The sequence below is a fragment of the Lysinibacillus capsici genome, assembly GCF_020217405.1.
GTDB lineage: Bacteria > Bacillota > Bacilli > Bacillales_A > Planococcaceae > Lysinibacillus > Lysinibacillus capsici.
Map to the genome: position 1 here is coordinate 4,556,049 of NZ_CP084108.1, position 57,671 is coordinate 4,613,719.

The following is a 57,671-nucleotide window of genomic DNA, read 5'->3' on the forward strand; positions in this document are numbered from 1 at the left end:
AGAGTAACCTACGTTAAGTACAAGTTTATTACCTTGTAATTGCGCACGGTAACCAACACCGATAAGTTCTAAAGCTTTTTCGAAACCTGCAGAAACACCAGTAACCATGTTCGCAAGAAGCGCACGAGTAGTACCGTGGTTTGTGCGGTGTTCTTTTGAATCAGAAGGACGTACTACAGTGATTACGTTACCCTCTTGCTCAATTTTCATATCTTGGTGGAAAGAACGAACAAGTTCGCCTTTAGGACCTTTAACAGTAACAGTGTTGTTTGCATCAACAGTAACAGTTACGTTAGCAGGTACCTCGATAATTTTTTTACCTACACGAGACATTTAGTTGCACCTCCATTCATTTATTGCTAATTACCAAACGTATGCTAGAATTTCTCCGCCAACTTGTTTAGCGCGAGCTTCTTTATCTGTTAATAAACCTTGTGAAGTTGACACTAAAGCGATACCAAGACCGTTCAATACTTTAGGTACTTCATTTGTTTTAGCATATACACGTAAACCAGGTTTAGAAATACGTTTTAAGCCAGTGATAACGCGCTCGTTATCTTTTCCATATTTTAAGAAAATACGGATGATACCTTGTTTGTTGTCTTCCACGTATTCTACGTCACGTACGAAACCTTCACGCTTTAAAATTTCAGCGATTTCTTTTTTCACGTTGGAAGCTGGTACTTCTAACTTCTCGTGACGAACCATGTTCGCATTACGAATGCGAGTAAGCATATCTGCAATCGGATCAGTCATTGTCATTACATTTACCTCCTTCCCAAATTAGGGGATTACCAGCTGGCTTTTTTCACGCCAGGAATTTGTCCCTTATATGCAAGTTCTCGGAAACAAATACGGCAAAGTTTGAATTTGCGATATACTGAATGTGGACGACCACAGCGTTCACAACGTGTATACTCTTGCACTTTAAACTTTTGCTTACGTTGTTGTTTAACGATCATAGATTTTTTAGCCACGTTTTCGCCCTCCTTGTTTGATTACTTTTGGAACGGCATACCGAATTGTGTCAATAACTCGCGAGCTTCTTCGTCAGAGTTCGCTGTCGTTACGATCACGATGTCCATACCGCGTACTTTTGAAACTTTATCGTAATCGATTTCTGGGAAAATTAATTGTTCTTTAACACCTAGAGTGTAGTTACCGCGACCATCGAATGCTTTTTTAGAAACACCACGGAAGTCACGTACACGAGGTAGTGAGATAGAAATTAATTTGTCCAAGAATTCATACATACGCTCACCGCGTAATGTAACTTTAGCACCGATAGGCATACCTTCACGAAGACGGAAACCTGCGATCGATTTTTTAGCTTTAGTTACTACTGGTTTTTGACCAGTGATAATTGTTAATTCTTCAACAGCTGCATCTAACGCTTTAGAGTTTTGAACTGCATCACCAACACCCATGTTGATAACGATTTTCTCAACTTTCGGTAGTTGCATAACTGATTTATATCCAAATTTGCTCATAAGAGCTGGAGAAACTTCATTTAAATATTTTTCTTTTAGGCGGCTCATGTGTGTACCTCCCTTCTATTTATACTAATTAGTCGATTACTGCACCTGATTTTTTTGCTACACGAACTTTTTTACCGTTTTCGATTTTATAACCTACACGAGTCGGCTCGCCAGATTTAGGATCGATTAGCATTACGTTCGAAACGTGAATTGCAGCCTCTTGGCTAACAATACCACCTTGTGGATTCAATTGGTTAGGTTTAACGTGTTTTTTCACGATATTCACACCTTCAACAAGAACGCGATCTTGTTTTGGGAAAGCAGCAAGGATTACGCCTTCTTTGCCTTTATCCTTACCAGTGATTACCTTAACCTTGTCACCTTTTTTTACATGCATGCTGTCGCACCTCCTTGATTGGCACTGTCATGAAATTAAAGAACTTCTGGAGCTAGAGAAACGATTTTCATGAAGTTGCTGTCACGTAGTTCACGTGCAACAGGTCCGAAAATACGAGTTCCGCGTGGTGATTTATCATCACGAATAATTACACAAGCATTTTCATCAAATTTGATGTACGTGCCGTCTTTACGACGAACGCCTGATTTAGTACGAACGATAACAGCTTTAACAACGTCACCCTTCTTGACAACGCCACCTGGTGTTGCTTTCTTAACTGTACAAACAACGATATCACCGATGTTAGCAGTTTTACGGCCAGAGCCACCAAGCACTTTAATTGTAAGAACTTCACGTGCACCTGAGTTGTCAGCAACTTTCATACGACTTTCTTGTTGGATCACTTAGGTTACCTCCCTTCGGAAATTGGTTGTTCCGAAATAGTTATTAAATAATAACCGCTTTTTCTACAACTTCTACTAGACGGAAACGTTTAGTAGCTGATAGCGGGCGAGTTTCCATGATACGTACGATATCACCGATTTTCGCTGTGTTTAACTCATCATGAGCTTTAAACTTTTTAGAGTATTTTACACGCTTACCATAAAGCTTGTGCTTTTTGTAAGTTTCAACTAAAACAGTAACAGTTTTGTCCATTTTATCTGAAACAACGCGGCCCGTGTAAACTTTGCGTTGATTGCGCTCAGTCATACTTGAAAACCTCCTTTATCAGTTATTTGCACTGATTTCTCTTTCACGAATAACAGTTTTCATACGCGCGATTGCTTTACGCACTTCACGAATACGAGCTGTGTTTTCTAATTGACCAGTCGCCAATTGGAAGCGAAGGTTGAAAAGCTCTTCTTTCAGTGATTTCACTTTTAATTCTATTTCAGAAGTAGCAAGGTCACGGATTTCATTAGCTTTCATTAGATTCACCACCAGTTTCTTGACGTTTTACGATCTTACATTTAACAGGAAGTTTGTGTGATGCTAAACGAAGTGCTTCACGTGCAACTTCTTCAGATACGCCAGCAATTTCGAACATTACTTTTCCTGGTTTAACTACTGCTACCCAACCTTCAGGAGAACCTTTACCAGAACCCATGCGGACTTCTAGAGGTTTTTTAGTGTAAGGTTTATGTGGGAAGATTTTAATCCAAACTTTACCGCCACGTTTCATGTAACGAGTCATCGCGATACGAGCAGATTCGATTTGACGGTTAGTAATCCAGCTAGCAGTTTGAGCTTGTAAGCCCCATTCGCCGAAAGTTACTTCTTTACCGCCTTTCGCTTCGCCACGCATGTTGCCGCGGTGTTCACGACGGTATTTAACGCGTTTAGGCAATAACATATTATTTGCCTCCTTCCACAGATTTCTTCGTAGGAAGAACTTCACCACGGTAGATCCATACTTTAACGCCTAATTTACCGTAAGTAGTATCAGCTTCTGCGTGTGCATAATCGATGTCAGCACGTAGAGTATGAAGTGGAACAGTTCCTTCACTATAGTGTTCAGCACGCGCGATATCAGCGCCACCTAAACGACCAGATACTTGTGTTTTAATTCCTTTTGCACCAGCGCGGATTGTGCGTTGGATCGCTTGCTTTTGCGCACGACGGAATGATACACGATTTTCTAATTGACGAGCGATGTTTTCAGCTACTAGACGAGCGTCAAGATCTGCACGTTTGATTTCAATAATGTTGATGTGTACACGTTTACCAGTTAAATCGCTAAGGTATTTACGAAGGTTTTCAACTTCAGTACCACCTTTACCGATTACCATACCTGGTTTCGCAGTGTGAATTGTAATGTTTACACGGTTTGCAGCACGTTCGATTTCTACTTTAGAAACTGAAGCGTCTTTAAGAGCCGTTTCAATATATTTACGCACTTTGATGTCTTCGTGAAGTAGAGTTGCATAGTCTTTTTCAGCGTACCATTTTGACTCCCAGTCACGAATAATACCAACGCGTAGTCCTATTGGATGTACTTTTTGACCCACGGATTAACCCTCCTTCTTCTCAGATACCACTAGAGTAATGTGGCTTGTGCGTTTGTTAATTGCGCTTGCACGTCCTTGTGCACGTGGACGGAAACGTTTTAAAGTTGGACCTTCGTCAACGAATACTTCAGAAACTACTAAAGAGTTGATGTCAAGATCGTAGTTGTGCTCAGCGTTAGCAACTGCAGATTTTAATACTTTCTCAACGACTGGAGACGCCGCTTTTGGAGTATGACGTAAAATTGCAACTGCTTCACCAACTTGCTTACCTCGGATTAAGTCTACAACTAGACGTACTTTGCGAGGAGCAATGCGTACTGTACGAGCGATAGCTTTAGCTTGTGTCATTAGGATTTACCTCCTCTCAAAATTAGCGTCTTGTTTTCTTGTCGTCTGCACCGTGACCTTTATAAGTACGTGTCGGTGCGAACTCACCAAGTTTATGGCCTACCATATCTTCTGTTACGTATACAGGAACATGTTTACGTCCATCATATACAGCAATCGTTAAACCGATGAAGTTCGGGAAGATTGTAGAACGGCGTGACCAAGTTTTGATAACTTGTTTTTTCTCAGAAGCCTCTTGCGCTTCCACTTTTTTCATTAAGTGGTCATCGACAAAAGGTCCTTTTTTCAAGCTGCGACCCATGTAGGAACCTCCCTCCGTGATTCCACCACGGCTCTCACATAGAACCGTAGTTTAACCACTTTATTTTTTACGACTACGGATGATAAATTTATCCGATTTGTTTTTCTTCTTGCGAGTTTTGTAACCAAGTGCTGGTTTACCCCAAGGAGTCATTGGTGATTTACGTCCGATTGGAGAACGTCCTTCACCACCACCGTGTGGGTGATCGTTAGGGTTCATTACAGAACCACGAACTTCTGGGCGTTTACCTAACCAACGGCTACGACCTGCTTTACCGATGTGTACAAGTTCGTGTTGTTCGTTACCAACTTGACCGATTGTAGCGCGGCAAGTAGCTAAAACTAAACGTACTTCACCAGATTGTAAACGAACGATAACGTACTTATCTTCACGACCAAGTACTTGCGCAGAAGTACCAGCTGAACGTACTAATTGTCCGCCTTTACCAGGTTTTAACTCGATGTTATGGATTGTAGTACCCATTGGAATGTTTGCTAATGGTAATGTGTTACCTACTTTAATATCAGCATCTGGACCAGAAACGATTGTTTGACCAACCTCTAGACCTTTTGGTGCTAAGATGTAAGCTTTTGCTCCATCAGCGTAGTTGATTAATGCGATATTCGCAGAACGGTTTGGATCATATTCAATAGTAGCAACTTTTGCCGGAATGCCATCTTTAACACGTTTGAAATCGATAACACGGTATTGCTTCTTATGACCACCACCATGATGACGAACAGTGATTTTACCTTGGTTGTTACGACCAGCTTTGCGTTTAGTTGGTTCAAGCAATGATTTCTCAGGCTTGTTAGTTGTAATTTCCGCAAAGTCTAATGACGTCATGTTACGACGACCATTAGAGGTAGGTTTATACTTTTTAATCGCCATTGTGTTTTCCCTCCTTCTTGAGTGTTCAAATCATAAATCCGTTAGGATTACATTTCGAATAATTCAATTTCTTTGCTATCAGCAGTTAATTTAACGATCGCTTTACGACGTTTGTTAGTGTAACCACCGTAACGGCCTACGCGTTTGAATTTACCTTTGTAGTTAAGAACGTTTACTTTCTCAACTTTTACGCCAAAGATTTCTTCTACAGCGTCTTTTACTTGAGTTTTGTTAGCGCGAGTGTCTACTTCGAAAGTATACTTTTTCTCTGCCATAAGTTCTGAAGAACGCTCAGTAATGACCGGACGTTTTAAAATATCACGTGCTTCCATTATCCAAGCACCTCCTCAACTTTTTCTACTGCAGACTTAGTGAATACAACTTTATCATGACCTAATAGATCAAGAACGTTGATTCCATTTGCAGTTAAAACTGTTACACCTGGGATGTTACGAGCAGATAATGCTACGTTTTCATCTAGGTCAGCAGTTACGAATAAAGATTTTTTCTCTAAAGAAAGATCTTTAAGGATTTTTGTGAATTCTTTTGTTTTTGGTGCTGCTAGAGTTAGAGCATCAAGAACTAAGAAGTTTTGTTCTACTACTTTAGCTGATAAAGCAGATTTAAGAGCTAAACGACGAACTTTTTTAGGTAATTTATAAGAATAGCTACGTGGAGTAGGACCGAATACGATACCACCGCCGCGCCATTGTGGAGAACGGATAGAACCTTGACGAGCACGACCAGTTCCTTTTTGACGCCATGGTTTACGACCACCACCAGCAACCTCAGAACGGTTTTTAACCTTGTGATTACCTTGACGAAGAGAAGCGCGTTGAGCAACTACTGCGTCGAATAATACTGCTTCATTTGGCTCGATTCCGAAGATCGCATCGTTTAATTCGATTTCACCAACTGAAGCACCTGTTTGACTAAGTACAGATACTTTTGTCATTCCTGTTTCCTCCTTTCCTTAAGTGATTACTTAGCTTTAATTGCAGTTTTTACTGTAACTAGAGCTTTTTTAGAACCAGGAACATTACCTTTAACAAGTAGTAAGTTACGATCTGTGTCAACTTTCACGATTTCTAAGTTTTGGATTGTAACTACATTGCCACCCATTTGACCAGGTAATTTCTTTTGTTTGAATACGCGGTTCGGAGCAACTGGACCCATTGAACCAGGACGACGGTGGTAACGAGAACCGTGGGCCATAGGACCACGAGATTGTCCGTGGCGTTTGATAACACCTTGGAAACCTTTACCTTTAGTAACTCCTGTTACATCGATTACATCGCCTTCTGCGAAAATTTCTACTTTGACTTCTTGACCAACTTCGTATTCTTCCACGTTCACGTTGCGGAATTCACGAATGAAGCGCTTAGGAGCAGTGTTCGCTTTTGCTACGTGACCTTGTTCTGGTTTGTTAGAAAGCTTAACGCGCTTGTCTTCGAAACCAACTTGAATTGCTTCGTAGCCGTCTGTTTCAACAGTTTTCTTTTGAAGAACTACGTTTGGAGTAGCTTCGATAACTGTTACCGGGATTAAATCACCGTTTTCAGCGAAAACTTGTGTCATACCAATTTTTCTACCTAAGATTCCTTTAGCCATTTGTCACACCTCCTGTAAGTTTTAAAAGTTATATTGTTTTTACCATTAAAGTTTGATTTCGATATCAACGCCAGATGGTAAATCAAGTTTCATTAACGCGTCAACAGTTTGTGGTGTTGGGTTAACGATATCGATCAGACGTTTATGCGTACGCATTTCGAATTGTTCACGAGAATCTTTGTACTTGTGAACAGCACGAAGAATTGTGTACACAGACTTCTCAGTTGGAAGTGGAATCGGACCTGATACACTTGCACCTGAACGTTTTGCAGTTTCCACAATTTTCTCAGCAGATTGATCTAAAATACGGTGATCATACGCTTTTAAACGAATACGAATCTTTTGTTTTGCCATTATTTTCCCTCCTTCTCGCCTATTTTCTAGACATTCTCCACGAAAATTTTCCCACACACCGCCATGGCAAAGCGGCCGGGTGTGTCGGCAACCTCTCGCTTCATCGCAGTCAAAGACCAACATTCAACATTATATACAATAAAAAAAGAATAAGCAAGTCTTTTCGCTAAATTCTTTTAAATGTTGCAGATATTCTTAGTACTACTATTTCTTCGCTTTATTAAGCCGTTTATTAGTATATAAAATTTCTATACATATTGCAATACTTAAGGTTGTCATATCAACATTTTCGCACATTTCAAATAACTCTAAAAAGAAAAGTAGTTTCTACTTAAATAGAAACTACCTCCTTAATTATAGAAAGAACACACAGGCAATCCAACCAAACAGGATTAGTGGTATGTTAATGAAAAGGAACGTAGGAACACAGGTATCCCAAATATGATGATGCTGGCCGTCAGCATTAAGGCCTGCTGTTGGTCCTAATGTAGAATCGGATGCTGGAGAACCTGCGTCTCCTAAAGCACCAGCTGTACCAATTAAACATAATATCGCTAAAGGACTCATATCTAAACCTTGTGCTAGCGGAACAAATAGTGTAGCGATTATAGGCACTGTTGCGAAGGACGAACCAATCCCCATCGTCACAATTAATCCTATGACTAACATGATGAAGACAGCAAGGCTTCTATTTCCTTCTAATAAGGTGAGAGAATTTATAATTAAGCTATCCACATCACCTGTCGCATTGATTACCGCCGCAAAACCGTTTGCCGCAATCATAACAAAGCCAATAAAGGCCATCATCTTCATTCCTTCAGAAAGTATATCATCGGCTTCTCGCCATTTAAGGGCACCTGTAAAATACATAATCATAATACCTGCAAACGAGCCTACAATCATGGAATCTGTTAACACTTGAGCGCATAGCGATGTTACTAGTGCCAGCGCTGTAGAAAACATAATAAATTTGCTGACGTTTACATTTAAAGATTCCGTCTCCACTTCACTCTGCTTATAATGTCTTGGCTTTCGGTATACAGCAAATGCGATGATCAATCCGATTAGCATTCCTAATACGGGAATCCCCATTGCTGCAGGGACATCTCGTGAAGATACAGCCATTCCTGCCTCTGACACTTGTGTAGCAACGATATCTTGAAAGATTGCTCCAAAACCAGCAGGTACAAAACTATAAGTACCAATTAAGCCTACTGCAATCAACGTTGCAATTATACGTCTGTCGACTTCTAGCATATTTAAAATCTTTAAAATAGGAGGAATTAATAATGGAATGAAGGCAATATGAATAGGAATGACATTTTGAGATAAAATAGACATCACAAAAATAAGGAAGAAAATTAATACCTTCACAAGTCCTTTTCTATTACTTTCACCCTTTAATATTTTTAACATCCCCGCTATCATTAATTCGGGTATTCCTGTTTTGGCAATGGCGATTGCAAAACCACCAAGTAAGCCATAACTTAATGCAATGGTTGCTCCTGCCCCTAATCCTTCCGTAAACGATTGGACAGTTGACTCAATGCCCATCCCACTAGTTAGACCACCTACAAATGCTCCTAGAACTAACGAGAGAACTACATTGATGCGAAGCAAGCTTAATATTAACATAACGGCTACAGCCGCAATTACTGCATTCATTGTTACACTCTACTTTCATACACTAAATTACTAACATGTTAAACTTTATTATTCTGATAATTGAAAGTCAAGTTTTTTTGTAATTTTTTTTGCACTAAAAAACAGTGTGATGATAACCACCACACTGTTTCCGAGTTTCTTCTTATTTAGTATTACAACGATTGACGTACAACCTTTTTATAATAGCCTACCGAGAGAATGGCAAAAGTCGTATATAAGGCGATATAACAGCACATTGCAATCCACAAGGGAGCTGTTAACTCTGTCCCAAATAAAAACCATCCTGACTTAACAGCAAAGTAGCTATGCAATAACCCAATAACTAATGGAACACCGAAATTAAAGGCCTGTTTCATATAAATACCCTTCATGATATCTTTTTCAGCAAAACCGATCTTTCGTAGGATTGTATAGGAATCACGTTCTTCCTCTGCCTCAGACATTTGTTTAAAGTATAGAATACTACCTGTGGTCATTAAGAACGCTAACCCTAAAAATGCTGTTGTAAATATGGTAAGACCCAATGATTCAATGTTGTCTTTACGTTTTCCTTCATAGGATGATTGTGTATATTGCTTTGTCTTCCCTTTATCATCTACAGCCATAATAATGCCTGCATTTGATTGAATATATAATTTTTCTGCTGTTGCAATATCTTCCTTCGATTTTAAAGTGATTGTTGATTGATGATGCCAAGGATAAAGAGCTGCCTGTGTAGTTAAACTTTTAAACATATCATCTGTCACAACAAAGATAGGTCCACCACCCCCAGCCGTTACAATACCACTTATCACACTTTTATCGTGGATATCAACGACATGAAAAGTTTCTTCAAGTTCTCCTGCAGATACTACTAAATCATGATCTTTCTCTAACGGGAACATTTCAGCCATATAACCACCATAGTTTGTTAAGATAACCTCATTTCCTGATAGCTTAGCCTCTGGAACACTCTGCTGATAATCTGAAAGCGGAATGGTATAAATTGTGCCTTCCATTGTATATAAAGGGTTATCCTGCTGTTTTTTAGACATCAATTGACCTACAGCAGCAGTTACTCCCTGAAGACGGTAGTCAATTTTATCATAAGCAATATTATTTTCCTCTAACTTCTCTAAAAACTCCTCCCCTTGCTCTTCAAGCAATATGAAATCACCTGGTACTTGGCTATATGCAGATGCTTCCGAGGAGTAGTAGGCGATATAGGAAAGCGTGGTCACGCCTAGAGAAACGCCTGTTAACACAGTGATTAGCGTTAATGACTTTGCATTGCTCTTCATGCGATGCATGATGGGCGTTAATGCTAATACATCCTTTATGGATAAATGCCCTTTTTTCTTTAGGCGAATAGTATTCATAATAAATGCTACAGAGAAACGAAAAACAAGGAATGTTCCACCAATTGTAGTAGCTAAAATAATAATCATATTAATAAATAAATTACCAGCAGATTCGATATCGAACAGCTTTGTCGATGCATAGTAGCCATAAGCAATCAGTATAAGACCCAAAAAGCCAATAACCATTTGGAACGCACTAAAGCGTCTCACACGCTCATCTGCTTGTTTTGCTGCACTAAATAATGATAACAATGAAACATGATGAATCATCCAAGCCATCTGTATAAGAACGATGATCAATAAGATCGTAAACACAATCATTGACTGCAGTAAAGCTTGTGTACTAAAAGTCATGGTTACGAGAGCTTCTTTTTCAAGCACACGAAGCAAAATCATTGCAAACACACGAGAACTAAAGAAGCCTGCCAACATACCTATAATAACGGCTCCAACAAATAACAGAATGTTTTCAATCGCTAATAAACGCACGATTAGCCCCTTAGTCATGCCAATCAGTTGATACAAACCTATTTCCTTACTACGACGCTTCATAAATAAATGGTTTGCATACAGCACGAAGAACAAAACGATGAAATAAAGAATATAAGTTGCTGCCTTAAATCCTGCCGTAGCTGTTCCACTCATTTGAACAGCAGCCCACACTTCCGTATTATTTTGCAGGGTGACAAAGGAAAAGTATAATGTAACACTAAAAATAAGTGCAAAGAAATATAGATAGTAGTGCTTCATATTTTTCTTCATGCTTCGAAGTACTAACTTACTAAGACTCATACCCGTCACCGCCTAGCACACTTTGTGTATGCATGATTTCTTTGAAAAAGGCCTGCCTTGTTTTATCGCCCTTATAAAGTTCACTATAGATAAGGCCATCCTTTAGAAATAACACACGTGTACAGAAACTTGCAGCTACAGCATCGTGTGTAACCATCATAATTGTCGCCTCTTTTGTTTCATTTATATTTTGTAGATTTTGAAGTAGGGCTGTAGCTGATTTAGAATCTAGTGCACCAGTGGGCTCGTCTGCAAATACCAATGACGGATTGGTAATAAGTGCACGTGCAGCAGAGGTACGCTGTTTTTGTCCACCTGATATTTCGTTGGGGTATTTATTTAAAATTTCCGAGATTCCCAGCAAAGAAGTGAGTTCCTTCACTCGACTTTCAGCAACTGCTTTTGGTAACTTACTGATGGCTAACGGTAGAAGAATGTTTTCTTTTACTGTTAAGGTATCTAATAAATTATAGTCCTGAAATATAAACCCCAGCTGCTCTCGTCGGAAGTTTGCTAAAGCCTTTTCTTTCATACCACGTAAACTATGACCGTTTATCTCAATTACACCTTCTGTCGCAAAGTCAATTGAGCATAAGACATTTAAAAGCGTTGTTTTACCAGAGCCAGAAGGTCCCATAATACCTACAAATTCACCTTTATTCACTTCTACATCAATACCCTTTAATACTTCTTGAGCTGTTGATTTTTTCCCATAGACTTTCTTTATTTTACGTCCTATTAAAACTGTCACTTCATAACGCCCCTTTCTATAGTTCAAGTGTACGCTGTCAAACCTAATCATTCGTGCGTTTTACATGACAATATAAAAAGGTAGGTGACATTTTCGTCATCTACCTGTTAGTTTCGCATATTCATTTTGTAAGGGGAAGCGTAGTGTAAATAGCGAGCCTTCACCAACTTTAGATTGAACATTAATACGAATACCAATTTTTCGGGCTACATTAGATGCTAAATAGAGACCCATACCCGTAGATTGAGAGGATTCCCTTCCCGCTGTTCCTGTATAAGATTTTTGAAAAATCCTAGGTAAATCGTCTAAAGGTATACCCCTACCAATATCTTTAATATGTAGTAATGTAGCTCCTGTAGAATCATGTTCTGTAAAAATTGTTATCTCAGAATTTACTGGGCTATACTTGATGGCATTCGAAAGAATTTGTCGAATAATAAATGCTAGCCACTTGCCATCTGTCATAACCGTCTCTTTCAGTTCACCAATTTCAAAGCCAATGCCTTTTTCAAGACACCAAGCTTGCATAGCTCTGATTTCTTTATAAACAATGGGCTTCAGTTCTATCTCATTTAAATAATTATCTTTTTCAATAGCGTATAATCTTGTTTGATGCAGTTGTTGATCAACCAAAAGATGTAGTCTTAGCCATTCATTCTCTAATTTTCGACGTAGCTGTAAATCCTCAATATGTTCAAACATTAAATTAATAGCAGTTAAAGGTGCTTTTACTTCATGGACCCAAGCTAAAAGCTCATCAGAATGTTCCTGTATTTGCACTTTGGCTTGATTTAACTCTAAATTCTTTTCAAAGAAGGCATCCTCCATTTTTCGAAAGTATACTTCTTGAAAAGGAGATAAAGCTAAGCTATTTCTATGTGCATCATCAAGGTGGCTATCCATATTTCCCAGGAAATCTTTTAATTTCCCAACTTCGATGAAATAGCGACACCAAAAAAAGAGTATAAAACTAACAAGTAAACTAAGGTTTACATACCAAATAGAAATTCCATTTAAACCAACATCTAAAGAAAATAGCACATTTAGAATTATCAAAGTAAAAATAAAAAATCCAATCCAAGCAAAGCGTTCTCTAATAAATAATAATAGCAACTTTTCTCACGTCCCTCAGCTTACTGCCATATAACCAAGTCCCTTTTTTGTTAGTATTACCTCATGTAAACCAATATCCTCTAGCTTTGTACGTAACCGATTAACGTTTACAGACAAAGTATTATCGTTTACGAAACGTTCGTCATCCCATAGTTTTCTCATTAACTCGTCTCTGGAAACGATATGATTAGCCTGTTCTACTAATATTCTTAAAATGAAAAGTTCATTTTTTGTTAAGGAAGCAATGGCACCATTATACATAATTTCACTTCTGGCATAATCAATTATGGCATCGTTAAAACGTGTAACATCCATTTTTTCTTCAACGTAATCATAGGTTCTACGCAAAATAGCCTGTGCTTTTGCGAGTAAAACTTCCATATGAAAAGGCTTTTGAATAAAATCATCAGCCCCCATTTGCATGGCCATTACCATATCCATGGGGTGATCTCGAGAAGAAAGAAAAAGAATTGGCACTTTGGATAAATGACGAATTTCACGACACCAATGAAAGCCGTCATAGGCAGGCAATTGAATATCAATTAGCACGAGGTGTGGTTTCTCCTCTATAAAGTCATCCATCACCTTTTGAAAATTTTTAGGTCCAACCACGTTTAGCGACCACTGCTCAAAACGTTCTTGAATCATGCCAAAGATAGAAGGATCATCTTCAATCAGCAAAATTTTCATGTCCATAATCAGTTCCCCTTTCCCTTTAATTATTTACGCTAGAGGACATGCTTGTGGTTATGTACACATACACTAATTAAAACTCTAATTTTTCTTTATTTTAACACAAAAAACCAATCTGTAGGCGTCCCTACAGATTGGTTTGAAATTAGCGAAAGCTAAAATTATTTTTGAATAGAAGCAACTACGCCAGCGCCTACAGTACGGCCACCCTCACGGATAGAGAATTTAGTACCTTCTTCAAGAGCGATTGGAGCGATAAGTTCAACTGTCATTTCGATGTTATCACCAGGCATTACCATTTCAACGCCTTCTGGTAAGTTACAGATACCTGTTACGTCAGTTGTACGGAAGTAGAACTGAGGACGGTAGTTAGAGAAGAATGGAGTATGACGGCCACCCTCTTCTTTTGATAAAACGTAAACTTCAGCTTTGAAGTTAGTGTGTGGAGTAATTGAACCTGGTTTAGCTAATACTTGACCACGTTGGATTTCTTCACGAGCAACACCACGTAGTAAAGCACCGATGTTATCACCAGCTTCAGCATAGTCTAATAATTTACGGAACATTTCTACACCAGTTACAGTAGTAGATTTAGCTTCTTCAGCGATACCGATGATTTCAACTACGTCACCAACTTTAACTTGACCACGTTCAACACGGCCAGTTGCAACTGTACCACGACCAGTAATAGAGAATACGTCCTCTACAGGCATCATGAATGGTTTGTCAGTTTGACGTTCTGGAGTTGGGATGTAAGAATCTACAGCGTCCATTAATTCAACGATTTTTTCTTCCCATTCTGGTTCACCTTCAAGAGCTTTAAGAGCAGAACCTTTGATTACAGGAATATCGTCACCTGGGAAGTCATATTCAGATAGTAGGTCACGGATTTCCATTTCTACTAATTCTAATAATTCTTCGTCATCAACCATATCACATTTGTTCATGAATACTACTAAGTATGGAACACCTACTTGACGAGATAAAAGGATGTGTTCACGAGTTTGTGGCATTGGGCCGTCAGCAGCAGATACTACTAAGATACCGCCGTCCATTTGAGCAGCACCAGTGATCATGTTTTTAACATAGTCAGCATGTCCTGGGCAGTCAACGTGTGCATAGTGACGAGTTTCAGTTTCGTATTCTACGTGAGAAGTATTGATTGTGATACCACGTTCTTTTTCTTCTGGAGCGTTATCGATATCAGCGTAAGATTTAGCTGTACCACCCATTTTTTTAGAAAGAACTGTAGCGATTGCAGCAGTTAAAGTAGTTTTACCATGGTCAACGTGTCCGATTGTACCAATGTTAGCATGCGTTTTAGAACGGTCAAATTTTTCTTTAGCCATTAGAGATTGCCTCCTCAAAATTGTATGTTTTAGATTTAAAATTTATAGAATGAATGCTGATAGAGAACGGGCCCATCCCCTATCCTGCAATCATAGCTTACAAATTAGTTATACTTTATGCAAGATGAAATTTCAATTATTCACCTTTATTTTTTTTGATGATATCTTCAGAGATTGATTTTGGTACTTCTTCATAATGATCGAATACCATTGAGAATACACCACGACCTTGCGTTGCAGAACGTAAAGTTGTTGCATATCCAAACATTTCTGAAAGTGGAACCATCGCACGAACAACTTGAGCGTTACCACGAGCTTCCATACCTTCTACGCGACCACGGCGAGAAGTGATGTTACCCATGATATCACCAAGATATTCTTCTGGAATTACAACTTCAACTTTCATCATAGGCTCTAAAAGAACTGGACTACATTTTGATGCAGCAGCTTTAAGTGCCATAGATGCAGCGATTTTAAATGCCATTTCGTTTGAGTCAACATCATGGTATGAACCATCGAATAATTTCGCTTTGATGTCGATTAATGGGTAACCAGCGATTACACCGCGGTCAAGCGAGTCACGAAGACCTGCTTCTACAGCTGGAATATATTCACGTGGTACTACACCACCAACGATAGCATTTTCGAATTCAAAGCCTTTACCCTCTTCATTTGGAGAGAACTCGATCCATACGTCACCGTATTGACCACGACCACCTGATTGACGAGTGAATTTACCTTGAACTTGAGCAGAGCCACGGAATGTTTCACGGTAAGATACCATTGGAGCACCTACGTTAGCTTCTACTTTAAATTCACGGCGCATACGATCAACTAAGATATCAAGGTGAAGCTCACCCATACCTGAGATAATTGTTTGACCAGTTTCTTGGTCTGTATGTGCACGGAATGTTGGATCTTCTTCTTGTAGCTTTTGTAAAGCTTGACCCATTTTATCTTGGTCAGCTTTTGATTTTGGTTCTACAGAAAGAGAGATAACTGGTTCTGGGAACTCCATAGACTCAAGGATAACAAGGTTTTTCTCTTCACAAAGAGTGTCACCAGTTGTTGTATCCTTAAGACCTACAGCAGCTGCGATATCACCAGCAAATACTTTTGAAATCTCTTCACGGCTGTTAGCGTGCATTTGTAGGATACGACCTACACGTTCACGTTTACCTTTTGAAGAGTTTTGTACGTATGAACCTGATTCAAGAACACCAGAGTACACACGGAAGAACGTTAATTTACCTACGAATGGGTCAGTCATAACTTTAAATGCTAAAGCTGAGAATGGCGCTTCGTCTGATGATGGACGTTCAGTTTCATCACCATCTGGAGTTGTACCTTTAATAGCAGGTACATCAACTGGTGATGGTAAGTAGTCGATAACTGCGTCAAGCATTTTACGAACACCTTTGTGTTTGAATGCTGTACCACAGATTACTGGGTAGAATTCTACAGCGATTGTCGCTTTACGGATAGCCGTTTTAAGCTCTTCTTTTGTAATTTCTTCACCAGCAAAGTATTTTTCCATGATTTCTTCGTTAACTTCAGCGATTGCTTCGATTAACTTCTCACGGTATTCTTCAGCTTGCGCTTGGAATTCTTCAGGAATTGGTTGACCTTCACGTAATGCTGTACCTTCTTCGTTATCGTAGTAAGTTACATCCATTTCAACTAGGTCAATAATTGCTTTGAACTCATCTTCCGCACCAATTGGTAATTGGATTGGATGAGCATTTGCTTGTAAACGCTCGTGTAAAGTACCTACAGAATATAGGAAATCTGCACCCATTTTATCCATTTTGTTAATGAATACGATACGTGGTACACCGTAAGTTGTAGCTTGACGCCATACAGTTTCTGTTTGAGGTTCAACACCAGATTGAGCATCAAGTACAGTTACTGCGCCGTCAAGTACACGTAATGAACGTTCTACTTCTACAGTGAAGTCTACGTGTCCAGGAGTATCGATGATGTTTACGCGGTTGCCTTTCCATTGAGCTGTTGTCGCAGCAGAAGTGATTGTGATACCACGTTCTTGCTCTTGCTCCATCCAGTCCATTTGAGAAGCGCCTTCATGAGTTTCACCGATTTTGTGAATCTTACCTGTGTAATAAAGGATACGCTCAGTTGTTGTTGTTTTACCAGCATCAATGTGAGCCATGATCCCAATATTACGAGTATTCTCTAGTGAGAATTCGCGTTTCATTAGGTATTTCTCCTTCCATATTGGGCTTATGCTATGTTTAGATTACCAACGGTAGTGAGCGAATGCTTTGTTCGCTTCTGCCATTTTGTGCATATCTTCACGTTTCTTAACTGATGCACCAGTGTTGTTAGAAGCATCAAGAATTTCGTTAGCTAAACGCTCTTCCATAGTTTTTTCACCACGAAGACGAGAATAGTTAACTAGGTAACGAAGACCTAAAGTTGTACGACGTTCTGGGCGTACTTCAACTGGTACTTGGTAGTTAGAACCACCAACACGGCGAGCACGTACTTCAAGAACTGGCATTACGTTATTTAGAGCAGCTTCGAATACTTCGATTGGATCTTGACCAGAACGTTCTTTAACTAGTTCGAACGCACCGTATAAAATCTTTTGAGAAGTACCTCTTTTACCATCAATCATCATTTTATTGATTAAACGAGTTACTAGTTTTGAATTATAAATTGGATCTGGTAACACGTCACGTTTGGAAACAGGACCTTTACGAGGCATGTGTTTTCCTCCTTTCATTGAGTAAATATATTGTTTGATTTAAATTATTTTTTTTCTTTAGGGCGTTTTGTACCGTATAAAGAACGTGATTGCATACGACCGTTTACACCAGCAGTATCAAGAGCACCACGAACGATATGGTAACGAACACCCGGTAAGTCTTTTACACGACCGCCACGGATAAGAACAACACTGTGCTCTTGTAAGTTGTGGCCTTCACCAGGAATGTACGCTGTAACCTCGATTTGGTTAGTTAAACGTACACGAGCGTATTTACGTAACGCTGAGTTTGGTTTTTTAGGCGTCATTGTACCTACACGAGTACAAACACCACGTTTTTGTGGAGATTTAACATCAGTTAAAGATTTTTTAAATGAGTTATATCCTTTGTTTAACGCTGGTGAATTTGATTTCGTGATTTTAGATTTACGAGGCTTACGTACCAATTGGTTAATTGTAGGCATCGATTTTTCCTCCCTTCATTCCTTCTTTTTTAATACCACACATCCAGGTGGTTCATTTTTTGGGTAAAAACAAAGTCTTTGTGCATTTTACACAAAAACTACTCTACAGTAATCGCAACTACCGCAGCTCCAACATGGATTCCACAGGCTTTGCCCAGTTCCTTTTTGGACTCAACAAGAATAACTGGTATACCGATTTCTCTCGCGAAAGATATGGCCGAATCGGTTACCCAATTGTCTGCATCAAGTGCCACAAATAGTTCTTTCACTGAACCAGCTCGCATTGCTTTTACTGCTTGCTTTGTACCTATGATTGTTTGACTAGCCCTTACTTTATCATAAGACATTTACATATCCTCCGAAGTACAGACAGTTAACTATCAACCTTCAATATATTATCATTACTCATTTACACTGTCAACTAATATCTTGAAAAAGTCCGAAGAGATGATGAAAATATGCATCTCTTCGGCCTAATTTTAATGTTTATTCAGCAGAAATGACTTCTGTGTCAAGCTCGTCTTTTTCGATGCGGATTTGACGATAACGTTGCATACCAGTACCTGCAGGAACAAGTTTACCGATAATTACGTTCTCTTTTAATCCAAGAAGCTCGTCACGTTTACCCTTAATTGCTGCATCTGTTAACACACGTGTTGTTTCTTGGAACGATGCTGCAGATAAGAATGATTCTGTTTCAAGAGAAGCTTTTGTAATACCCAGGATAACAGGACGACAAGTTGCAGGGTTTTTGCCATTCATAACAGCGTCTACGTTTGCCTCTGAGAATTGGTGGATATCTAATAATGAGCCAGGTAGTAATTCTGTATCTCCAGCTTCAATTACACGCACTTTTCGAAGCATTTGGCGAACCATTACCTCAATGTGTTTATCTCCAATTTCTACCCCTTGCATACGGTATACTTTTTGAACTTCTTTTAATAAATATTCTTGAACAGTTGAAACGTCTTTGACTTTTAGCAATTGTTTTGGATCGATAGAACCTTCTGTTAAAACTTGACCACGTTCTACATTATCACCTTCGATAACTTTCAAACGTGCGTTATAAGGTGCTTGATACTTACGAGTTTCTACGTCACCTTGAATTGTAATTTCTTTTAAGCCTTCACGAATTTCTGTGATATCTGAAACCGTACCAGCAATTTCTGAAATAACAGATTGACCTTTTGGATTACGTGCTTCAAAGATCTCTTGGATACGTGGAAGACCTTGTGTAATATCATCACCGGCAACCCCACCTGTATGGAATGTACGCATTGTTAACTGTGTACCTGGTTCACCGATTGATTGAGCCGCAATAATACCAACTGCTTCCCCAACTTCAACCTTCTCACCTGTCGCCAAGTTCATGCCGTAACATTTTTTACAAACGCCGTGTTTTGTATTACATGTAAATGCTGAACGGATTGTCACTTCTTCAATACCAGCCTCAATAATTGCACGAGCGATATCTTGGTCGATTAAACCGTCTTTTGCAAGAATTACTTCACCAGTTTCAGGGTGGAAGATTGTTTTCTTCGTATGACGACCAACAATACGTTCATCTAGAGCTTCAATTAACTCTGTGCCTTCCATTAGTGCACCAATCGTTAAGCCACGGTCAGTACCACAGTCATCTTCACGAACGATAACATCTTGTGCAACGTCAACAAGACGACGCGTTAAGTAACCTGAATCGGCAGTTTTTAGGGCTGTATCGGCAAGACCTTTACGAGCACCGTGAGTTGAGATGAAGTACTCTAATACTGTTAAACCTTCACGGAATGAAGATTTGATTGGAAGTTCGATAATACGACCAGCCGGGTTGGCCATCAGACCACGCATACCAGCTAGCTGAGTAAAGTTAGATGCATTACCACGGGCACCTGAATCAGACATCATGAAAATTGGGTTTGTTTTCTCAAGTGACTTCATCAGCTTCGCTTGAATTTCATCTTTTGCAGCACTCCAGCTTGAAATAACGCGATCATAACGCTCATCCTCAGTAATGAAACCACGACGGAATTGCGCTTGAACTTTATCTACTTTCTCTTGAGCTTCTGCTAAAATTTCACCTTTATCAGGTAATACCACGATATCAGATACACCTACAGTAATACCTGCACGTGTTGAATATTTGAAACCTAGGTTTTTCATACGGTCAAGCATTTTAGATGTTTCCGTAATGTGGAAACGTTTAAATACTTCAGCAATGATATTTCCTAAGAATTTCTTACGGAATGGATTTACAACTGGTACTGATGCAAAGTATTTACGCAATACAGCTGTACGTTGTGCATCAATTTTCCCTTTTTCATCTAAATTATTATAAGCATTATCTGATTCAAGCTCTTTAAGTGTTTCTTCATCAATTGTTAACTTAGCAAAGTATTTTTCTGGTGTTACTTGCTCTAAGTTGAAATCAGTTGGCTCATTAATATAAGGGAATGATTCCGGCAAGATTTCATTAAAGATTACTTTACCAACAGTTGTTAATAAGAACATATTATTTTGTTCTTCAGTGAACGTTGGATTATTTAATGAACTTGCTTTTATTGCGATACGTGTATGCAAGTGTACATGACCTGTATCATAGGCAATTAAAACTTCATTTGGACCATAGAAAACAGTACCTTCACCGCGTGCGCCTTCACGTTCAAGTGTTAAGTAGTAGTTTCCTAATACCATATCTTGAGAAGGTGTTACAACAGGTTTACCGTCTTTTGGATTCAGGATGTTTTGTGCAGCAAGCATTAGAAGTCGAGCTTCAGCTTGAGCTTCAGCTGATAATGGTACGTGAACTGCCATTTGGTCACCATCGAAGTCAGCATTATAGGCTGTACATACTAATGGGTGAAGACGAATAGCACGACCTTCAACTAGTGTTGGTTCAAATGCTTGAATTCCAAGACGGTGAAGTGTTGGTGCACGGTTTAGTAATACTGGATGCTCACGAATAACATCTTCTAAAACATCCCATACGTCGTTATTTAAACGTTCGATTTTACGTTTAGCAGATTTAATGTTATGAGCAAGACCACGCTCTACTAATTCTTTCATAACGAATGGCTTGAATAATTCAATAGCCATTTCTTTTGGTAAGCCACATTGGTACATTTTTAAGTTTGGACCTACTACGATAACCGAACGACCAGAGTAGTCAACACGTTTACCAAGTAGATTTTGACGGAAACGACCTTGTTTACCTTTCAACATATGTGAAAGTGATTTTAATGGGCGGTTACCAGGACCTGTTACAGGACGTCCACGACGACCATTATCGATTAATGCATCAACAGCTTCTTGTAACATACGTTTTTCATTTTGTACGATGATGCTTGGAGCACCTAAATCTAATAAACGTTTTAAACGGTTATTACGATTAATTACACGACGGTATAAATCGTTTAAATCTGAAGTCGCGAAACGACCACCATCTAATTGCACCATTGGACGAAGCTCTGGTGGAATAACAGGTAGTACATCTAGAATCATCCATTCAGGTGAGTTTCCTGAGTTACGGAAAGATTCAACAACTTCTAGACGTTTAATGGCACGAGTACGTCTCTGACCTTGAGCAGATTTTAACTCCTCTTTTAAAGATTGTGTTTCATCTTCCAGGTCGATTTTACCTAATAATTTTTTGATTGCTTCTGCACCCATTGATGCTTCGAATGTATTACCGAATTTTTCACGATATGCACGATACTCTTTTTCAGAAAGTAATTGTTTACTTTCTAAATTAGTAGCACCTGCATCGATCACAACGTATGAAGCGAAATAGATAACTTCTTCAAGAGCACGAGGTGACATATCTAAAATTAGACCCATACGGCTAGGAATACCTTTGAAGTACCAGATATGAGAAACTGGTGCTGCTAATTCGATATGTCCCATACGTTCACGACGAACTTTAGCACGTGTTACTTCAACGCCACAACGATCACAAACTACGCCTTTATAGCGTACACGTTTATACTTCCCACAGTGACACTCCCAGTCCTTAGTTGGACCAAAAATACGCTCACAGAATAAACCATCTTTTTCTGGTTTTAGTGTACGGTAGTTAATTGTTTCAGGTTTTTTAACCTCTCCATATGACCAAGAACGAATCTTGTCAGGTGATGCTAAACCAATTTTCATATATTCAAATTCATTAACGTCTATCAAGGAGCCTACCTCCCTCTAGTATAGGTCTTTATAAAGACTCTTTTACGCAGCTCGATAATCGTTTGCAAAGATTGCCTCTTTGGCAAAGGATTAGAAATAGAATGATTTATTAAAAGAAAAAGCCAGGCAGGGCGTTAAATCCTGCCCGGCTAATTTGAAAAATAAGTTTGACCATATTCACATTTGTGAATTTGGTTTTCCATTATTCAAAAGACTCTACTGGCTCTTCTTCTGTATCTGGCTGTGGTGCAATGTTAAGTGCATCAGCTGGCTGAAGATCATCTTCTTCGTCTAAATCGCGAAGCTCTACTTCTTCATCATTAACTGTTAACATCTTAACATCCATACCAAGAGATTGAAGTTCTTTAATCAATACTTTGAATGACTCAGGAACACCTGGCTCTGGTACACTTTCACCTTTAACGATGGCTTCATATGTTTTCACACGACCAACAACGTCATCAGATTTAACCGTTAAGATTTCTTGAAGTGTATACGCAGCACCATAAGCTTCAAGTGCCCATACCTCCATCTCACCAAAACGTTGTCCACCAAATTGCGCTTTACCACCAAGTGGTTGTTGCGTAACAAGTGAGTAAGGACCAGTTGAACGTGCATGAAGTTTATCATCAACCATGTGTGCAAGTTTGATCATATACATGATACCTACTGATACACGGTTATCGAATGGTTCCCCAGAACGTCCATCATACAGGATTGTTTTACCGTCACGGTTCATCCCAGCTTCTTCCATCGTTTCCCAAACGTCTTCTTCATTAGCACCATCAAATACTGGTGTTGCCATGTGAACGCCTAGGTAACGAGAAGCCATACCTAAGTGTAACTCTAAAACTTGTCCGATATTCATACGGGAAGGTACACCAAGTGGATTTAACATGATATCTACAGGTGTGCCATCTGGCATGAATGGCATATCTTCTTCTGGTAAGATACGAGAGATAACCCCTTTGTTTCCATGACGTCCGGCCATTTTGTCCCCAACACGAATTTTACGTTTTTGAACAATGTAAGCACGAACTAATTGGTTAACACCTGGTGGTAATTCATCGCCATCTTCACGGTTAAATACTTTAACATCAAGAATGATACCGCCAGCACCGTGTGGTACACGTAATGAAGTATCACGAACCTCACGAGCCTTTTCACCGAAGATTGCATGTAATAAACGCTCTTCAGCAGTCAATTCTGTAACTCCTTTAGGCGTTACTTTCCCTACAAGAATATCACCGTCACGTACTTCCGCACCAATACGGATAATACCACGTTCGTCTAGGTTACGAAGTGCATCTTCTCCGACGTTTGGAATATCACGAGTGATTTCTTCAGGCCCAAGCTTTGTATCACGAGACTCTGATTCATATTCTTCAATATGAACAGATGTATAGACATCGTCTTTTACAAGGCGCTCACTCATAATAACAGCATCCTCATAGTTAAAGCCGTTCCAAGTCATGAAGGCAACAAGTACGTTACGTCCAAGAGCTAGTTCGCCTTTTTCCATTGATGGACCATCTGCTAAAATATCACGAGGCTTGACACGTTCGCCTACTTTTACAAGTGGACGTTGGTTATAAGAAGTACCTTGGTTAGAACGAATGAACTTTTGTAATTTATATTTTGTTAAATCGCCTTTAACCTCTTTGCCGTCTACAACTTCAATGCGGCGAACATGGATAGAGCGAGCTTCAACGTGCTCAACAATACCATCATACTTCGCTACTACAGCCGCACCAGAATCACGCGCATCAACATGCTCCATACCAGTACCAACGAATGGTGCTTCTGGGTTAAGAAGTGGAACTGCTTGACGTTGCATGTTGGCACCCATAAGTGCACGGTTCGAGTCATCGTTTTCTAAGAATGGGATACACGCAGTCGCTGCAGAGACAACTTGTTTAGGAGATACGTCCATGTAGTCCATTTGCGCTTTATTGAATACCGTGTTATCCCCACGGAAACGACCAACTACTTCATCATTAGCAAAAGTACCATCTGGATTTAACGGTGAATTTGCTTGTGCTACATAGTAGTTATCTTCTTCATCAGCTGTTAAATAATCAATTTGCTCAGTTACTCGACCTGTTTCGTGGTCAATACGACGATAAGGTGTTTCAATGAAGCCAAATTTATTTACTTTGGCAAATGAAGATAATGAGTTGATTAACCCAATGTTTGGACCCTCCGGTGTCTCGATTGGACACATGCGACCATAGTGAGAGTAGTGAACGTCACGTACTTCGAAGCCAGCGCGCTCACGCGTTAAACCACCAGGTCCTAATGCAGATAGACGACGTTTATGCGTTAACTCTGCTAATGGGTTTGTTTGGTCCATGAATTGTGATAATTGAGAGCTTCCGAAGAACTCTTTAATGGACGCAATCACTGGACGGATATTGATTAATTGTTGTGGTACGATCGCAGCTGTGTCATTAATTGACATACGTTCACGTACTACACGTTCCATACGAGACAAACCGATACGGAATTGGTTTTGTAGTAACTCACCAACAGAACGTAGGCGACGGTTACCTAAATGGTCAATATCATCTGTTGCACCTACTTGGTAAAGTAAGTTAAAGAAATAGCTTACTGAAGATAAAACATCAGCAGGTGTAATATTCTTCACTTCTTCATCAATGTACGCATTACCAATGATATTAATTTCTTTTTGCGCTTCATCTTTTGGAGCATAAATCTTAATAGATTGGATGGTTACATCATCTTCAAGCACTCCACCGACTTGTGATAAAGTGCGGTAACCAATACCTTTTGATGAATCTTCTAGGTAAGGTAGAATTTTATCTAAAGTACGACGATCTAGTACTGTACCTTTTTCTACTAAAATTTCGCCTGTTTCTGGATCTACAAGCGTTTCAGCAATCGTTTGATTGAATAAACGATTTTTAATGTGAAGCTTTTTATTCATTTTGTAGCGACCAACATTCGCTAAATCGTAACGTTTAGCATCGAAGAAACGAGAGTATAATAAACTCTTCGCACTTTCTACTGTTGGTGGCTCGCCTGGACGTAAACGTTCGTAGATTTCTAAAAGCGCTTTTTCTGTACTTTCAGAGTTATCTTTTTCTAACGTATTACGTAGATACTCGTTATCACCGATAATATCGATAATTTCTTGATCTGAACCGAAACCTAATGCACGTAGTAACACTGTTACTGGTAGCTTACGAGTACGATCAATTCGCACGTAAACTACGTCTTTCGCATCAGTTTCATACTCTAACCAAGCACCGCGGTTTGGAATAACTGTAGCTCCAAAGCCTTTTTTACCGTTTTTATCAGTTTTATCATGGAAATACACACTTGGTGAACGAACTAATTGTGAAACGATAACTCGTTCAGCACCGTTGATAATGAACGTACCTGTTTCTGTCATTAACGGGAAGTCACCCATGAAGACATCTTGTTCTTTCACTTCGTCTGTTTCTTTGTTGTAAAGACGTACTTTCACACGTAATGGAGCTGCGTAAGTAACATCTCGCTCTTTACACTCATCAACATCATATTTAGGCTCACCTAATGAATAATCGATGAATTCTAATGAAAGATTACCTGTAAAGTCCTCGATCGGCGAAATGTCACGGAACATTTCACGTAAACCTTCTTCAAGGAACCACTCGTAAGACGCCGTTTGAATCTCAATCAGATTTGGAAGCTCAAGCACCTCTTTAATACGCGCAAAGCTTCTACGCTGGCGGTGTTGTCCGTACTGAACTAGTTGACCTGTCAACTCATTCACCCCTCAATAAAGCGATATTAGGTCTTTGCAAATTCATACAAATAGTGTATGATTTCGAAAGACAAAAAGAAAACGAGTCTTCAAAAAGATCTCATTTTCGGTTAACTAAACTTATCTTGGCAAGTATACCCATATTAAAACATTTCTATACAAAAAGGGCATACGACCTCAAAATAATATTTTTGCATTGTATCATATTATCATAGCCGATTTGTCAAGTCAATAAATTCTACATATTTCATTTATTTTTTTGCGCGTACTATCCAGTACCCTTTTTTCTTTTCTACTACATCGACTTCTGAAAACTTTTCTTCTAAGTAACTTACTGTCGATGGCGCTCCTTGTTTCTTCTGAATGACTACCCAGAGTTCACCCGAAGACACTAGCCGATCGTAAGCTCCATCGTAAAAGCGGAAAATCGTTTCCTTCCCCGCACGAATTGGTGGATTCGTTAAGATTGCTGCCGCATCTACATCGTTATCAACCATCGATAGGCCGTCACTCACAAATATTCGCACATTTTGAACACCGTTCACTTGCGCATTTTTTTGCGAAAGCGCAACTGCGCGTTCATTTATATCCATCATAAAAACGGTACGGTCTGGATTAGTTTTGGCAATCGATAACCCTATCGGCCCGTATCCACAACCTACATCAAAAATCGCACCATCAATATCAGGCATTTGAAAAGCGTCTATTAAAACACGGGATCCAAAATCTACTTCGCTTTTACTAAATACACCTGCATCCGTTTCAAATGAAAACGTATGCCCTAGTAACTTGAATGTCCAGTGACGTGGTTTACTTTCAGTTTGAGGCTTACTTGTATAATAGTGATCTGACATTTTCACGCCTCCTCAGAATGAAGAAAAAAGCTCGCCAAAATGACGAGCTTTCCTTTTGTTAAAAAGTAACGCGAGATTACTTAACTTCTACAGATGCGCCAACTTCTTCAAGTTTAGCTTTGATTTCTTCAGCTTCATCTTTAGAAACGCCTTCTTTAAGAGCTTTAGGAGCGTTATCTACTACTTCTTTAGCTTCTTTAAGACCTAAACCAGTGATTTCACGAACCACTTTGATTACTTTGATTTTTTCTGCACCAGCAGATGCTAATACTACGTCAAATTCTGTTTTTTCTTCAGCTGCAGCAGCACCACCAGCAACTACTGCTACTGGAGCAGCAGCTGTTACACCGAATTCTTCTTCGATAGCTTTTACTAAATCGTTTAATTCAAGAACTGTCATAGCTTTGATAGCTTCTAAGATTTGCTCTTTATTCATTATAATTTCCTCCTAATTGGATAATGTTTTATTTTTTGCGATCAGGCCGCAGAAGTATTAGTGCGTACTAAATTACGCGCCTTGTTCTTCTTTTTGTTCTGCAACAGCTTTTGTTGCAAGTGCGAAGTTACGCACTGGAGCTTGAAGTACAGATAAAAGCATAGAAAGTAGACCTTCGCGTGATGGAAGTTCTGCAAGTGCTTTAACATCTTCAACAGAAGAGATAGTACCTTCAATAATACCAGCTTTAATTTCTAAAGCTTCGTTTTTCTTCGCGAACTCGTTGATGATTTTAGCAGGCGCTACAACATCTTCATTTGAGAACGCAATTGCGTTAGGACCAACTAATACGTCGTTGATTCCTTCAAGGCCAGCAGCTTCAGCAGCACGACGAGTTAAAGTGTTTTTGTAAACTTTGAACTCAACGCCAGCTTCACGAAGTTGTTTACGAAGCTCAGTTACTTGTGCAACATTAAGACCACGGTAATCCACAACTACTACAGAAGCAGCGCCTTGGAATTTTTCAGTAATCTCTTGAACTTGTACTTGTTTGTTTTCGATTGCTTTGCTCATGATGACACCTCCTATTAGAATGGGTCATTTATACCGACAAAAGAAAAGCCTCCGAGTCAAATAGACACAGAGGCTGAAAGTCATCATCTTTAAAATAAGAATCTGAATTCCGATGTCCTCGGTAGGAACATTAAGTGACAAGTCACTCCTACTGTCTACGGTACAAATGGATAATTCACAACAGCAACTATAGTATCACGTATAGCCACTATCGTCAATACATATATATAAATTATTTTACTACTACGTTAGAAGCGTCAATTTTAACCGCTGGACCCATTGTAGTTGTAACATTTACAGATTTCATGTAAGTACCTTTAGCTGCAGCAGGTTTTGCTTTTTGTACTACATCAAAAACAGCTAAGAAGTTTTCTACTAGTTTTTCTGCTGAGAAAGAAACTTTACCGATAGGAGCGTGGATAATACCAGCTTTATCAGCACGGTATTCTACTTTACCAGCTTTGATTTCTTCGATAGCTTTTGTTACATCAAAAGTAACTGTACCAGTTTTAGGGTTTGGCATTAAACCTTTAGGTCCTAATACACGACCAAGTTTACCAACTTCACCCATCATGTCAGGAGTTGCTACGATTACATCGAAGTCAAACCAACCTTGTTGGATTTTTTGGATGTATTCTGCATCGCCTACATAGTCAGCACCAGCTGCTTCAGCTTCTTTAAGCTTTTCACCTTTTGCAAATACTAATACGCGTTGAGTTTTACCAGTACCGTTTGGTAGCACTACTGCACCACGGATTTGTTGGTCGTTCTTACGAGTATCAATACCTAAGCGGAAAGCAACTTCTACAGTAGCGTCGAAGTTTACTGTGCTAGTTTTTTGAGCAAGTTCGATTGCTTCTTGTGCAGTGTATAGTGCGTTACGATCAATTAATTTAGCTGCATCTTGCAGTTTTTTACCTTTTTTAGCCATTATATATTTCCTCCTTGATTGTGGTTATAGCGGATTTTACCTCCCACGAATAAAGGTTGCGTGTTCACAAAGAAACTTCGCAACCTTCCAAAAAACAAAACATCAAGTAAATGGGATTAGTCTTCGATAACAATACCCATGCTTCGTGCAGTACCTTCAACCATTAACATAGCAGCTTCTACTGAAGCAGCGTTAAGGTCTGGCATTTTAGTTTCAGCGATTTCGCGAACTTTATCACGTTTAACCGTTGCCACTTTTTTACGGTTTGGTTCACCAGATCCAGATTGGATACCAGCTGCTACTTTAAGTAGAACTGCTGCAGGTGGAGTTTTTGTAATGAAAGTGAAAGAACGATCCTCGAATACTGAAATTTCAACTGGGATAATAAGACCAGCTTGATCAGCAGTACGCGCATTAAATTCTTTACAGAATCCCATGATGTTCACACCCGCTTGACCTAATGCAGGACCAACCGGTGGAGCTGGGTTAGCTTTACCAGCAGGGATTTGAAGTTTTACAACTTTAATAACTTTTTTAGCCACGAGACACACCTCCTTAAGTCCGTGATGTGGTAATTGGGTTGCCCCTCCCACTCAATATCTGTCTGTCAGCTAAGTGCCGATAACATTAAAATTATCATTACAGACGTCAAACAAAAGTATGACAGTCTGACCTATGAAATGATACCACTTTTACTTTTTTTAAGCAAGTAGTAATTAACAAAATCTACGAAACATCTACCAATTAGCATGTAGTGTTCTATTGTTAGAACTATAATTTTTGAACTTGTTCGAAATCTAGCTCCATAATTGTTTCGCGACCAAACATATCAACCGTCACTTTAATTTTACCTTTTTCTGTGTCAATTTCTTCAACACGCCCTTGGAAATGAGCAAACGGCCCTTCTAATACTTCTACTGCTTCACCAACAGTAATGTCCACTTCTACAACTTTATCAGTCATACCCATTTGCTGCAGTAGGCGATCGGCTTCTTCAGGTAATAACGGTGTTGGTTTTGCTCCTCCACCAGATGAACCGATAAAGCCCGTAACACCAGGTGTATTTCGAACTACATACCAAGAATCATCTGTCATGATTAACTCTACTAACACATAACCAGGGAAAACTTTACGCATCATTGTACGTTTTTTTCCATCTTTCATTTCTGTTTCTTCGTGCTCAGGAACAATCACACGGAAGATTTTATCTTGCATTCCCATTGTTTCAACACGTTTCTCTAGGTTTGCTTTTACACGGTTTTCATACCCTGAATACGTATGAACAACATACCAATTTTTCTCCATAACTACTAGGACTCCTCGTCCGTCCCTCCCTTACAAATAAAAGTGAAAATGAATCGCGATACGCTCAATGCATTTTTACTCTTTTCACAAACATCTCATTAGAAAAATATAGCTTTCGCTATTTACTTGCGAAAGCTCGATGATATATACCGAAACTAGCATAGTCATCTATCGCTACTATCATACTCTCCTAGTAGTATTTATCATAATGAGGAGATTTTACTGCTTTGCGCTTCACTTCACCCATCTCATCGATCCAATTAGATGGAGTTTTCTGCTGAATGAAGATAAAACAAACGAAAAAACCCGTTATTGCAATGGACGGGCTATTTCAAAAATATGCTATTTACTAAATTATAAATCTAAGTACCAGCGGAATAATGATGAAATACCTAAGTCAACTAACACAAAAAATAAAGCCATAATGACAACAGTTGAAATTACAACGACTGTATATTTCGTCAGTTCTTTACTTTTCGGCCAGCTTGTTTTGCGCATTTCTGACATTACATCGCTGAAAAAGCTTTTGATCTTGCCCATTCTAGCTTAACCTCCGAATCAATCAAATCTGTCTATTTACATATCATTTTATAGCGTTTGTTTATGCATTGTATGTTCATTGCAATGCGAGCAAAATTTCTTTAATTCGAGACGTACAGTTGAACCTTCTTTAGCTGGGAACGTGTAATTTCTCGAACCACATTTCTCACAATTTAGCACGACTTTTTTTGCCATATAATCACCTTTTTCGGCACTTTGTCTTTTTAAGACTAACACCTATATTTGTCAATGTCAATAAAGCCTATATGGGCTAAGACATTTCCTCAAGGACTAAATGACGTTCTAATTTACGTTTTACCCGCTGCAATGCATTATCGATAGATTTCACATGACGATTTAATTTGGCGGAAATCTCATGATAAGACTGACCGTCTAGATATAAGGCTAAAACTTGTAGCTCTAATTCACTTAAAATCTCACTCATCTTTTCTTCTAAATATCCAAACTCTTCTCTATGAATCATCAATTCTTCTGGATCATCCATAATAGCACCCGTTAGTACATCCATAAGCGTTCGGTCTGACTCTTCGTCGAATATAGGCTTGTCCAAAGAAATATAGGAATTTAGAGGTATATGCTTTTGCCTAGTTGCTGTTTTAATAGCAGTGATAATCTGCCTTGTAATGCATAACTCTGCAAAAGCCCTGAATGATGCAAGCTTATCACCTTTAAAATCACGAATCGCTTTATATAAGCCTATCATGCCCTCTTGTACAATATCTTCCTTATCTGCTCCGATTAAAAAATAGGATCTTGCCTTCGCTCTTACTAACAAACGGTATTTCGTAATCAAATAATCCAACGCATCTGTATTACCTTGATGCACCATTTCAATAAGCTCTTCATCATTGAATCGTTCAAAATCTTGTGTCACTTGTACAATGCTATTTTTAAACATGGTATCACCTCAGCCACAACAGATAATTAGAAACAGTATAACGGAATTGGAAAATATGCGTCAATCAATCATTTCAACCCTCTTCGCCATTTTTCAAAGGCGAGCGCAACATCTGGCTTTAATTCTATACGAGAAGGCGGCTTACTTTCTTGCTTCCGCTTCACATCGTGAGTAATTTTATGTTGGATAATACTTGTATCAATTTCTAGCTCTCTAGCCGATTTCCTTAAGGCACCATTCCCAAATATAACACTTTGCTCTGCCATATCAGAGGTTGCTACATGAATTTGTATATTTCTAGCCTTTAATTCATGCGTCATTTTTTCAATACGTTCATCTGCTGTTTCATTTTTTCGTGTATAAATGACTTCTACATCATTTTCTATATAAGATTGCTCTACTCCTGGTACAAGATGTGCGTCAAAAACAATAATTACGCGCCAACCCATCGCTGCTTTATATTCAGCCATGAGTTCTATCAACCTTCTACGCGCATCCTCAAAATTCGTATCACGCAATGGCCGCAGCTCTTTCCAAGATCCAATCATATTATAGCCATCAACAAGCAAAATGTTTTTCATTGTTACTCAATCGCTTCTTGACGTTTACGATACACTTCGTACATTAATAAAGCCGCTGCTACTGATGCGTTCAGTGATGTGACATGCCCAACCATCGGTAAGTGATATAAAAAATCGCATTTCTCTTTTAATAAACGCCCCATCCCTTTGCCCTCACTACCGATAATGATGGCTAATGGTAATGTTGCATCCATTTTTCGATAATCTGCAGATCCCTTTGCATCTGTCCCTGCAATCCATATACCACGTTCTTTTAATTCATCTATTGTTTGAGCAAGGTTGTTTACACGTACAACTGGAACGTGTTCAATCGCTCCTGTAGATGCCTTTGCCACTACTGCTGTTAAACTCACTGATCGGCGCTTAGGAATAATAATACCATGTGCCCCTATAGCATCAGCCGTTCTCATAATAGACCCTAGATTATGAGGATCCTCTAACTCATCTAAGATTAAGAAAAAAGGATCTTCCTGTTTATTAGCCGCTGCTGCAAATAAATCCTCAAGTTCAGCATACTTATAAGCGGCAACAGAAGCAACGATTCCTTGATGATTAGCACTTGATAATTGATCAACTTTCTTTTTTGGGACAAATTGAACTATAACACCACGTTCACGGGCTAAATCTAGCAGTTCATTGACGCCAGATTTCTTTACTCCTTCTGCAATCCATACTTTATTCATATCGCGGCCTGAACGAAGTGCTTCTAACACTGGGTTTTTACCGGCAATAATTTCACCATTCTGTTCTGCCATTATTTAGACACTCCTTTTGATTCCTCGATTATTTGAATAGCATATGCAATGATTTCGTAGACGCGTTCTAGTTCATTCAATAAATATAAACTACCAAGCACTGCCTCAAAGCCTGAGCTATTACGATAGGTCTGGACATCCGTATTTTTTGGTACAGAGCCGGATTTGGCATTGCGTCCACGGCGGAACACAGCCAATTCCTCCTCTGTTAAATAATTTTCATCTATCATGCGATGAACGATCATAGATTGCGCTTTTGCTGAAACGTAGCGAGTTGCCTCTCGATGTAGTGTGTTTGGTTTAACACGACCAGAGCGTAGCAAATATTCTCGGACCTTTTGTTCCAATACGGCATCACCCATATAGGCTAACGCCAGCGCTTTTAATTGTTTAACATCTTCATTGCGAAGTTTATCCAACTTAATTACCCTCGTTTCCATCTAGTTCCTTGTCGTGTATCTTCTAAAATGATACCTTGGGCTTGCAAATGGTCACGGATCTCATCAGAACGAGCAAAATCACGATTTTTACGTGCCTCGACGCGCTCTTGTAATAATGCTTCAATTTCTTCGTCTAATAGTTCTTCTTCTTTTGCAAATTCAATACCTAAGACGTCACCTAGTACTTCAAAGGTTTCAATAAAAGTTTCTAATACCTTCTTGCAAGTATTGGCTTCACTTAAGTAAATGTTAGCAATACGAGCTACTTCAAATAATACAGAAATAGCGTTGGCTGTATTAAAATCATCGTCCATTGCCTCTTCAAAATGCGCTTTTTGTTCCGTAATTTTGTTCAGCCATTCTTCTGAATGATCACCTAAGCTTACGGTAGTCGTAAGGCGGTGCTTCACATTGTTGTATGCTGTACGAATACGCTCTAAACCTGACGCAGCAGCTTCTACTAGATCCTTCGCAAAGTTAATTGGATGACGATAATGGACAGATAGCATGAAGAAACGCAATATCTGCGGGTCAATTTGTTTACGGATATCATTCACAAGAATAAAATTCCCAAGAGATTTGGACATCTTTTCATTATCAATATTAATATACCCGTTATGCATCCAATAACGCGCAAATGTTTTATCATTGTGTGCCTCTGATTGAGCAATTTCATTTTCGTGGTGAGGGAAAGTTAAATCCTGCCCACCAGCATGAATATCAATAGTATCTCCTAAATGTTCACGAGCCATTACAGAACACTCAATATGCCACCCTGGACGGCCATCTCCCCATGGGCTTTGCCAGAATATCTCACCTGGCTTAGCAGCTTTCCATAAAGCGAAATCTAGCGCATCATCTTTTTTCTCGCCCGCTTCAATACGAGCACCGATTTTTAAATCGTCAACTGATTGGTGTGATAATTTACCGTAGCCATCAAATTTACGAGTACGGTAATATACATCTCCAGCAGACTCATAAGCGTAGCCCTTTTCAATTAGCACTTGAATAAATTGAATGATATCGTCCATATGCTCTGTCACACGTGGATGAACATCTGCTTTTTTGCATCCCAGTGCTGTAACATCTTCAAAATAGGCTGCAATAAAGCGCTCTGTTAATTCATGCACTTCTTCACCAAGCTCATTTGCTGCTTTAATAATTTTATCGTCTACATCCGTAAAATTGGAAACAAACTTTACATCATAGCCTTTATACTGAAAATAACGACGTACTGTATCATAAACAATTACAGGACGTGAATTCCCAATATGGATATAGTTATACACCGTAGGACCGCAGACATACATTTTTACCTTGCCCTCTTCTAGCGGTACAAAGGTTTCCTTTTGTCGTGTTAATGAGTTAAAAATTTGAATACCCATTGTGTTTCACTCTCCTTTTCTGTTGAATAAAAAAGCGCCCCTATCACTCCTAAAAGGAATGACAGAGACGCTCGATTTGCGTGGTTCCACTCTGATTGAAGACAAAAAGCCTTCCACTTTGGACATCCATTAACGGGGATGACTCGATAAAGCCTACTCTCGTTCAGCTTTATGCTCAAAGGTGCATTTCAGTTTTGCCTAGGCTCAGACCACTTTCAGCCGATGATGGTCCTCTCTTAAGAGCATGCGCCACTTACTTCTCCTTATCAACGCTTTTTCAATGTAAATACATTTTACAACGAAAGAATGAATTGTCAATAAATTTATCTTTATTGTGCAAATTTCTCTACACGGTCAATTGCTTTCTCTTTACCAATTAAACAAATGGCGTTCGGCAACTCTGGTCCATGTGTTTCACCAGTTGTCACAACACGGATTGGCATGAACAGATTTTTACCTTTATGACCAGTTGTCTTTTGTACAGCTTTAATTGCAGCTTTTACCGCATCTGGTGTAAACTCTTCTAGCTCTTCCAATTGCGCTTTAAATGCTGCCATTACTTCAGGTACTTGCTCTCCTGCTAAAACCTCTTTTGCTTCTTCATCATATTCAATATGGTCGTTAAAGAATAGGCTAGATAATTCGACAATTTCTGCACCAAAGCTCATTTGGTCATGATAAAGCGCAATTAAATCCGTCGCCCAAGCATGTTGCTCTGCAGTCAATTCTTCAGGTAATAAGCCTGCTTTTTGTAGGTGTGGTAAAGATAATGCTACAACTTCTTCCAAAGACAATTTTTTAATATATTGATTATTCATCCATGTTAGCTTTTGTTTATCGAACATAGATGGTGATTTTGAAAGACGTTTCTCATCAAAAATTTTGATAAATTCTTCTTTTGAGAAAATCTCTTCTTCTCCCTCTGGAGACCAACCAAGTAGCGCAAAGAAGTTAAACATCGCTTCTGGAAGATAACCTAAATCTTTATATTGCGTAACAAATTGAATAATCGATTCATCACGCTTTGATAGTTTTTTACGGTTTTCGTTAATAATTAATGTCATATGACCAAAGCGTGGATATTCCCAACCAAATGCATCAAAGATCATCATTTGCTTTGGTGTATTCGATAAATGTTCCTCACCGCGGAAAACGTGAGAGATTTCCATAAAGTGATCATCTAAAACAACTGCATAGTTATATGTTGGAATACCATTAGCTTTTACAAGTACCCAATCACCAATATCTTTAGATTCAAATGTAACTTGTCCACGAACTAAATCTTCAAATTCGTATGTTACATTTTCAGGTACACGCATACGAATTGTGTATGGCTCACCTGCCGCTTCTTTAGCAGCGACTTCATCTGCTGATAAGTGGCGACATGTACCATCATAAGTAGGAGCCGCTACACCTCTTGCTTTTTGTTCTTCACGAGATGCTTCAAGCTTTTCAGAAGAACAGAAACACTTGTAGGCTACACCTTGCTCTAATAGTTTTTCAGCGTGTTCTTTATAAATATCAAGACGTTCCATTTGACGATAAGGCGCATAAGGTCCACCAATATCAATGGACTCATCATATTCAATACCTAACCATTTTAGGTTATCTAGCTGAGATGCTTCTCCGCCCTCTACATTACGTTCAATATCCGTATCTTCAATACGTACAATGAATTTACCGTTATGATGTTTTGCATATAAATAATTGAATAATGCTGTACGCGCTCCACCGATATGTAAATAACCTGTTGGAGATGGCGCGTAACGAACGCGAACTTCTTTCGTCATAATTAAAAGCCTCCTAAATTTTCGATCAAAAATTGACTTTGTTCATTTTACCACTCTGTTACAGGAAATAAAAGCGGGGTTCATCCACATTTATTTCTTGATCAATAGAATCGTTGCCATTGCCGCAATACCTTCCTCGCGACCTGTAAAACCTAATCGTTCAGTTGTAGTTGCTTTAACATTTACCTGTGAAGGCTCTGCGTGTAATAATTCAGCGATACGTTGTTGCATCTGTCCAATATAGGGTGCCATTTTAGGACGTTGTGCCATAATGGTACAATCGACATTACCTAGAGAATAACCCTTGTCCTCAACAATCTTCCAAATGTACTCTAATAATTTTGCTGAATCTGCATCTTTAAATGCAGGGTCTGTATCTGGAAAATGACGGCCAATATCCCCTTCTCCAATTGCTCCTAGAGCCGCGTCTGTGACAGTGTGTAAGAGAACATCCGCATCTGAATGTCCTACTAGTCCTTTTTCATGCGGAATGGTAATGCCCCCAATAATTAATGGACGACCTTCTTCAAATGCATGTACGTCAAAACCTTGTCCAATTCGAAACATATTCATCTTCCTTTAATTAATATTTATCATTATCATATCAAAATTTGCCCTAGGTTGTTTGAAAAGCGCTTTAATAATTATCCTCCTATAGCAGTAATGGGCAGTTTAGAAAGCTACACTCTCTAGACTGCCCCATATTCTTTAAATATGATACTCTATATTTTTCATTTGACTGTTGCTAATATTCGGAGATGGCTGTGAATTATAGACACGTGAATACGGGGGAACAGAGTGTGTTAGCCAAATATTACTCCCTAAGACGGAATCGTGCCCAATCGTCGTCTCGCCCCCTAAAATAGTAGCACCAGCATAAATGACAACATTGTCAGCAATATTCGGATGACGCTTAATGCCCTTAATTGGATTACCATTTTCATCTAACGGGAAGCTTAGTGCACCTAATGTTACACCTTGATAAATTTTTACATTCTTACCGATAGTACAAGTTTCACCGATAACGACACCTGTTCCATGGTCAATAAAGAAAGATTCTCCTATTGTAGCCCCTGGATGAATATCGATACCTGTTAATCGGTGTGCATATTCTGACATAATACGAGGCACAATTTGTACGCCCATTTCGTATAACTCATGTGCGATGCGGTGAATATAAACAGCCACAATAGATGGATAGCTTAGTAAAATCTCCTCTGTGGAAAGAGCTGCAGGGTCACCATTATATGCCGCTTGAATATCTGTTTGTAACACTTGGCGAATGGCAGGAAATCGATTAATCAAATTCATAACAATTTTGTCTGCTTGTTCACGGCAATACTTCTCGCAATTGGCAGGATCACTGTCCTCCATATTATAAAATAATACTTTTTCGATAATATCTCGCAAATCTAATGCTGTTTCACGCAGCTTATTACTGCAAACTACGTTCACCCTTGTTTCATCAATAGGTCTTGTCATATAAATGCCAGGAAACAGCACCTCATGGAAATTATCGATTATTTTTATAACCCGATCTCGTCCATCAAAGCCTATTGAGTTGTCAACGTCGATGTACTGTTTATTTATACTAGTTAATGAACCTGTAATTTCTGGAACCTTTTGATTTAACCAATCATTTAATGACACAATAAACACCCCTCACATCTTTTCATCTATTCTATTACCTTATTAATCATATATCCACTATTTCATTTTACACGTAAAACGATCACAAATGGATAAAATCCACTTTATTGGAGCATTCCAACTTTTTTTCTCTTCTACCCTTCGTTTCTAATTAGACTAGCAGTTATGTCATTATTATCATACATATATGGATGAACAGATTACGAAGCAATAAGGCATTCTGACCATATAATTTTTCCCAAACAAAACATATAAAAAAGACTATCCATCCTCAAAAAACTACGAATGAATAGCCTCTATAAATAATATTTCTTAATGATTGAATGATCCACGCTTACGCAAGATTGCCTCACCAAATACTAAGTCTTCTTGTGTTGTCATTTTTACATTTTCATAACTACTTTCTACGATGTGTACCTGATGTCCGAGACGCTCCATTAGCATTGCCTCATCTGTCCCAAGAAAACCTACCTTTTCAGCTACGTCCTCCGCTTCCATAATTAATTCAAAACGAAATGCTTGTGGAGTTTGTACCATCCAAAGGCTTTCTCGATCAACCGTTTCCTCTATAATGCCATTCATTGATACTTTTTTCATCGTATCTTTCGCACGAACCCCTGCAATTGCTGCACCATGATTATGCGCGTTCTGTACAAGCTTTGCAATGATATCATGCGTAATAAACGGGCGTGCTGCGTCATGGACAAGCACAATATCTACCTGTTGCATCTCTTTCATGCACGAATGGACCGAATGCTGTCGCTCAGCACCCCCATCAGGTAAACCCTTCACTTTGGTAATCCTATAGTCCTCTAGCATTTTTTGAATAAATCCACGTTCTTCTGGTTTTACAGCGAGCCAAATACCTGTACAAGCGGGATCTTGTTGAAACACTTCTAGCGTGTGTACCAGAATAGGTTTCTCTAAAAGCTTTAAAAATAATTTATTTTGCCCCGCCCCCATACGCTTCCCACTTCCGGCAGCAGGTAGAACCACTTCATATTGCATTTCCCCACATCCTAATCGTCCTTCGGCTTAGCAAATATCATACGACCTGCCGATGTTTGCAGCACACTAGTAACTGTAACTGTAATTGCCTGTCCGATGTAACTACGACCACCTTCAACCACAATCATCGTACCATCATCTAAATAGGCAACTCCTTGGTTATGCTCTTTGCCATCCTTTATAACCACAACCTGCATATCTTCACCTGGTATGACTACAGGTTTCACTGCATTCGCTAAATCATTGATATTTAACACTTTTACATGATGGAGCTCACAGACTTTATTCAGGTTAAAATCATTTGTAACGATGCATGTATCATTGCCCATTTTTTTTGCAAGACGGACAAGCTTTAAATCTACCTCTTGTACATCTTCAAAATCCTCATCCGTAATTTCAACTTTTGTCTTACGCTCATCTTGTAATTTTTTTAAAATATCTAAACCACGCCGACCTCTTGTGCGCTTTAAGGTATCAGAAGAATCAGCTATATGCTGAAGCTCTGTGAGCACAAATTGAGGTACAACTAATATACCTTCAATGAAGCCTGTTTCAGAAATATCAGCAATACGACCATCGATAATTACACTTGTATCTAGCAGTTTGTAGCTTCCACGAACCTCCTGAGCTTCAGCACCTTCAGCAGCTTTTTTCTTCGTATTGGTACTACGTAATGTAAAAAGCTGTATGAGCTCATCTCTTTTTCTAAAACCTAGACGGAACCCTAAATACCCTAATACAAATGACAGGATAATTGGAAGTACTTCCGAAATAACAGGGAATGGTACACTATCAATGGCAAAGCCTAAAAAGTAAGCGACAATCAACCCAATTATTAAACCAAACGTACCAAATAATAAATCTCCGATAGGAACCTTAAACAGAACTTCTTCCATCCAGCTAATGAGCCTTACAAAGTAATCGGAAAATGCAAAAGATAGTGTAAACAGTAAAAGTGCGCCTAGAGCTACTGATACATAAGGATTATCTAGCCAAGGATTAGATGATAAATGAAGCAATTCGTATAATGGCGGTAAGAAAACAAGGCCCAATGCTCCTCCAATCAGTAAAAACGCAATTTGAACAAATTTTTTCACAAGCTGTCACCTCCTAATGGTTAGTTAAGATTATACATAGTTTACGGTAGAAAATCTTTCATGAGCTCAGTCAAAATCTCATTATTTTTGATGTTGTGAAACAAGGATAAGACAGTTAGACAAAATTTTACAAACTTCTATTTTGTTCGTACTAGATAAAATCCTTTATTCATTCATCAGCTATTATTTAGGACGTTCATTCTTTTATTTGAGTTTCCGATATTAGCATTAAAAGTGAAGGAAAATGCATGTCAGAATAATATCCAACATGCACAACCTCCTTTATAACTCTCTAAAGCATGCATTTAGTGCATCTTTTATCGTTTCTACACCAACAATTTCAATTCCCTGCGGAAATTCCCAACCACCAATATTTGAAGAAGGAATGAAAGCTCTTTTAAATCCAAGCTTCGCCGCTTCAATGACTCTCTGTTCTATACGTGATACCCGACGGACCTCACCTGTCAGTCCGACCTCACCAATAAAGCAATCCGTTGCACGCACTGCCTGATCCTTAAAACTAGATACAATGCTTGTCAACACTGCTAAATCTATTGCTGGCTCATCCAGCTTGACACCACCAGCAACTTTAATATATGCATCCTGAGCTTGTAGCATGAGACCCATACGCTTTTCTAGTACAGCCATTAGCAATTGTACTCGATTTTGATCGACACCTGTGGCCATACGTTTAGGATAGTTAAAGCTCGTAGGCGTAACTAAGGATTGAATTTCAACAAGGATTGGCCTTGTCCCCTCCATTGAGGCTACAATAGTTGACCCCGCCGCACCTTGTGAACGCTCCTGTAAAAATAGCTCAGAAGGGTTTAGAACTTCCTTTAACCCACCTTGAAGCATTTCAAATATAGCAATTTCATTTGTAGATCCGAAGCGGTTTTTTTGGCTTCGTAAAATACGATGATTATGATGTCTCTCCCCTTCAAAGTACAGTACAGTATCCACCATATGCTCTAAAATACGTGGCCCTGCAATTTGTCCCTCTTTTGTGACATGCCCTACTAGAAAAATAGCAATACCTTTTGTTTTAGCGATTCGCATCAGCTCAGCTGTACATTCACGAACCTGTGAGACACTACCTGGGGCGCTTGTTACTTCTGGATGAAAAACCGTTTGTATGGAATCGACAATGACAAATTTAGGTTGTACTTCATCAATGGTTTGGTTTAAAAACTCTAGGTTTGTTTCAGAGTATATGTAAAGCTCTTGAGAAATCACTCCTAAACGCTCTGCTCGTAATTTCGTTTGACGAATAGATTCCTCTCCAGAAATATAAAGTACGCGATGCCCTTTATTCGAGAGTAATGCGGAAACCTGTAATAGTAATGTTGATTTCCCTATTCCAGGATCACCCCCAATTAATACTAGAGAACCAGGTACAATGCCACCGCCTAATACACGATTGAGTTCGCCCATTTCTGTTGCTACGCGCGATTCTTCAGTAGCTTCCACTTGGATAATGGGGATTGCCTTTTGAGTAACTGTAGCAGAATGTTGAAATGCTCCACGTGGGCCTTTTGCAACCATTTCTACTTCTTCCACCATTTTATTCCATTCGCCACACCCAGGGCATCTTCCCATCCATTTAGCAGATTCATAGCCACAGCCTGAACATACAAATTTCGTTTTTTTCTTTGCCAAATTGCTTTCACCTCGAATATTTGTTCTTATCCTTAATTGTACAAAAAAAAAGACAGCTTGGCACTTAAAGCCTTACTGTCTTTTCTTGAAATTATTTAGAGATGGAAACTCCCTCTTTTTTCTTTACAACAAACTCATCGTTTACGTAATCAATGACAACCTGATTACCCTTTTCTACATTACCCTTTAGTAATTCTTCTGATAATCGATCCTCTACTTGTTTTTGTAATGCACGACGTAGTGGACGAGCACCATATTGAGGGTCATAGCCTTCTTCAGCAATTTTTTCAAGTGCTGCATCAGTCAGCTCTAACGAAATATCTTGCTCTTTCAAGCGTTTTGTTAAAGCATTGCCCATCATCGCAATGATTTCTTTTAAGTGCTCTTTTTCTAAGGCGTGGAAGACAATCATTTCATCGATACGGTTTAAGAATTCTGGACGGAATGCTTTTTTCAATTCTTCTAACATCGTACCCTTCATGTCTTTATGCTTAGACTCTGCACCACCTACATTGAAACCAAGGTTCTTTTGGTATTTTAATGCATCTGCACCAACGTTTGACGTCATAATGACCACTGTATTGCGGAAGTCTACTACACGTCCCTTAGAGTCAGTTAAACGACCATCTTCAAGCACTTGCAATAGAATATTGAATACATCAGGGTGTGCCTTTTCAATTTCATCTAATAAAACGACTGAATATGGCTTACGGCGAACTTTCTCTGTCAGTTGGCCACCATCATCGAAGCCTACATAGCCTGGAGGTGAACCTACTAGACGAGAAGTCGAATGTTTCTCCATATACTCGGACATATCAACACGAATCATCGCATCCTCATCACCAAACATTACTTCAGCAAGTGCTCTTGCAAGCTCTGTTTTACCAACGCCTGTAGGTCCTAAGAAGATAAATGAGCCAATTGGTCGTTTTGGATCTTTTAAGCCTGCTCTTGCACGACGTATTGCACGAGAAATCGCTTCTACTGCTTCTCCTTGCCCTACTACACGTTTGTGTAACTCTTCTTCAAGCTGTAATAACTTCGAAGATTCTTCAGAAGCAATTTTAGCTACTGGAATTCCTGTCCACATTGATACAACTGCTGCTACATCATCCACAGTCACTTTAGATTCGGCTTTACCTTGCTCTTCTTTCCAATTTTTTCGAGTAGCTTCAATTTCATCCTTCAGCTTTTGCTCTGTATCTCTTAGCGCTGCTGCCTTTTCAAATTCTTGACCTGATACGGCTGCATTTTTTTCAGAACGAACATTTTCAAGCTTATCCTCAAGCGCCTTTAAGTTTGGTGGTACTGCGAATGAGCGTAAGCGTACTTTAGAACCTGCTTCATCGATTAAGTCAATCGCTTTATCTGGTAAGAATCGGTCAGAAATATATCTATCACTCATTTTTGCCGCTGCTTCAATCGCTTCATCTGTAATTTTCACACGGTGATGCGCTTCATAACGATCGCGTAAGCCTTGAATAATTAGAATAGCCTCTTCCACTGTCGGCTCATCCACTTGGATTGGTTGGAAACGACGCTCTAAGGCTGCATCCTTTTCAATGTACTTGCGGTACTCATCAAGTGTTGTGGCACCAATACATTGAAGCTCCCCACGTGCTAAAGATGGTTTTAAGATATTTGATGCATCAATCGCACCTTCAGCACCACCCGCACCAATTAATGTATGCAATTCGTCAATAAATAAAATGATGTTGCCTGCTTGGCGAATTTCATCCATCACTTTTTTCAAACGATCTTCAAATTCTCCACGATATTTTGTACCTGCAACAACTGTCCCCATATCTAAGGTCATTACACGTTTGTCACGAAGGATTTCTGGAACTTCATTATTAATAATTTGCTGTGCCAATCCTTCAGCAATCGCTGTTTTACCAACACCTGGCTCACCAATTAATACAGGGTTATTTTTCGTACGACGCGATAAAACCTCAATAACTCGTGTAATTTCCTTGCTTCGGCCAATGACAGGGTCTAATGTACCTTCACGTGCAATTTGTGTTAGATCACGTGCTAGGCTATCTAATGTTGGTGTATTGGCAGCTTGAGCTGCTTGTTGGCCAGATTGTGCATTATCATTATTACCTAATAGCAATAATACTTGCTGGCGAGCTTTATTTAAGCCGACTCCCGCATTGTTTAAAACGCGAGCTGCTACCCCCTCACCCTCACGTATAAGCGCCAATAATAAATGCTCTGTACCGATATAGGAGTGACCTAGTTTACGTGACTCATCAACAGATAATTCAATTACTTTTTTAGCTCTTGGCGTATAATGAACGATTGGACCGACATCTTCTTTGCCCTTACCAACTAATTCTTCAATGCCAGCTTCAATCATTTGAGGACTAATATCAATGGCTTCTAACGCTTTCGCAGCAATACCACCGCCTTCACGTATAAGCCCTAATAGAATATGCTCTGTACCGATAGATTCGTGCTTCCAACGAATAGCCTCTTCCTGAGCAAGCTGTAATACTTTTTGCGCGCGTTGTGTAAAACGATTAAACATCATATAAATCCTCTCCTTTTTCCCCATTTATAGGCTTATTCGCATGTTCTTGGGATAATGCGTCACGAAGCATCTCCGCTCGTACACGATCCCGTTCAGCAGGTGGTAATGCCTCACCTGCATAGTGCTGTAAAAAACCTGGTTGCATACTAACAACACATTCATTTAAGGTCGTTGCTTGTATACCATCAATCAATTGTAAATCTACTCCTAAACGAACATTAGATAGGCAAGTAGCAGCTTCCTCACTTGTTAAAATTCTTGCATGTGTAAGTGTGCCTAAAGCTCGATATACGCGATCTTCTAGCGCAAGCTCTGCCTTTTCCATTAATTTACCTCTTGCATGCCGCTCTTTTTGAATAATCTTTTCAGCGACACTTTGTATATCTGCTAATATATCTTCCTCTGTCTTTCCAAGTGTAATTTGGTTAGAGACTTGATAAACATTTCCTAAATTTTCGCTTCCTTCACCATATATACCTCTTACAGTCATTCCTAAGCGTGTCATGGCATTTATAATTTGATTCATTTGCCCAGTTAATGTAAGAGCGGGTAAATGCATCATGACGGATGCTCGTAGCCCTGTACCAATATTCGTTGGACAGCTTGTTAAATAACCAAAAGTATCTCGAAAAGCATATGGTAATACTTTCTCTAGGATACGATCAATCTTATTTGCTTGTTCATAGGCACTTTGAAGTTGAAAACTTGCTGTCATACATTGAATGCGTAAATGATCCTCTTCATTCACCATAATGCTAATGGATTCATCTTCAGAGAGTAGTATAGAGCCCACTTGCTCTTTTTTAGCCAGTTGCGGGCTAATCAAATGCTTTTCTACAAGAATTTGACGCTGTAAAGGGGTTAAATCCTTTATAGCAAAATAAGCATAATCATTTTGAAGCGTTGGGCTATCGCTGATTGCATGTGTAACGGCCTGTTCCACTTGCAGTGCCTCATTTTCTGAAAATGCTAGTGGAAAACGATAGCCATCTAAATTTCGTGCAAGGCGTATCCGTGTACTAATGACGATATCTGAGTAATCATCTTTGATATGCATCCATGTTGGTGTCGCACGCTCTAAAAATGATTCAATCATCATGTCACATCACCACCTTCAAATTGTAGATGCTTCTCTAGCTCTTTGACTTCATCACGTAGCTTCGCCGCTTCTTCAAACTGTTCTTCATCTACGGCGGATTTCATACGCTTGCGGATATCCTCTATTTGCTTTTTAATAACATACACATTACTGCGAGCACCAGGCATTTTACCAATGTGTTGTGGACCTGCCTGAATACGATTAAAAAGCTTTGGCAAATGATCTCCAAATGTGTCATAACAGCTTGGGCACCCGAATTTTCCTTCTTTTAAAAATTGCTTATACGAAAATCCACATTGTGGGCATGTTTGCTGCTGTGGTTGTACCTGTTGTTTTTCCCCCACCTTTTGCCATGTAGGAGAGCCAAACCAGTTAGACAATAGCTGTTGAATAGATACTGGCTCTTGTTTAAACTCTGCATGAAATGGATGGAATTGTGAGGCGCAGACGTCACAATAATGATGCTCTACTTTTTGCCCACTTTGAACTTGTGTTACTGTAACTGTCGCATTACGTTGTTTACAATGTTCGCATATCATTTCCATCACCTCACTATTTTTGTTGTTCATATTTTATTGTTGTCAGCATTGCTCGCAATATTTTTGATCGAATGACATCTCTTAATGGGAGATGCAAGTCGATCGTGGAGCGATCAATTGCTGCTAACATTAATTTCGCTTCTCGCTTGGAAATTACCTGCTCATCAATGAGTCGATAAACCAAATCTTCTGCCATCGTTTGTGATGCCCCACCTTCAATTTGCCTGAGAACATCGTCGATCAAATCAATCTGTGAATTCGCGCGGACACGTAAAATTCGAATGTATCCACCACCACCACGTTTGCTCTCAACAAGGTAACCCCGCTCGGCAGTAAATCTTGTATTAATAACATAATTTATTTGTGATGGTACACATTGAAATTTATCAGCAATTTCACTACGTTTAATTTCAATATGCCCTTCCCCACCTAATTCAAGTACTTGCTTTAAGTAACCCTCTATGATGTCTGATATATTACGCATTTTAGGAATACACCTCGCTTGCTTCACTGACTTTGACTATCTTTGACTTTCTTTGAGTATATTATACAAAACGCTTGAAAAAAATTGCAATGATTTCGCCCATAGAAAAGTGCAAAGTCTTGAAAATGGCTTTTTAATAACCGAAAAAGGCACTTTTCGATCATTTGTTTACGGTTTAATAATTTCCTCATACACCTAATGTACCCTTATTCGTCATAGAAAAAACGCAAGCATATGCAATTAGCATATACTTGCGTCTATGAAAATTATACCCAGCGACCAACAATTGGATAACGCCAAGGTTCATCAGACAATGCTTTTACGATACCGATAATCGGTACCACAAATAGCATAATGCCGAAAATGATTAAAAATGGTAAGCCAATAAGGACAAAGCTTAAAACAACAGAGATAGCAATTAAAACACCCATGACAATTTGGAATAGCAGTGCTTGAATAGAAATTGCCTTTATTTCCTCATCCGAACTAATTAAAAAGAAAATAATGGGCACTAACCATGGCGCAAAAAATGCACTTGCGTGTATGATTACTTTAGACCATTTAGACTCCATATATATCAACCCTTTCTTTGAACTTTATTCTATGTTTTATGTACTACTATTTACGGAACTATACCCGCAATAGTTTCACATTAAGAAGGATTTTTTAAAATTTTTTTGAAAGGCTGTGAGGAGCGTTGGAATTTAACAACACATTAGCAAATGAATATGAAAAGGGTATTCGCCGTACATTGCCGAGTTATGATACCATGCTACGTTTAATACAAACTTTTTATTATTCTAGGCTATCAGAAAATGCTAACATGTTAGTCGTGGGAGCAGGGAGTGGCAATGAAATTATACAGCTTGCAGAAGGAAGACCTCACTGGTCATTCACTGGCATTGATCCATCAGAATCCATGCTTACTATAGCTAAAGAGCGTTTGCTCACTCTACCAAATAATATGTCATTCCATCAGGCTACAATACTAGATGCTTCGCTGTCCTCTACTCAGTATGATGCAGCAAGTTGTGTACTCGTCTTGCATTTTATTCACGATTATAAAGAAAAGCTAGAAACAATAAAAGCAATAGCAAGACATTTAAAACCTGGAGCACCATTTGTCCTTGTTTCAAAATATGGTCAGCTAGGATCTTTAGAAACAGAACTACAATTTGATTTATGGCGTTCTTATTGGCTACAGCATACAAGACTTTCTTTATCCGATGTAGCAGAGATGGAAAAATCCATTCGTTCCCTTTCTTTTATGAGTGAAGAGGAAATTTTAACACTTTTACAAAGTGCGGGCTTTACTAAACCTTCTAGATTTTTTGCCACTACTTTGTTCGGTGGTTGGGTATGCTTTAAAGAGGATCGCTAACTATTTTGTAGTAAATAATTTGAGGTGAAAACCGTGATAAGCACCATTGGCATTACAAAGCAGCAACAATTGTTAAAGGATTTTCCATTAGAAGAGATACATCAGCAAGAATTTGAATGGTATTGGGTTGATTTTAATTGTCCTACAGCCGAGGAAGAATTATTGTTGGATACATTTTTCCACTTTCACCCTCTTGCTATTGAAGATTGCTTAATGAGGTTGCAGCGTCCTAAGCTCGATTTCTATGATGATTTTCATTTCTTTGTCATTCATCGAGTAAATGAAGAGACGTTAGCTGCGGAGGAGGTTAATATTTTTGCCTCCAATAAATTCATCATAACCTTCCATAAAAATCCTGTCCCTGAGATAGAGAAGGTGCAAAAAATGCTGGAAAACCAACCGAAGAATTGGGAGCGAGGTACTGTATACCTAACGTATCAAACCATTGATAAAATTGTTGATAGTTATTTCCCACTCGTTTACAAAATTGAAGATCATCTAAATGCTTTAGAAGGTGAACTTACATACCAAAGTAATGTAAATGCCATGAAAATTGTCTTCGAGTTCCGTAGTGACTTGCTTGACTTAAGACGTACTATTTTACCAATGCGTGATCTTTTATATCGCATTCTTAATTCTTACCGTTTCTCACTAAAAAAATCGGAGAGAGCTTATTTTGGAGATATCTACGACCATCTACTTAAGCTAACAGAAATGGTTGAATCTAATCGAGAGCTTACAGCAGATATGCGAGATAGTTATATGGCTATGAGTTCTAGCCGAATGAACGGGATTATGATGACTTTAACAATTGTATCAACTATCTTTATACCACTTACTTTCATTGCTGGTGTGTATGGGATGAATTTCGATAACATGCCTGAGCTACATGGGCAATACAGCTATTTTATTGTACTCGGGATTATGATAATTATCGTTATCTTTATGTTGGCCGTCTTTAAACATAAAGGCTGGTTTAAACTGTTTAAACCATAAAAAGACTGCTCGTTTTAATAAAAACGAGCAGTTTTTTAATCTATTAATATGGTCCTCTGTCATCAATCTTATTATCACCTTGCTGTGGAAATAAAAAGTACGCTAATACCCCTGATCCCAAAGCTGCACATATTGTAATTAATAATTGCTCAATATCTGGTACCTCAGCATGATAGTTTCGTAGCATATAAACAGAGCCAATGGAAACAATCACCATAACAGGAATAACAAATTTAAAACGTTTTTTCTCCATACCACCCCTCCTTCCATTTTTATTTTCGTACGATTTTTATATTGCTAAACAGTTCGTATTTTACAGGTTTCCTATTTTAAATTCAAATTTACATTGTTTCACCATTTGGACTAACAATAAAGTAAAAAAAATAAAGAATTAACCAATTTTTTAACCAAATATTCAGCAAATAATAGTAAAATAGATTTAATACCATTTATTTATTAAATTTACAAACCTAACAAATTTCAAAAGTGCTTATTTACTTACAATTTATTATGGATATTAAGAATGGAGCAAATAATAATGAGTTGGTTTTCAAAAAATAGTAGTGCTAGCTACGCAATTACATTAACACCTGAAAATTTTAAGAGCAATGTACAATTAGATGTATTGAACCACCCCAACCTTCAAAAACAATTACAACTTTTAAATTTAACACTTGAGGATTTAGCTATCATTAAGCAACTACAGCCTTGGGCTAAAGACCTAGTTCCTGAAATGGTGGAGAAATTTTATGTAGCCATTAGTATGAGCCAAGATTTACTTGATATTATTAATAGAACATCACATATTGATCGTTTGAAAATCACGTTACATAAACATTTAAGTGACATTTTTGAAAGTCATATTAATGATGCCTATATTGCTGAACGAAAAGCCATTGCTGAGGCTCACGTTCGAATTGGCTTGCAATCAAAGTGGTATATTGCCTCATTCCAGTCACTCACTACTACTTTTGCAAACTTTGTGAACGAGGTAGATATTTCCAAAACAGATGCTATTCGTGCTATAAACGCTTTTTGTAAAATCATTAATTTTGAGCAACAGCTCGTGATTGAGGCATATGAAAAAGAGGAAGAACGTATTCGATCAGCAGCAGATGCAACAAAAAATTCCCTTGTAACGACGATCCAAAGTACTGCAGAGGAGCTTAATGCCATTAGTGAAGAAACAGCCGCATCACTATTAGTGATTTCCTCACAAACAGATGATATTGCTGTAGCAACCAAGCAAGGATTGAGTTTTGTAGCAGATACACAAGAAAAATCAAGACGAGGCCAACAGCAATTGAAAGAACAAAATGATTTAATCCAAGTTATTTTGCAAAGTGTCAACGGTCTTGAAGTAACGATGAACCAACTACGTACCTCTTCTCAAAAAATTTCTGAAATCGTTGGGCTAGTTACAGGCATTGCTGATCAAACCAATTTATTAGCATTAAATGCTTCGATTGAAGCTGCACGAGCTGGAGAACATGGGAAAGGTTTTGCAGTGGTGGCTGAGGAAGTTCGTAAACTTGCTGAGGAAACAAAAAATGCTGTCCAAAATGTTTCTCATCTTATTAAGGACACAGAAAGTAATATTACGACTATGGCTAATTCAGTTATTAATGTTGATCAAAAAATTCAACATAGTGTCAATACACAAGAAAGCTTATCCAAGTCATTTAATGATATTGCTGATGCAGTTTCTGGCATTCAGCAGCAATACGTAAATACATCTAGAGATATTTCAGCCATTTCTAATTTAATCACTGAATTATCGCAGGGCGCTACGCTAGTCTCTTCTTCTTCCGACTCGCTCATTAATGTTGTCAATGAACTAAATATGTAAAATAAAAAGGGAACTCATTTGGAGTTCCCTTTTTCCTTAATGCGGCAATGCACGTTTTTGTTTACGATGCTCTCGTCTTGCTGGCCCAGTTTCAAATAAGCGCTTCTCTTCATCTGTTTCAGGATAGATTGAGGGAACTGGTACGGGTTTCCCTTCCTCATTTACTGCAACCATCGTGACAAATGATTCTGTCGTTAATTTTTCCTCGCCAGTCTCAATATTGCGAGAAACAACGCGAACATAAACCTCCATTGAAGAACGTCCTGTAGACGAAACAATACTCTCGATTTCAAGAATATCTCCTACATGTGCAGCGGATAAAAAATCAACCGAGTCAATAGAAGCTGTCACTACAAGGCCTTTCGCATGTTTCATTGCTGTAATAGCAGCGATTTCATCAATATAAGCTAACACTCTTCCACCGAAAATAGAATTGTGATTATTTGTGTCTGGGGGTAATACGAGACGCGATTGAACCGTACGTGATTGACTCATGGGTACAGCGTTGTTTGGCATAATTCTTGCAACTTCCCTTCTCATGTTGTTCTTTCGTCATCGTATCGCAGAAAAAGAGCTGATGCAAATTTAGAACGATTTTTTCATCGAAATAAATTTCATGTCAGTCATTTCCTCTATAGCCCACTTAATTCCTTCACGTCCGTAACCACTCATCTTTACTCCACCATATGGCATGTTATCTACTCGGAATGTCGGAATATCATTAATAATGACAGCACCAGCCTGTAATTCATCTGCTGCATATAAAGCATCTGACAATATATTCGTGTAAATACCTGCATTTAGCCCAAGGTCCGACTCATTTACAAGTCGAATTGCGTCGTCTAATGTTTCATATGAAACAATTGAGACGATTGGTGCGAATGTTTCCTGACAAACAATTTTCATATCAGCTGATACATTCGTCATAACTGTTGGTGTTAAAGTACGTTCAGTAAATACGCCTCCAGTTGCAATCGTAGCCCCCTGCTCTTGTGCCTCCTCAATCCATTCCCTGATGCGTTCCACCTCATTTGGGTTTATCATGGCACTAACATCTGTAGTCTTCTCTAATGGATCTCCTACTATAAGCCTTTCTGTTTCTGCAACAAATGCTTTAGTAAATTCATCAATAATGGAAGAATGCACATATATACGTTGTAATGAAATGCATACTTGTCCAGCAAAGTTAAAAGCACCGCTTACACAACGACCAATAATTTTATTTATTGGCGTAGATGGTTCGACAATTACTGCTGCATTAGAACCTAGCTCTAAAGTTACTTTACGTAAGCCTACTTTTTCTTTAATTTTCAAACCAACTTTACCACTTCCTGTAAAGGTTACTTTTTTGACGTATGGATGTGTGACAAGTGTATCACTTAGCTCGCCTCCACTTCCTGTCACAATTTGTAATGCCCCATCCGGTAATCCGGCCTCTCGGAAAATTTCAGCCATAACGATAGCACTTAGTGGCGTTTGTGTTGCTGGCTTTAATACAACTGTATTGCCTACTGCAAATGCTGGACCTAACTTGTGTGCTACTAAATTGAATGGAAAATTAAAAGGCGTAATGGCTGATATTACACCTAAAGGTTCTCTTTTTGTCCAGCCTATTCGATCTCCTGCTCCAGGGGCTGCATCCATTGGAACAGTCTCACCTTTTGACTGTTTAGCTCCCTCAGCCGCAAATTGATAGGTTGCGATTGTACGGTCAATTTCAACTAAACCTGCAACAATAGGTTTTCCAGCCTCTAAGGCTAAAATCTCTGCAAATTCTTCTTTTCTTTGTCGCATTATATCAACGACTTTATATAATATTTCGGCACGTTCGTAGGCTGTTGTCTTTTTAAACGATTGGAATGCCTGCTGCGCACCTTCGATAGCTTTCTCTACATCTTGAATAGATGCTTTAGCTACATGAGCAATAACCTCACCGCTATATGGAGAAGCTAGCTCATAGCTTTCCTCTGCATCAATCCACTGACCATTAATCCAAAGTTTTGTTTCCTTCATCCTTCATATGCACCTCCAAATAATCATGTTCTTCTTCATTCTATCACGAAGAACTTGAGCTAGATGCAATGGCAGCTGCACTAACCGCTGCGATCATTGCTGCTTGCTGTGCTTGGATTAATAGCTCAATAGAAGACATAATGGTCATGGACAAAGACTTTTGTACCTTTGCCATATCATAAATAGCAATTTGTACAGCCATAAAGAGCACAAATTCACGATGCCATTTTAATAACTTCATGTCTTTTAATTCATGGTATAAATCAATCAACCCTTGAAGTTGTGCTGTATTCAGATTAAGTATCGCTAAAAAGCCAAGTAAAGGATAATGCATAGCCTTGACTTTAACGTTTTGCTTTTTGAGCCCATCACGAAGTGTCGCAACACCTGGTACTAGCTGACCATCAAATTTGGATGATAAAAATGTTAATACCTGTGAAAGCCATTGGAGCTCATTGCCAGCATTAAAATTATAAGTTCTTAGTTCTTTATAGTATCGATTCATGGTATCCGCGCGTAATTCAACATCATCAGATGGACTGCTTAATAATATGGCATAAGGAATATCCTCATATGAGGTTAAAAATGGATGATGTTTACGTATGGCATCAAATAAGGCTCTAGCCGCCTGTGCATGCGTCTTTTTATCCTGTTCATCCTCCGTCAAAAATTGTGCTCCGATATAGCTGAAATTGCCGCTTCTGAATTTCGCCTCCTTTAAGATGCTCACATTTGTTAGTAAATTCTTTACTGCCTTTTCTGCATCACCTTGCTCCATGAGGTTGGCAGCAATACTATATCCAACGGTTGTTCGTAAAGGAGACAGCCAAGAAGATTGCTTCTTCATCTCTTGTAAAACATTTTTATACTTCGTTGCATCAAAAGTTTTTCCTGACGCTACAAATGTACTAGCAATAGCTAATACAATTTTACGGTCCACCGTCCAGCCTGCAGCCTTTGATACATCCTCTACTGTATTGGCAAATTCATTTTCAATCATCACATAATCCATATTTATCACACTCCTTTACCCGTTTTACGTAACATAATGTGAGAAAGATTCACCCTCTTTGTAACAATTAACATAAAAAGTAAACATAATTTAATGTATGTTACTTACTTTATTTGATTTAATAGAAAATATTAACAACCTATAAAGGAGGTATGGCCGATGTTAGCAAAAACCACAAAGAAACTATTATTTACCACGACCTTAAAGGATCGATTAAATCTATTCCTTTTTCTAAGAAATTCATCCAATAATATCGCTTTACATACTCTTTTCCATAAAAATTAATATCGAAACACTGAACGCCCAAAATCAATACTCAATATAAGAAAAGAGTCATGTGTCCTAAAGCCTCCCTTTCCATACAATAACTTTTCTACGTCCAGATAAAAAAACAGCGGCAGAAAAACTTTGCCGCTGTACAGATAACTTGTTAAATTAACCCTAGCTCTTGCAGTTCTTCAGATGTGAAGGCTCTCGACCTTGTTAGGAAACGTTTTCCTTCTACGCCCTCGAGTGAAAACATGCCGCCTCTACCATCCACCACATCCAATATGATTTGTGTATGCTTCCAGTAATCATATTGATTTTTATGCATATAGAAAGGAGCACCACTCACTTCACCAAGACACACATCCTGATCTCCTATTAGCAAATCCCCTTCTGGATAACACATTGGTGAGGAGCCATCACAGCATCCACCTGATTGATGAAACATAACGGGCCCATGTTTCTCTTTTAATAGATCGATTAGTGCTAGCGCTTCTTCCGTAGCTAATACACGTTCAACCACGCTCATGCACCTCCCTACGAATTAGAAGAAACCAAGTTTGTTTTCGCTATAGCTAACTAATAAGTTTTTCGTTTGTTGGTAATGCGCTAACATCATTTTATGATTTTCACGACCAACACCAGACATTTTGTAGCCACCGAATGCAGCATGTGCAGGATATGCATGGTAACAGTTTGTCCAAACACGACCAGCTTGAATTTCACGACCGAAGCGATATGCCGTATTAATATCTCTCGTCCAAACACCTGATCCTAAACCGTATAATGTATCATTAGCAATTTCCAATGCTTCCTCTTTGGTTTTAAATGTCGTGACAGCAACTACTGGTCCAAAAATTTCTTCTTGGAATATACGCATTTTATTATGCCCTTTGAAAACAGTCGGTTTAATGTAGTAGCCATTTTCAAAGCCTTCACCTACATTATTTTTGTCTCCTCCAATTAGACATTCCGCACCTTCTTGCTTACCAATATCTAAATAAGAAAGAATTTTTTCCATTTGCTCACTAGATGCCTGTGCACCCATCATTGTGTTTGGATCAAGTGGGTTGCCAACTTTAATGGCTTCTACTCGCTGTAATACGCGCTCCATAAATTTGTCGTAAATAGATTCTTGAATCAGTGCACGGGAAGGACAAGTACATACTTCCCCTTGATTTAGAGCGAATAGCACAAAGCCCTCAACAGCTTTATCTAAAAAGGCATCATCTTTATCCATAATATCTTCAAAGAAAATGTTTGGCGACTTACCACCCAGTTCTAATGTTACTGGAATAAGGTTTTGAGAAGCATATTGCATAATTAAACGCCCTGTTGTAGTCTCACCTGTAAAGGCAATCTTACCAATGCGTGGATTTGATGCAAGCGGTTTCCCTGCTTCTAAGCCAAATCCATTCACAACATTAATGACACCTGGTGGTAGTAAATCTTCTATTAATTCTAAAAGCACCATAATCGATGCTGGTGTTTGTTCTGCAGGTTTTAATACGACACAGTTTCCAGCTGCAAGTGCTGGAGCAAGCTTCCATACAGCCATTAATAACGGGAAGTTCCAAGGTATGATTTGGCCGACTACGCCAATTGGCTCGTGGAAATGATAAGCAACTGTATCGTTATCAATTTGGCTTACTGAGCCCTCTTGAGCACGTAATACCCCAGCAAAATAACGAAAATGATCAATTGCAAGAGGGATGTCTGCATTTAATGTTTCGCGTACCGCTTTACCGTTATCCCATGTTTCAGCAACGGCTAGCTTTTCTAAATTTTGCTCGATACGGTCCGCAATTTTAAGTAAAATGTTTGCGCGTTCGGTTGGTGATGTTTTGCCCCATGCATCCTTAGCAGCATGTGCCGCATCTAATGCATGTTCAATATCCTCAGCTGTGGAACGTGCTATTTGTGTAAAAACTTGTCCAGTAACAGGAGTAACGTTATCAAAGTACTGACCCTTCACTGGGGGTGTCCATTCGCCACCGATATAATTATCATATTTCTCTTTGAATTGAACTACCGATCCTTCAGTGTTTGGAAATGCATAAACCATTTTACTTCTCCCCTTTACACAATTTAATGAGAACTATCTACAAAAAACGTTATTTTATATCGGAATAACAATATTTTCATAGAAACCCTCTCACCTAATATATTGTCAGAAACATAAAATAATTTCAACTTTTTCAAAAACTTTTCCAACTAATTTATTTTTGCTAGAAAAGCTTCTAGCATTCACTGTATGTGAGCCGTTAAGGTATACTTAAAAATAATATAAAATATAGGAGAACAATATGCGTATTAATAAATATTTAAGTGAAACAGGCATCATATCTCGTCGTGGCGCTGATAAATGGATAGCAGAAGGAAAGGTAACGATTAACGGGGAAGTGGCAACAGTTGGTAGTCAAGTTGAAGCAGGAGACATTGTTTGCGTGGATGGTAAAGAGGTAAAGAAAGAACAACAGCTTGTTTACATTGCTCTGAATAAACCTGTCGGGATTACAAGTACAACAGAGCGTCATATAAAAGGCAATGTTGTTGATTTTGTCAATCATCCTCTACGTATTTTTCATATTGGGCGTCTTGATAAGGAGTCAGAGGGCCTATTGTTGTTAACGAATGATGGCGATATTGTCAATAAAATTCTACGTGCTGAAAATCATCATGAAAAAGAATATATTGTTCAAGTTGATAAGCCTATAACTGCGCAATTTATCCAAAAAATGGGTGCAGGTGTCGATATTTTAGATACAACAACCTTACCATGTCATGTGGAAAAAATTTCAGAGAAAGTCTTTAAAATCATTTTAGAGCAAGGCTTAAACCGCCAAATTCGTCGAATGTGCTCAGCTCTAGGGTATTCCGTTAAGCGTCTCCAGCGCATTCGTATTATGAATATTAAGCTTGGTAATTTAAAGGTAGGGCAATGGCGTGATTTAACGGAGAAGGAACGAACAGAGCTATTCAAACTACTCAATTACACACCAAAATAGACACATCCAAAGGGAGGGGCGAGGACTATGATATCCATTCAAAGCACAGAACAACTAACAGGGGTACGAATTAGCGCGGATTATTGGGATTTAGATGAACTAATTAATGCTATTTATAAAGTAACTGGTGATGAAAATAAATATTATGATTATCAGGGTCCTCGACTACGTATTTTAAGCGTTTGCTATAAACTAAGACATGCTATGCTTGGTGAGCATCACCTAGAGTTTGTTAGTAATGGACTTAATAAGAGTGTTCTAACACAACATGAAGTCATCTTTCCAAATAAGAATGTCTATTTTTCAACAGAGATTCTTTGGCCAGAAATTATCTTTAGTGC

General features: G+C 38.8%; 64 protein-coding genes, 1 pseudogene and 2 other annotated features (2 of these 67 cut by a window edge). Of the genes and pseudogenes, 6 read left to right on the forward strand and 59 right to left on the reverse strand.

The genetic code is table 11. The features are described from left to right. From rplF to LCP48_RS22850, 53 genes are all read right to left on the reverse strand, one after another. Window positions 1–333, reverse strand: the 5' portion of a protein-coding gene (gene rplF, locus LCP48_RS22590; RefSeq protein ID WP_004233660.1) for a 50S ribosomal protein L6. The gene continues 207 nt to the left of window position 1, outside the view; only the first 333 of its 540 coding nucleotides appear in the window; its start codon is at window positions 331–333; its stop codon lies beyond the left edge, outside the window. Between the two features lie 30 nt (window positions 334–363). Further along, window positions 364–762 carry a 30S ribosomal protein S8 gene (rpsH, locus tag LCP48_RS22595; protein ID WP_004233658.1) on the reverse strand — a complete coding sequence of 133 codons (399 nt, stop codon included), beginning with the start codon at window positions 760–762 and terminating at the stop codon, window positions 364–366. Window positions 763–791: 29 nt separating this feature from the next. Then, complete coding sequence (locus LCP48_RS22600; RefSeq protein ID WP_004233656.1) at window positions 792–977, reverse strand: type Z 30S ribosomal protein S14; 186 nt, start codon at window positions 975–977, stop codon at window positions 792–794. A 21-nt stretch (window positions 978–998) separates the two neighbouring features. Then, complete coding sequence (gene rplE, locus LCP48_RS22605; protein WP_004233654.1) at window positions 999–1,538, reverse strand: 50S ribosomal protein L5; 540 nt, start codon at window positions 1,536–1,538, stop codon at window positions 999–1,001. Window positions 1,539–1,566: 28 nt separating this feature from the next. Beyond that, the gene (gene rplX / locus LCP48_RS22610; RefSeq protein ID WP_004233652.1) at window positions 1,567–1,875 is read right to left on the reverse strand and encodes a 50S ribosomal protein L24; all 309 of its coding nucleotides are present in this window, start codon (window positions 1,873–1,875) and stop codon (window positions 1,567–1,569) included. 35 nt (window positions 1,876–1,910) lie between these two features. After that, the gene (rplN, locus tag LCP48_RS22615; RefSeq protein WP_004233650.1) at window positions 1,911–2,279 is read right to left on the reverse strand and encodes a 50S ribosomal protein L14; all 369 of its coding nucleotides are present in this window, start codon (window positions 2,277–2,279) and stop codon (window positions 1,911–1,913) included. A 43-nt stretch (window positions 2,280–2,322) separates the two neighbouring features. Then, the gene (gene rpsQ, locus LCP48_RS22620) at window positions 2,323–2,586 is read right to left on the reverse strand and encodes a 30S ribosomal protein S17 (RefSeq protein WP_004233648.1); all 264 of its coding nucleotides are present in this window, start codon (window positions 2,584–2,586) and stop codon (window positions 2,323–2,325) included. 18 nt (window positions 2,587–2,604) lie between these two features. Then, window positions 2,605–2,805: a 50S ribosomal protein L29 gene (gene rpmC / locus LCP48_RS22625; RefSeq protein ID WP_004233646.1), complete on the reverse strand. Its 201-nt coding sequence runs from the start codon at window positions 2,803–2,805 to the stop codon at window positions 2,605–2,607. After that, the gene (gene rplP / locus LCP48_RS22630; RefSeq protein WP_004233644.1) at window positions 2,795–3,229 is read right to left on the reverse strand and encodes a 50S ribosomal protein L16; all 435 of its coding nucleotides are present in this window, start codon (window positions 3,227–3,229) and stop codon (window positions 2,795–2,797) included. The genes rpmC and rplP overlap by 11 nt, the downstream gene beginning before the upstream one ends. Window position 3,230: 1 nt before the next feature. Further along, entirely contained in the window at window positions 3,231–3,884 is a 654-nt protein-coding gene (rpsC, locus tag LCP48_RS22635; RefSeq protein WP_004233642.1) for a 30S ribosomal protein S3, read from the reverse strand. 3 nt (window positions 3,885–3,887) lie between these two features. After that, window positions 3,888–4,232: a 50S ribosomal protein L22 gene (gene rplV, locus LCP48_RS22640; protein ID WP_004233639.1), complete on the reverse strand. Its 345-nt coding sequence runs from the start codon at window positions 4,230–4,232 to the stop codon at window positions 3,888–3,890. A 22-nt stretch (window positions 4,233–4,254) separates the two neighbouring features. Further along, the gene (gene rpsS / locus LCP48_RS22645) at window positions 4,255–4,533 is read right to left on the reverse strand and encodes a 30S ribosomal protein S19 (RefSeq protein WP_004233637.1); all 279 of its coding nucleotides are present in this window, start codon (window positions 4,531–4,533) and stop codon (window positions 4,255–4,257) included. 60 nt (window positions 4,534–4,593) lie between these two features. After that, entirely contained in the window at window positions 4,594–5,424 is an 831-nt protein-coding gene (rplB, locus tag LCP48_RS22650) for a 50S ribosomal protein L2 (RefSeq protein ID WP_009373990.1), read from the reverse strand. A 47-nt stretch (window positions 5,425–5,471) separates the two neighbouring features. Then, window positions 5,472–5,756: a 50S ribosomal protein L23 gene (rplW, locus tag LCP48_RS22655; RefSeq protein WP_004233628.1), complete on the reverse strand. Its 285-nt coding sequence runs from the start codon at window positions 5,754–5,756 to the stop codon at window positions 5,472–5,474. Further along, on the reverse strand, window positions 5,756–6,379 hold the full coding sequence (gene rplD, locus LCP48_RS22660) for a 50S ribosomal protein L4 (protein WP_004233626.1): 624 nt from the start codon (window positions 6,377–6,379) through the stop codon (window positions 5,756–5,758). Before rplD ends, rplW begins: the two co-directional genes overlap by 1 nt. A 26-nt stretch (window positions 6,380–6,405) precedes the next feature. Further along, on the reverse strand, window positions 6,406–7,035 hold the full coding sequence (gene rplC / locus LCP48_RS22665) for a 50S ribosomal protein L3 (RefSeq protein WP_004233625.1): 630 nt from the start codon (window positions 7,033–7,035) through the stop codon (window positions 6,406–6,408). Window positions 7,036–7,080: 45 nt separating this feature from the next. Beyond that, window positions 7,081–7,389, reverse strand: a complete 309-nt coding sequence (rpsJ, locus tag LCP48_RS22670) for a 30S ribosomal protein S10 (protein ID WP_004233624.1) — start codon at window positions 7,387–7,389, stop codon at window positions 7,081–7,083. Between the two features lie 354 nt (window positions 7,390–7,743). Next, window positions 7,744–9,054, reverse strand: coding sequence for a Na+/H+ antiporter family protein (locus LCP48_RS22675; RefSeq protein ID WP_004233623.1), 1,311 nt, complete (start codon window positions 9,052–9,054; stop codon window positions 7,744–7,746). A 152-nt stretch (window positions 9,055–9,206) separates the two neighbouring features. Then, window positions 9,207–11,186 carry an FtsX-like permease family protein gene (locus tag LCP48_RS22680; protein ID WP_004233622.1) on the reverse strand — a complete coding sequence of 660 codons (1,980 nt, stop codon included), beginning with the start codon at window positions 11,184–11,186 and terminating at the stop codon, window positions 9,207–9,209. Beyond that, on the reverse strand, window positions 11,176–11,937 hold the full coding sequence (locus LCP48_RS22685) for an ABC transporter ATP-binding protein (RefSeq protein ID WP_004233621.1): 762 nt from the start codon (window positions 11,935–11,937) through the stop codon (window positions 11,176–11,178). Before LCP48_RS22685 ends, LCP48_RS22680 begins: the two co-directional genes overlap by 11 nt. Window positions 11,938–12,033: 96 nt before the next feature. Beyond that, the gene (locus LCP48_RS22690; protein ID WP_004233618.1) at window positions 12,034–13,050 is read right to left on the reverse strand and encodes a sensor histidine kinase; all 1,017 of its coding nucleotides are present in this window, start codon (window positions 13,048–13,050) and stop codon (window positions 12,034–12,036) included. Window positions 13,051–13,065: 15 nt separating this feature from the next. Continuing rightward, complete coding sequence (locus LCP48_RS22695) at window positions 13,066–13,746, reverse strand: response regulator transcription factor (RefSeq protein ID WP_004233616.1); 681 nt, start codon at window positions 13,744–13,746, stop codon at window positions 13,066–13,068. Between the two features lie 158 nt (window positions 13,747–13,904). Next, a complete protein-coding gene (gene tuf, locus LCP48_RS22700; protein ID WP_004233614.1) occupies window positions 13,905–15,092 on the reverse strand; it encodes an elongation factor Tu in 1,188 nt (395 codons plus the stop codon). 136 nt (window positions 15,093–15,228) lie between these two features. Next, a complete protein-coding gene (fusA, locus tag LCP48_RS22705) occupies window positions 15,229–17,307 on the reverse strand; it encodes an elongation factor G (RefSeq protein WP_004233612.1) in 2,079 nt (692 codons plus the stop codon). A gap of 42 nt (window positions 17,308–17,349) precedes the next feature. Next, window positions 17,350–17,820 (reverse strand): 30S ribosomal protein S7, encoded by a 471-nt coding sequence (rpsG, locus tag LCP48_RS22710; protein ID WP_004233610.1) that lies wholly within the window; start codon window positions 17,818–17,820, stop codon window positions 17,350–17,352. Window positions 17,821–17,864: 44 nt separating this feature from the next. After that, complete coding sequence (gene rpsL / locus LCP48_RS22715) at window positions 17,865–18,284, reverse strand: 30S ribosomal protein S12 (protein ID WP_004233609.1); 420 nt, start codon at window positions 18,282–18,284, stop codon at window positions 17,865–17,867. A 98-nt stretch (window positions 18,285–18,382) separates the two neighbouring features. Then, window positions 18,383–18,631, reverse strand: coding sequence for a ribosomal L7Ae/L30e/S12e/Gadd45 family protein (locus tag LCP48_RS22720; RefSeq protein WP_004233607.1), 249 nt, complete (start codon window positions 18,629–18,631; stop codon window positions 18,383–18,385). A gap of 139 nt (window positions 18,632–18,770) precedes the next feature. Beyond that, window positions 18,771–22,454, reverse strand: a complete 3,684-nt coding sequence (rpoC, locus tag LCP48_RS22725; RefSeq protein ID WP_004233605.1) for a DNA-directed RNA polymerase subunit beta' — start codon at window positions 22,452–22,454, stop codon at window positions 18,771–18,773. Between the two features lie 202 nt (window positions 22,455–22,656). Next, complete coding sequence (rpoB, locus tag LCP48_RS22730; RefSeq protein ID WP_176408505.1) at window positions 22,657–26,232, reverse strand: DNA-directed RNA polymerase subunit beta; 3,576 nt, start codon at window positions 26,230–26,232, stop codon at window positions 22,657–22,659. A gap of 242 nt (window positions 26,233–26,474) precedes the next feature. Further along, window positions 26,475–27,077: a class I SAM-dependent methyltransferase gene (locus LCP48_RS22735; protein ID WP_004233600.1), complete on the reverse strand. Its 603-nt coding sequence runs from the start codon at window positions 27,075–27,077 to the stop codon at window positions 26,475–26,477. Between the two features lie 76 nt (window positions 27,078–27,153). After that, complete coding sequence (gene rplL / locus LCP48_RS22740) at window positions 27,154–27,513, reverse strand: 50S ribosomal protein L7/L12 (RefSeq protein WP_004233598.1); 360 nt, start codon at window positions 27,511–27,513, stop codon at window positions 27,154–27,156. 72 nt (window positions 27,514–27,585) lie between these two features. Next, window positions 27,586–28,086 (reverse strand): 50S ribosomal protein L10, encoded by a 501-nt coding sequence (rplJ, locus tag LCP48_RS22745; RefSeq protein WP_004233596.1) that lies wholly within the window; start codon window positions 28,084–28,086, stop codon window positions 27,586–27,588. A gap of 32 nt (window positions 28,087–28,118) precedes the next feature. Continuing rightward, window positions 28,119–28,265 (reverse strand) — a sequence feature (ribosomal protein L10 leader region). Window positions 28,266–28,318: 53 nt separating this feature from the next. Continuing rightward, complete coding sequence (gene rplA, locus LCP48_RS22750) at window positions 28,319–29,017, reverse strand: 50S ribosomal protein L1 (RefSeq protein WP_004233594.1); 699 nt, start codon at window positions 29,015–29,017, stop codon at window positions 28,319–28,321. A 116-nt stretch (window positions 29,018–29,133) separates the two neighbouring features. Next, on the reverse strand, window positions 29,134–29,559 hold the full coding sequence (gene rplK, locus LCP48_RS22755; protein WP_004233593.1) for a 50S ribosomal protein L11: 426 nt from the start codon (window positions 29,557–29,559) through the stop codon (window positions 29,134–29,136). A gap of 229 nt (window positions 29,560–29,788) precedes the next feature. Further along, window positions 29,789–30,322, reverse strand: a complete 534-nt coding sequence (gene nusG, locus LCP48_RS22760) for a transcription termination/antitermination protein NusG (protein ID WP_004233590.1) — start codon at window positions 30,320–30,322, stop codon at window positions 29,789–29,791. Window positions 30,323–30,676: 354 nt separating this feature from the next. Next, complete coding sequence (gene secE / locus LCP48_RS22765) at window positions 30,677–30,862, reverse strand: preprotein translocase subunit SecE (protein WP_004233589.1); 186 nt, start codon at window positions 30,860–30,862, stop codon at window positions 30,677–30,679. A gap of 48 nt (window positions 30,863–30,910) precedes the next feature. Beyond that, entirely contained in the window at window positions 30,911–31,057 is a 147-nt protein-coding gene (gene rpmG / locus LCP48_RS22770) for a 50S ribosomal protein L33 (RefSeq protein WP_004233588.1), read from the reverse strand. A gap of 76 nt (window positions 31,058–31,133) precedes the next feature. Next, complete coding sequence (gene sigH / locus LCP48_RS22775) at window positions 31,134–31,781, reverse strand: RNA polymerase sporulation sigma factor SigH (RefSeq protein ID WP_004233587.1); 648 nt, start codon at window positions 31,779–31,781, stop codon at window positions 31,134–31,136. 68 nt (window positions 31,782–31,849) lie between these two features. Then, the gene (locus LCP48_RS22780; RefSeq protein ID WP_004233586.1) at window positions 31,850–32,362 is read right to left on the reverse strand and encodes an NYN domain-containing protein; all 513 of its coding nucleotides are present in this window, start codon (window positions 32,360–32,362) and stop codon (window positions 31,850–31,852) included. Between the two features lie 2 nt (window positions 32,363–32,364). Continuing rightward, the gene (gene rlmB, locus LCP48_RS22785) at window positions 32,365–33,117 is read right to left on the reverse strand and encodes a 23S rRNA (guanosine(2251)-2'-O)-methyltransferase RlmB (protein ID WP_004233585.1); all 753 of its coding nucleotides are present in this window, start codon (window positions 33,115–33,117) and stop codon (window positions 32,365–32,367) included. Beyond that, a complete protein-coding gene (locus LCP48_RS22790; protein ID WP_009373982.1) occupies window positions 33,117–33,557 on the reverse strand; it encodes a Mini-ribonuclease 3 in 441 nt (146 codons plus the stop codon). The genes rlmB and LCP48_RS22790 overlap by 1 nt, the downstream gene beginning before the upstream one ends. Next, a complete protein-coding gene (gene cysS, locus LCP48_RS22795; protein WP_004233583.1) occupies window positions 33,542–34,942 on the reverse strand; it encodes a cysteine--tRNA ligase in 1,401 nt (466 codons plus the stop codon). Before cysS ends, LCP48_RS22790 begins: the two co-directional genes overlap by 16 nt. Window positions 34,943–35,002: 60 nt before the next feature. Further along, window positions 35,003–35,221: a binding site (T-box leader), on the reverse strand. Between the two features lie 50 nt (window positions 35,222–35,271). Continuing rightward, window positions 35,272–36,732, reverse strand: a complete 1,461-nt coding sequence (gene gltX / locus LCP48_RS22800; RefSeq protein ID WP_004233582.1) for a glutamate--tRNA ligase — start codon at window positions 36,730–36,732, stop codon at window positions 35,272–35,274. A gap of 90 nt (window positions 36,733–36,822) precedes the next feature. Further along, window positions 36,823–37,299, reverse strand: a complete 477-nt coding sequence (ispF, locus tag LCP48_RS22805) for a 2-C-methyl-D-erythritol 2,4-cyclodiphosphate synthase (RefSeq protein WP_004233581.1) — start codon at window positions 37,297–37,299, stop codon at window positions 36,823–36,825. 141 nt (window positions 37,300–37,440) lie between these two features. Beyond that, window positions 37,441–38,382 carry a serine O-acetyltransferase EpsC gene (gene epsC / locus LCP48_RS22810; RefSeq protein WP_004233580.1) on the reverse strand — a complete coding sequence of 314 codons (942 nt, stop codon included), beginning with the start codon at window positions 38,380–38,382 and terminating at the stop codon, window positions 37,441–37,443. Window positions 38,383–38,694: 312 nt separating this feature from the next. Then, window positions 38,695–39,390 (reverse strand): 2-C-methyl-D-erythritol 4-phosphate cytidylyltransferase, encoded by a 696-nt coding sequence (gene ispD, locus LCP48_RS22815; protein ID WP_004233579.1) that lies wholly within the window; start codon window positions 39,388–39,390, stop codon window positions 38,695–38,697. Window positions 39,391–39,401: 11 nt separating this feature from the next. Continuing rightward, window positions 39,402–40,487 (reverse strand): PIN/TRAM domain-containing protein, encoded by a 1,086-nt coding sequence (locus LCP48_RS22820; RefSeq protein ID WP_004233578.1) that lies wholly within the window; start codon window positions 40,485–40,487, stop codon window positions 39,402–39,404. Window positions 40,488–40,769: 282 nt separating this feature from the next. After that, on the reverse strand, window positions 40,770–42,146 hold the full coding sequence (gene radA / locus LCP48_RS22825; protein ID WP_004233577.1) for a DNA repair protein RadA: 1,377 nt from the start codon (window positions 42,144–42,146) through the stop codon (window positions 40,770–40,772). Between the two features lie 91 nt (window positions 42,147–42,237). Continuing rightward, the gene (locus LCP48_RS22830) at window positions 42,238–44,682 is read right to left on the reverse strand and encodes an ATP-dependent Clp protease ATP-binding subunit (protein ID WP_004233576.1); all 2,445 of its coding nucleotides are present in this window, start codon (window positions 44,680–44,682) and stop codon (window positions 42,238–42,240) included. After that, window positions 44,672–45,781 (reverse strand): protein-arginine kinase McsB, encoded by a 1,110-nt coding sequence (locus LCP48_RS22835; RefSeq protein ID WP_004233575.1) that lies wholly within the window; start codon window positions 45,779–45,781, stop codon window positions 44,672–44,674. Before LCP48_RS22835 ends, LCP48_RS22830 begins: the two co-directional genes overlap by 11 nt. After that, window positions 45,778–46,320 (reverse strand): UvrB/UvrC motif-containing protein, encoded by a 543-nt coding sequence (locus LCP48_RS22840; RefSeq protein ID WP_004233574.1) that lies wholly within the window; start codon window positions 46,318–46,320, stop codon window positions 45,778–45,780. Before LCP48_RS22840 ends, LCP48_RS22835 begins: the two co-directional genes overlap by 4 nt. Window positions 46,321–46,333: 13 nt before the next feature. Continuing rightward, entirely contained in the window at window positions 46,334–46,804 is a 471-nt protein-coding gene (locus tag LCP48_RS22845) for a CtsR family transcriptional regulator (protein ID WP_004233573.1), read from the reverse strand. Between the two features lie 266 nt (window positions 46,805–47,070). After that, the gene (locus LCP48_RS22850; RefSeq protein ID WP_004233571.1) at window positions 47,071–47,376 is read right to left on the reverse strand and encodes a DUF4870 domain-containing protein; all 306 of its coding nucleotides are present in this window, start codon (window positions 47,374–47,376) and stop codon (window positions 47,071–47,073) included. A 125-nt stretch (window positions 47,377–47,501) separates the two neighbouring features. Between LCP48_RS22850 and LCP48_RS22855 the strand changes: the two genes are divergently transcribed. Both LCP48_RS22855 and corA read left to right on the forward strand, forming a co-directional pair. Then, window positions 47,502–48,185: a class I SAM-dependent methyltransferase gene (locus tag LCP48_RS22855; RefSeq protein WP_004233570.1), complete on the forward strand. Its 684-nt coding sequence runs from the start codon at window positions 47,502–47,504 to the stop codon at window positions 48,183–48,185. Between the two features lie 33 nt (window positions 48,186–48,218). Continuing rightward, window positions 48,219–49,181 carry a magnesium/cobalt transporter CorA gene (corA, locus tag LCP48_RS22860; protein ID WP_004233569.1) on the forward strand — a complete coding sequence of 321 codons (963 nt, stop codon included), beginning with the start codon at window positions 48,219–48,221 and terminating at the stop codon, window positions 49,179–49,181. Window positions 49,182–49,224: 43 nt separating this feature from the next. Here corA and LCP48_RS22865 read toward each other — a convergent pair whose 3' ends face one another. Further along, window positions 49,225–49,434 (reverse strand): hypothetical protein, encoded by a 210-nt coding sequence (locus tag LCP48_RS22865; protein ID WP_004233568.1) that lies wholly within the window; start codon window positions 49,432–49,434, stop codon window positions 49,225–49,227. Window positions 49,435–49,719: 285 nt separating this feature from the next. Between LCP48_RS22865 and LCP48_RS23565 the strand changes: the two are divergent. Both LCP48_RS23565 and LCP48_RS23570 read left to right on the forward strand, forming a co-directional pair. After that, window positions 49,720–50,217, forward strand: a pseudogene (locus LCP48_RS23565) (protoglobin family protein); the annotation flags it as partial. Window positions 50,218–50,385: 168 nt separating this feature from the next. Continuing rightward, window positions 50,386–51,030 carry a methyl-accepting chemotaxis protein gene (locus LCP48_RS23570; RefSeq protein WP_225341061.1) on the forward strand — a complete coding sequence of 215 codons (645 nt, stop codon included), beginning with the start codon at window positions 50,386–50,388 and terminating at the stop codon, window positions 51,028–51,030. 36 nt (window positions 51,031–51,066) lie between these two features. Here the strand turns inward: LCP48_RS23570 and LCP48_RS22880 are convergent, their stop codons facing one another. The 5 genes from LCP48_RS22880 to adh all read right to left on the reverse strand — a co-directional run bounded on the left by LCP48_RS22880 (window position 51,067) and on the right by adh (window position 56,387). Next, window positions 51,067–51,546, reverse strand: a complete 480-nt coding sequence (locus LCP48_RS22880; RefSeq protein ID WP_004233566.1) for an acyl-CoA thioesterase — start codon at window positions 51,544–51,546, stop codon at window positions 51,067–51,069. A 69-nt stretch (window positions 51,547–51,615) separates the two neighbouring features. Next, the gene (locus tag LCP48_RS22885; RefSeq protein ID WP_216485453.1) at window positions 51,616–53,043 is read right to left on the reverse strand and encodes an aldehyde dehydrogenase family protein; all 1,428 of its coding nucleotides are present in this window, start codon (window positions 53,041–53,043) and stop codon (window positions 51,616–51,618) included. A gap of 43 nt (window positions 53,044–53,086) precedes the next feature. Further along, window positions 53,087–54,055 carry a DUF4003 family protein gene (locus LCP48_RS22890; protein WP_225340534.1) on the reverse strand — a complete coding sequence of 323 codons (969 nt, stop codon included), beginning with the start codon at window positions 54,053–54,055 and terminating at the stop codon, window positions 53,087–53,089. A 430-nt stretch (window positions 54,056–54,485) separates the two neighbouring features. After that, the gene (locus LCP48_RS22895) at window positions 54,486–54,845 is read right to left on the reverse strand and encodes a DUF779 domain-containing protein (RefSeq protein ID WP_009373972.1); all 360 of its coding nucleotides are present in this window, start codon (window positions 54,843–54,845) and stop codon (window positions 54,486–54,488) included. Between the two features lie 21 nt (window positions 54,846–54,866). Beyond that, window positions 54,867–56,387, reverse strand: coding sequence for an aldehyde dehydrogenase (gene adh / locus LCP48_RS22900; protein WP_004233561.1), 1,521 nt, complete (start codon window positions 56,385–56,387; stop codon window positions 54,867–54,869). 241 nt (window positions 56,388–56,628) lie between these two features. Between adh and rluF the strand changes: the two genes are divergently transcribed. Beyond that, a complete protein-coding gene (rluF, locus tag LCP48_RS22905) occupies window positions 56,629–57,330 on the forward strand; it encodes a 23S rRNA pseudouridine(2604) synthase RluF (protein ID WP_004233560.1) in 702 nt (233 codons plus the stop codon). Window positions 57,331–57,357: 27 nt separating this feature from the next. After that, window positions 57,358–57,671, forward strand: partial view of a DUF6904 family protein gene (locus LCP48_RS22910; protein ID WP_202342476.1) — the start only. The gene runs 406 nt beyond the window's last position; the window shows 314 of its 720 coding nt (coding positions 1–314); its start codon is at window positions 57,358–57,360; the stop codon falls past the right edge of the window.

What these genes read in the sequence shown, in the direction of transcription:
- rplD (WP_004233626.1), bottom strand. Translation starts at nt 6,379, where the DNA reads ATGACAAAAGTATCTGTACTTAGTCAAACAGGTGCTTCAGTTGGTGAA.
- LCP48_RS22790 (WP_009373982.1), bottom strand. Translation starts at nt 33,557, where the DNA reads ATGGAAACGAGGGTAATTAAGTTGGATAAACTTCGCAATGAAGATGTT.
- rplV (WP_004233639.1), bottom strand. Translation starts at nt 4,232, where the DNA reads ATGACACAAGCTAAAGCTATCGCTCGTACAGTACGCATTGCTCCTCGC.
- sigH (WP_004233587.1), bottom strand. Translation starts at nt 31,781, where the DNA reads ATGTTTAAAAATAGCATTGTACAAGTGACACAAGATTTTGAACGATTC.
- rplP (WP_004233644.1), bottom strand. Translation starts at nt 3,229, where the DNA reads ATGTTATTGCCTAAACGCGTTAAATACCGTCGTGAACACCGCGGCAAC.
- rpmG (WP_004233588.1), bottom strand. Translation starts at nt 31,057, where the DNA reads ATGGCAAAAAAAGTCGTGCTAAATTGTGAGAAATGTGGTTCGAGAAAT.
- rplX (WP_004233652.1), bottom strand. Translation starts at nt 1,875, where the DNA reads ATGCATGTAAAAAAAGGTGACAAGGTTAAGGTAATCACTGGTAAGGAT.
- gltX (WP_004233582.1), bottom strand. Translation starts at nt 36,732, where the DNA reads ATGACGAAAGAAGTTCGCGTTCGTTACGCGCCATCTCCAACAGGTTAT.
- rpsL (WP_004233609.1), bottom strand. Translation starts at nt 18,284, where the DNA reads ATGCCTACAATTAACCAATTGGTACGTAAGCCTCGTAAATCTAAAATC.
- secE (WP_004233589.1), bottom strand. Translation starts at nt 30,862, where the DNA reads ATGGGCAAGATCAAAAGCTTTTTCAGCGATGTAATGTCAGAAATGCGC.
- LCP48_RS22680 (WP_004233622.1), bottom strand. Translation starts at nt 11,186, where the DNA reads ATGAGTCTTAGTAAGTTAGTACTTCGAAGCATGAAGAAAAATATGAAG.
- LCP48_RS22675 (WP_004233623.1), bottom strand. Translation starts at nt 9,054, where the DNA reads ATGAATGCAGTAATTGCGGCTGTAGCCGTTATGTTAATATTAAGCTTG.
- rplW (WP_004233628.1), bottom strand. Translation starts at nt 5,756, where the DNA reads ATGGAAGCACGTGATATTTTAAAACGTCCGGTCATTACTGAGCGTTCT.
- LCP48_RS22840 (WP_004233574.1), bottom strand. Translation starts at nt 46,320, where the DNA reads ATGATATGCGAACATTGTAAACAACGTAATGCGACAGTTACAGTAACA.
- LCP48_RS22885 (WP_216485453.1), bottom strand. Translation starts at nt 53,043, where the DNA reads ATGAAGGAAACAAAACTTTGGATTAATGGTCAGTGGATTGATGCAGAG.
- LCP48_RS22880 (WP_004233566.1), bottom strand. Translation starts at nt 51,546, where the DNA reads ATGCCAAACAACGCTGTACCCATGAGTCAATCACGTACGGTTCAATCG.
- ispF (WP_004233581.1), bottom strand. Translation starts at nt 37,299, where the DNA reads ATGTTTCGAATTGGACAAGGTTTTGACGTACATGCATTTGAAGAAGGT.
- LCP48_RS22695 (WP_004233616.1), bottom strand. Translation starts at nt 13,746, where the DNA reads ATGGACATGAAAATTTTGCTGATTGAAGATGATCCTTCTATCTTTGGC.
- rplC (WP_004233625.1), bottom strand. Translation starts at nt 7,035, where the DNA reads ATGGCTAAAGGAATCTTAGGTAGAAAAATTGGTATGACACAAGTTTTC.
- LCP48_RS22780 (WP_004233586.1), bottom strand. Translation starts at nt 32,362, where the DNA reads ATGAAAAACATTTTGCTTGTTGATGGCTATAATATGATTGGATCTTGG.
- rplL (WP_004233598.1), bottom strand. Translation starts at nt 27,513, where the DNA reads ATGAATAAAGAGCAAATCTTAGAAGCTATCAAAGCTATGACAGTTCTT.
- rpsS (WP_004233637.1), bottom strand. Translation starts at nt 4,533, where the DNA reads ATGGGTCGCAGCTTGAAAAAAGGACCTTTTGTCGATGACCACTTAATG.
- LCP48_RS22850 (WP_004233571.1), bottom strand. Translation starts at nt 47,376, where the DNA reads ATGGAGTCTAAATGGTCTAAAGTAATCATACACGCAAGTGCATTTTTT.
- rpsQ (WP_004233648.1), bottom strand. Translation starts at nt 2,586, where the DNA reads ATGACTGAGCGCAATCAACGCAAAGTTTACACGGGCCGCGTTGTTTCA.
- rlmB (WP_004233585.1), bottom strand. Translation starts at nt 33,117, where the DNA reads ATGGCAGAACAGAATGGTGAAATTATTGCCGGTAAAAACCCAGTGTTA.
- LCP48_RS22720 (WP_004233607.1), bottom strand. Translation starts at nt 18,631, where the DNA reads ATGTCTTATGATAAAGTAAGGGCTAGTCAAACAATCATAGGTACAAAG.
- nusG (WP_004233590.1), bottom strand. Translation starts at nt 30,322, where the DNA reads ATGGAGAAAAATTGGTATGTTGTTCATACGTATTCAGGGTATGAAAAC.
- ispD (WP_004233579.1), bottom strand. Translation starts at nt 39,390, where the DNA reads ATGCAATATGAAGTGGTTCTACCTGCTGCCGGAAGTGGGAAGCGTATG.
- LCP48_RS22735 (WP_004233600.1), bottom strand. Translation starts at nt 27,077, where the DNA reads ATGTCAGATCACTATTATACAAGTAAGCCTCAAACTGAAAGTAAACCA.
- rluF (WP_004233560.1), top strand. Translation starts at nt 56,629, where the DNA reads ATGCGTATTAATAAATATTTAAGTGAAACAGGCATCATATCTCGTCGT.
- fusA (WP_004233612.1), bottom strand. Translation starts at nt 17,307, where the DNA reads ATGAAACGCGAATTCTCACTAGAGAATACTCGTAATATTGGGATCATG.
- rpsG (WP_004233610.1), bottom strand. Translation starts at nt 17,820, where the DNA reads ATGCCTCGTAAAGGTCCTGTTTCCAAACGTGACGTGTTACCAGATCCA.
- rplE (WP_004233654.1), bottom strand. Translation starts at nt 1,538, where the DNA reads ATGAGCCGCCTAAAAGAAAAATATTTAAATGAAGTTTCTCCAGCTCTT.
- LCP48_RS22890 (WP_225340534.1), bottom strand. Translation starts at nt 54,055, where the DNA reads ATGGATTATGTGATGATTGAAAATGAATTTGCCAATACAGTAGAGGAT.
- rplA (WP_004233594.1), bottom strand. Translation starts at nt 29,017, where the DNA reads ATGGCTAAAAAAGGTAAAAAACTGCAAGATGCAGCTAAATTAATTGAT.
- rpmC (WP_004233646.1), bottom strand. Translation starts at nt 2,805, where the DNA reads ATGAAAGCTAATGAAATCCGTGACCTTGCTACTTCTGAAATAGAATTA.
- LCP48_RS22835 (WP_004233575.1), bottom strand. Translation starts at nt 45,781, where the DNA reads ATGATGATTGAATCATTTTTAGAGCGTGCGACACCAACATGGATGCAT.
- tuf (WP_004233614.1), bottom strand. Translation starts at nt 15,092, where the DNA reads ATGGCTAAAGAAAAATTTGACCGTTCTAAAACGCATGCTAACATTGGT.
- rpsJ (WP_004233624.1), bottom strand. Translation starts at nt 7,389, where the DNA reads ATGGCAAAACAAAAGATTCGTATTCGTTTAAAAGCGTATGATCACCGT.
- cysS (WP_004233583.1), bottom strand. Translation starts at nt 34,942, where the DNA reads ATGGGTATTCAAATTTTTAACTCATTAACACGACAAAAGGAAACCTTT.
- rpsH (WP_004233658.1), bottom strand. Translation starts at nt 762, where the DNA reads ATGACAATGACTGATCCGATTGCAGATATGCTTACTCGCATTCGTAAT.
- LCP48_RS22845 (WP_004233573.1), bottom strand. Translation starts at nt 46,804, where the DNA reads ATGCGTAATATATCAGACATCATAGAGGGTTACTTAAAGCAAGTACTT.
- LCP48_RS22865 (WP_004233568.1), bottom strand. Translation starts at nt 49,434, where the DNA reads ATGGAGAAAAAACGTTTTAAATTTGTTATTCCTGTTATGGTGATTGTT.
- LCP48_RS22830 (WP_004233576.1), bottom strand. Translation starts at nt 44,682, where the DNA reads ATGATGTTTAATCGTTTTACACAACGCGCGCAAAAAGTATTACAGCTT.
- adh (WP_004233561.1), bottom strand. Translation starts at nt 56,387, where the DNA reads ATGGTTTATGCATTTCCAAACACTGAAGGATCGGTAGTTCAATTCAAA.
- rplJ (WP_004233596.1), bottom strand. Translation starts at nt 28,086, where the DNA reads ATGAGCAAAGCAATCGAAAACAAACAAGTACAAGTTCAAGAGATTACT.
- rplB (WP_009373990.1), bottom strand. Translation starts at nt 5,424, where the DNA reads ATGGCGATTAAAAAGTATAAACCTACCTCTAATGGTCGTCGTAACATG.